Origin of the sequence: Methanobrevibacter sp., from assembly GCF_015062935.1 — an archaeon.
In the GTDB taxonomy this organism is placed as follows: domain Archaea; phylum Methanobacteriota; class Methanobacteria; order Methanobacteriales; family Methanobacteriaceae; genus Methanocatella.
Genome location: NZ_SUTM01000010.1, coordinates 1 through 57,671, shown reverse-complemented (window position 1 = coordinate 57,671; position 57,671 = coordinate 1). Strand labels below are relative to the sequence as shown.

Below are 57,671 nucleotides of genomic sequence, written 5' to 3'. Positions count from 1 at the left end.
AACGTGAGAACCATGACCATCATGATTGCAGGAATGTTTGGAGGTCCTATTGTCGGAATTCCTACAGCAATTGTTGCAGGTACTGCCAGATTATTTGTAGGCGGTAAGACTGCAGTTCCATGTGCCATTTCAACATACATCTGCGGATTTCTGGCAAGTGCAATATATCTTTGGAATGGAAAAAGATTTTTAAGAACCCACCAGGCAGCTATTCTAATGTTCCTGTTTGTTGGTGTGGAAATGCTGATAATCTTTTTAATGAATTTCGGTACAGCAGGTTCCAAAATCGTTTATGTGTTATATGCACCTATGGCATTTGCGGCTGTAATTGGAATAATTCTCTTCAGACTGGTTATAGCTGAAGCAAGGGATGATGAATCGGATGAGGATGCAGATCCTGAAACTGAAATTAAAGAGTTGAAAACTTCATTAAAGAAATATGAGGAAAGAATTCAGGAACTGGAAGAGAAGTTGAATGAGGGGGATTAATATGGGTTTAGGTTCATTTTTTAAAAGAAACAAGGAAAATAAAACAGAAGAAGTTGAGGACTCACACATTGACATTAACACTGATGACTGTGATGGGTGTGAGAAATGCTCAATTGCATGTCCGAACAATGTTTTCATCATTGTCGATGAGGTGTCATCAGTCCGTGATGCTCAGGTTTGCAGAAGATGCAGGGTATGTGTGGCAATATGTCCGAATGATTGCATAACAGTTAACTGATTTTTTCTTTTTGATTCTTATTGATATACTTAAAAGATACCTTTATAATTTTATAGGTATCTTAAAAAAACTTGTTTTTAAATTATTCTGAAATAAGAATTATGAAAGATGTTGTTAAATTCAAAAAATCAGATGTTGTAAATCTACATTATAAAATAAAAAAATAGGATTATAGGCTGAGTTCTTCAGCACCTATAACTTGAATAGTCATATCTTTAATAAACTCTTCACTTTCCTCTCCAAAGTTTAAGAAGTGTGGTGAAGCCATATGTCTTTTAAGGGCATCAACTGATTCCCATTTTTCAACAAATGTTAAACAGTCATCATTTGTAGATTTTAAAAGTTTATAATCGATATTTCCTTCTTCCTGTAAAGTTTCAAATATCAATTCGTCGGAAACTTCTAAAAGACTATCTTGACAACCTTCTTTTGGTTCAATATTTGCTAAAACTAATATGAAATCCATGTTATCACCAAAAAAAGTTTATAATTTTCATTATACTTAAATATTTATGTAATATTTTATTTACATGAGCTGTTTGCAAAAATACTTAATTAAAAAAATCAATATATAGTATTAGTAAAATTTTTTTGGAGAAGAATGATGATATATTCAACTGAAATTGAAAATATGTGTCTTGTTCGCAAAGGTGCAAATCACGACCCTGCTCCAATTCCTGAAGAGGGAAAATGGGTCAAAGCCAAAGAGATTTCCGATATTTCCGGTTTCACTCATGGAATTGGCTGGTGTGCACCGCAACAAGGATGTTGTAAACTAACTTTAAACATTAAGGAAGGTATTATTGAAGAGGCATTGGTTGAAACTTTAGGATGTTCCGGAATGACTCACTCCGCCGCAATGGCCGGTGAAATCCTCGTTGGAAAAACTATTCTGGAAGCCTTGAACACTGATTTAGTTTGCGATGCTATCAATACTGCAATGCGTGAACTCTTCTTGCAAATCGTATACGGAAGAACCCAGTCTGCATTTTCAGAAGGAGGACTTCAAATCGGTGCAGGTCTTGAGGACTTGGGAAAAGGTCACAGAAGTCAGGTTGGAACTATCTTTTCAACAAAAGAAAAAGGTCCAAGATACCTTGAACTTACAGAAGGTTACATTACAGAGATTGGCCTTGATGAAGATGATGAAATCATTGGTTATAAGTACATTAACTTAGGAGTTATGTTAGATGCAATCAAGGACGGTGTTGAACCTGTTGAAGCTATTGAAAAGGCAACAGGTCAATACGGAAGATTCGACGATGCAGCTAAGAAAATAGACCCTAGAAAGGAGTGATATTATGAGTTTATTTGAAAGTTATGAAAGAAGAATTGATCAGATCATTCCTGTTTTAGAAAAATACGGCATCAAAGACCTTCAGGAGGCAAAACAAATATGTCTCGACAAAGGATTTGACCCTTATGAAATTGTTAAAGGTGTTCAGCCAATCTGTTTTGAAAACGCATGCTGGGCATACACTCTCGGAGCAGCTATTGCAATAAAACAAGGATGTGTAAAGGCTTCCGATGCTGCAAAGGCAATAGGTGAAGGACTTCAGGCATTCTGCATTCCTGGAAGTGTGGCTGATGACAGGCAAGTGGGATTAGGTCATGGAAACCTTGCATCAATGCTTTTAAGTGATGAAAGTGAATGTTTTGCATTTCTTGCAGGTCACGAAAGTTTCGCAGCTGCTGAAGGAGCAATAGGTATTGCAAATTCAGCTAATGAAGTCAGGGAAAAACCGTTAAGGGTAATTTTAAACGGGCTTGGAAAAGATGCTGCATTAATCATTTCAAGAATCAACGGATTTACACATGTTGAAACTGAATTTGATTACTTCACCGGTGAAGTTAAAGTAGTTAAAGAAAAAGCTTATTCTGACGGTGAAAGGGCAAAAGTAAGATGTTACGGTGCAGATGATGTGCGTGAAGGTGTTGCAATCATGCATTTGGAAGGCGTTGACGTATCAATTACTGGTAACTCAACAAATCCAACACGTTTCCAGCATCCTGTAGCAGGAACATATAAAAAAGAATGCATCCTGCAGGGTAAAAAATACTTCTCAGTTGCATCCGGTGGAGGAACCGGTAGGACTCTACACCCGGACAACATGGCAGCAGGACCTGCTTCATACGGTATGACCGATACTTTGGGAAGAATGCACTCCGATGCTCAGTTTGCAGGATCATCTTCCGTACCAGCCCACGTTGAAATGATGGGATTGATAGGTATGGGAAACAACCCGATGGTCGGAGCATCTGTAGCTGTTGCAGTTGCTATTGAGAAAGCTATGAAATAAAGGGGTTTCATCCCTTTTTTAATTTTTTTTATTTATTTTTCCAACATTTTTTCCATCTGTTTAATATCATTTATACAGGCAAGGATACTATTTTATACATTCAACATCATATTATTAAGGAGTTTTTGCTTTTAAAAATTCTTTTAATTGAATGAGGTTCACTGATGAATAAGAAGATAGAAGACAGATATATTATCATTATTGCTGCTTTAATCCAGTTTACAGCAACTTTCGTAAACAATATGGTATCAGTAATATTACCTGATATTTCAATGGAATTAGGTCTCAACATTGACATGCTGAACTGGATGTCCCTAGCGTTTTTAATTATAATCATATCATTATCAGTTCCTTTAGGAAAGGTTATTGCACAGCAGGGTGTCAAAAAGTTCACAATAATTAATATTATGCTGCTGATTGCAGGTCTGATGTTATCCATTATTTCTTATGAACCGTTCATGCTTATTCTTTCTAGAATCATTCAGGGAATGGGAATTTCAGCTTTGCTTATTAGCATATATCTGATAGTTGTAAATCAGATTTCTGAAGACCGTCTCGGTGTTGCTCTGGGAATTGTCGGAGCAAGCGGATATATAGGAATGACAGCGGCACCGACAATTGCAGGATTAATCTCACTGGTTTCATGGAGATATGTTTTCTTTTTCAGCATTCCAATCTGCATACTGATATTGCTGATGTTTCTAAAAGTAGACAAGGAATGGATAGGTGAAAGCCATCCTATAGATAAATTGGGGGCACTGATTTATATTGTTGCAATGGTATTGTTTATCGTTGGTTTGAATGATGTTGATGAAACTGGTATTTTTATGTTTGTTTTAAGCATTGTTCTGTTCGTTGTTCTTTTAAAAATAGAAAAGAAAAAAGAATATCCTTTAATAAATTTAAAGCTTCTTAAGAATTTCAAGCTGATGGTTGCAGATTTTGCGGCATTCGTGTCATACTTCACAACTTTCATATCCACTTATCTTGTAAACTTTTATCTTCAGATATATCTGAATTTCGAACCCTATATGGCGGGATTTATACTTTTCACAACCCCTATAGTGATGGTATTCGTATCACCGTTTTCAGGTAGATGGGCGGATAAATATGATTCCAGAATGCTTTCAGCTATTGCAATGTCAATACTCTTTTGTGTAATGATAATGTTATATCATGTAGATCAGTTGCCGTTTTACATGCTGATTATAATTCTTGTTTTACAGGGTATAGGTCATGCAATGTTTTCACCGCCGAACAACAGATTTGCACTTACAACAGTTGAGGATGAGGATGTAAGCGATGCAACATCTATTTTAACTACATCCAAAGAATTGGGAAAAACATGCAGTATAGCAATTTTCACAGTTGTTTTTACATTGATTATGGGCAATCAGGTTACTATAATGGATGAAATAGTTGATTTGGTTAAAACAATCAATATTATGATGATTATTTCCACTGTCCTGATATTGATAACTATAGTGCTGCTGCTCTATTCCAAGTACAGGTATGATGAGGGATATAATTTAAATGCATTGAATTTCATAAAATCTATTGAAAGATTTATACGTAATATTAGGAGAGTATTTTAATATGGTGACTATGTGGGGATTAGCGGTAAGAGGAATTTGCGAGTTCAATGGTAAAGTTTTACTTTTAAAAATCAGGTCAAAATCTGCTCATGATGCAGGAAGATGGGAACTTCCCGGAGGAAAAGTTAAAAAATGCGAATTTTTTGACGAAGCTTTAAAGAGGGAATATCTTGAAGAAACAGGCCTTGATGTGGATGTCGTATCATTGTATAATGTTGTAAGACATGATTACACTGCATGCAAAACATCTGAAGAGGTTAAATCTATTCAGCTGATTATGAAGGTAACATGCGAAAGCGATGATGTGAAAATAAGCAGGGAGCATGATGACTTCGGATGGTTCAGCTGGGATGAGGTTGAGGACATGATTTCAGAAGGCCTTCTAACAGGCCCTGCAGTAAATGCTTTTAACAGGGGATAGGGATGTAGAAAACATTGTACATCCCTATTTCAGTTCTAATTTTGGCAGATTGTATATGGTTTATTTCCAGAATTTCTGAAAGTTTCTTGTCTGTTAATGAGATATTGTTGTCCAGTTCCTCAATTCTGACGAATTTCGAATCGACTTCAACAAAACATTTGAAACCTTGCTCAAGCAGTATTGTTTGAAGTAATTGTGCCTTTTTGTAATCTTCGATTTTTTTCAGCAGTATTTCTTTTATGGTTGTCATTATATCCCCTGTTTAAGGTTGAATCTCAAAAACGCACTTTTCGTCTCCCATTGCGTAGCACTGTATTTCCTCAATGTTAAGGTCAAGTTTAAAGAATTTATTGAATAGGGTTTCAAGGATTCCCTTTTCGATATTGCATATTGGAGTTCCTGATTTTTGCATGCTTCTTGATTCAAAACAGTCAATGCAGGTTACCTTGATTATTGCCCCCATTTTAAAATATAGTTTTCCAAGCTTGTTTTTCTGCCAGTAGGATGAGATATTGTCTGCAAATATCTCAAGATCCTCATCATATAGTTGGTTGAATATGTATTCTCCAATATGATTTCCGAGTTTCTGCAATATCGGAGACATATCCATTCCGTATTCCATCAGTAATGACTTGAATATATGAGTTAAGAGGGTAGTGTAGTCTACTTCATCATTGTCTTCAAAATCGCTGATTAAAATTTCTGTCTGGTCTTTTTGTGCTTTTTTGATTTTATTGGAATCAATTGATCCTAGAAAATCAGATTTTAAGTAAAAAATCTTTTTTCGATTATCTGTCGGGTCTGCTTTATAGTCTACAATACCCTCTTCTCGTAAATCTCTTAGGTGCATAGATACGCTGGCTTTTGATTTTGATGTGTTTTCAACTATTTCATCAAAATTCATCTCATCATGCCTAAGCAGGTCTAATAGCTCATATTTCATCGGACTTTTGATAATGTCTATTCCAACCATTTTCTGGTCGGGTTTATTTTGGTTTAATATAATCTGTATCGGGTTTGAGGTAGTCATAGTGGACCTCCTATATTAGTAATTAAACTAAAATATTTTATCATTAAATTAATATAAGGGCTTATTTGGTATATAAATGTTTTTAAAATGGTTAAAATTTTGTTTAGACAAACTTTAACTGTTAAAATCAATAAATACTAAATTTAAACAAAAATTAAATATTATCAAAAATTATTGACATGACATTTAGGTATTTTTTAGGATGGTTTTTCAATATAACTTTTCATTGTTTTTCATTATATTTAAATATTATTTTAATTAATTTTATCAACCGTATAGGTATAATATATGAAGTGGTGATTTATATGGGTTGATAATGGCTGGCTGTGGCAGAATTTCAAATCTGAATAATCTGGTGGTGCAAAATAAAAAAATATAAACTTTCAGTCCAATCCTAAAAGTTTATATGCATTTTCCCAAAGAATCTGGGATCTTTCTTTTTCTGTAAGGTCGATTTTATTGAAGTATTCCATTTCGCTTTTTGATTCCCACATCGGATAGTCTGTACCCCATAAAACCCTATCTGCACCATAAGCATGTATCAGCTCAAGTGCCTTTTCACTGGACAGTGCATACAGGCTTGAACTTAAATCGACATAGAGGTTAGGAGCGCCTGCAAGCTTTTCTGTTGCCTCTTCCCATATGCTCCAGCCTGCAAAATGAGCTCCGATAAAAGGAATATCAGGGAACTTGTCTAAAAATGGTTTAATCTGGTCTGGATTTGAGAAGTTGTATCTGAAATCACCGCAGTGAACAAGCATAGGAACTTCACCTTCGCTTACCACTTCACCGATTTTGAATGCACGCTCTTCGTTCATTGCAAATCTCTGGAAATCAGGATGCAGTTTGACTCCTTTAAGGCCAAGTTCAATGAGGTGGTCAAAATCTCCCTGAATGTCATTACTGTCAGGGTGAAGTGTTCCGAAACCTGTGAAAATGTCCGGATGCATATTGACTGACTCTGCAATGAATTCATTAATTGATTTCACCTGTTTTGGTGTTGTTGCAACTGAATGGACAAGATAGTGTGTTACTCCAACTTCACTGCCGTCCCTGATTAAATCATCAAGCTTTCCGTTCAGTGACATGTCCAAATCATAGAAATCTCTTATTCCAAGTACTGCCTTATCAGCTATCTTTTCCGGATAAATGTGACAATGTGCATTTACAATTTTTTGCATATAATTAAACCACCTTATAATAATTAAATTAAATGTTTGTAGTTTATCAATAAAATATTTAATTGATTTGAATATATAATTATTAATCATGTCAGTAGATAGATGCCCTAACTGCAACAAGATAATTTCTCCTCAGGAAAGGATATGCAGCAACTGCGGTTTGAAACTTGATAACAATTCCATCGGCCGCATAAATTCAATATATCACAAAAGCAATATTGCCGTTTTTGTATATCTGATAATTTTTTTAATAGGTGCTTTAATCTATGCTTTCGTTAACTGGATTCTGGCAATAGTTGTTGTGGTGATTTTGATGGCTGTTTCACTTTATATTTTATTTAAATGATGGTGAAAAATCAGTATAATTTTTCACCGCTGTATTCATTTTCTTCAGTATATATTCTAATTAATCTGTCAATCAAATCGTCATACATCAGTCTGTGGCCGATTGCTCCGCCCTGTGGTGTTTTGACATTGTTCAGGCTTAAGTCAGAATACTCGCCGCTATTGTTGATGATGTACCACATTCCGTGTGGAGTGTATATGAAAAGTTCCCCTTCACCGTCCTTTGCCCCGTTCTTGAAGCTATCAAGAGGATCATATATTTTTGTTGAATGGACAGCCAGTCTGGATAGGTCCTGCTGAGGACGTGTTCCTGTTTTTTGAAACAGCATTGTCAGCCATTCATATGACTTGTCTTTCAGATTTGCCTTTTTAATCGGGTCTGCGAATGCTTCTTTTATTTTATTCTGCCTTTTTTCCAGTGTGTTTGTAATACCAAGAATTTCTTCAACTTTAGCGACATCTTTTTCAAGGCATCTCCATCCTTCAGGTCTTCCTGTAACCTGGACGTTACCTTCTACAAAGTCCATCCTTTTGAATTTTCTAAAATAAGGTTTAACCTTTTCAAATTCCTCATCAGGTATTTTTTTGTTAAGCCCATACAGATATCCGTATTCATTGGCATCATAACATTTAGTTTCCATTTTCAGTTCGCTGTCTTCCATATTTTCAACCTCATTTATTAGATATTACTTTGTTTTACTTATTTAAAACTATTGCTGGTTTAACAAAACCGTATTTTTACTTAAAAAAACTTAGAAATGTTTAAAATTTTTTTAATTTATTTTAGGATTATTTTATTATTTTATTATGTTAGTTAACTATTTTTATATTAAAAACTAATATTAACATTATGGTAAAAGTAACAATAATGGGGTCAACAGGCATTATTGGAAAAAATGTTGCATTCACACTTGCAAGAGCCGATACTGTAGATGAAATAGTATTTTTTGCAAGGCCTCAAAGTGTTGAAAAGGCAAGGGGGGAAACATTTGACATGTATGATGCATTGGCCGCAGAGGACATTGATTGCAAGCTAACACCGTCATCAGATTACAATGACCTTAAAGATTCTGCAATCGTATTGATAACAGCTGGAATTCATCGTGAAGAGGGAATGAACAGACGTGATCTGGCAATACCAAACGGTGAAATAGTCTATGAATATGCACGCAATGTAGCGATACATGCACCTGATTGCATTTTGATGGTAGCTACAAATCCTGTTGATGTTATGACAACAGTCGCATTGAAGGCATCAGGATTTAAGAAAACCAAGGTAATCGGTATTGGAAATCACCTTGACTCCTTGAGACTTAAAGCTTACTTCTCAAGGCAGATTAACATTAACAGTTCAGAAGTTCACACAAGGGTTATCGGTGAACATGGGGACCATATGGTTCCTCTTTTAAGTTCAACAACCATTGGTGGTATTCCATTAAAGTATTTCGTAAAAAGCGTTGACATGGAAGTTCCAAGATTAATAAACAGACTTAAAAAAGCTGGAAACACTATAATTTCTAAAAAGGGAGCGACAGAATACGGTCCTTCATTCGCTATTTCAAATTTGATATCTACAATAATTACAGATTCCCACAAACTGCTTACTGTTTCAGCATTTCTAGAAGGTGAAATTGGTGATGTTTGGGATGTGTCATTGGGTGTGCCTGCTGTATTGTCTAAAAAGGGCGTAGCAATGATTGTTCCACTTCATATGAATGATTATGAACTCAAACAGTTCCAAGAAGCCGCAAATGTTGTAAAAGAAACAACAGACGAAGTCTTAGATAGTCTGAATTTGTAGTTTAGGTGGATTGAATGAGCATTATTAAAAAATGGACTGAAACAAGTCTTATTTTAAGAATTGTCATCGGTTTGATTATCGGTGCAATCCTGGGAATATTCGTTCCACAATACGATATAATAGGTTTGCCGGGGCAATTGTTTGTAAGTGCCTTAAAAGCTATAGCACCTATATTGGTATTTATATTGGTTTGTTCAGCTATTTCAAAGGCTAAAAGCGGAATTGCAGACAGATTTAAAACAGTAATTATATTATATCTGTTCAGTACCTTTTTGGCAGCTATGGTGGCCATCATCGGAAGTTACATGTTTCCGGTTTCAATGCATTTGTCTTCAGTCAGCAATGTTACAGCTCCAAGCGGGCTTGAAGAGATAGTTACAAATCTTCTTCTGAATATTTTCCAGAATCCTTTAAAATCATTGACAGAAGGGGAATATCTTGGAATATTATTCTGGTCAGTTGTTGTGGGCTTGGCCCTTAAGAATGTCGCAATCACTGGAACCAAAGCGGTCATGTCCGATTTTGCAGAAGCGATTACAAGAGTTGTCCGTGCAATCATCCAATGTGCACCCTTCGGTGTAATGGGTTTGGTATTCACTTCAGTTTCCGAAAGTGGACTTGGAATTTTCACCCAATACGGTCAGCTGATTCTTCTTTTGGTTGGATGCATTGCATTCGTTGCCTTTGTCACAGATCCTCTGATAGCAGGATTTACACTGAAGCGCAATCCTTATCCGTTGGTATTGACATGTCTTAGGGAAAGTGGAATCACTGCATTTTTCTCAAGAAGTTCAGCAGCTAACGTTCCTGTAAATATGGAACTGTGCAGAAAACTGGGTCTTGACAAGGATTTCTATTCAATAAGTATTCCTTTAGGTTCCACAATCAACATGGAAGGTGCGGCAGTAACAATTACTGTAATGACACTTGCCGTATGTCATACAATCGGAATTCATGTCGCACTTCCTTTAGCGGTTGTACTGTGCATAATATCCACACTGGGTGCATGCGGTTCATCAGGAGTTGCAGGAGGATCACTTCTTCTTATTCCAATGGCATGTTCTCTTTTCGGAATATCTGCCGATATTTCCATGCAGGCAGTGGCGGTCGGATTCATCATAGGAGTAATTCAGGATTCCTGTGAAACAGCACTCAACTCAGCAGGAGACGCATTGTTTTCAGCAACAGCGGAATATTATGAAAGGTCAAAAAGAGACGAACCGGTCAATTTCTTAGGAGAATTTGCAAAATGAAACTGGTAGTTCAACGAGTAACACATGCAAGTGTTGAAGTAGAAGGAGAAATCACGGGGCGTATTGATGAAGGTCTGATGGTTCTGGTCGGATTCGGTGAAAACGACACACATAGGGAAGCCGATTATCTTGCTCGTAAAGTGGCCAAGTTAAGGGTATTTGCAGATGATGACGGGCGCATGAACAGGTCCGTAATTGATGTTGGGGGAAAGCTGCTGCTTGTTCCTCAATTCACATTATACGGCAAGGTCAAAAAGTACAGGCCATCATTTCACAGGGCTTTGGCACCGGACAGGGCAACAGAACTGTTCGATTACTTTGTCGAAAAGTGCCGTGAATATGTCGAAGTCGAAACAGGAGTTTTCGGAGCATTCATGAAAGTGGACCTACTGAACAATGGTCCTGTAACAATTTTGCTTGAAAAGCAATTCGATGATTAATAACAATATTAATACATATATTTAAAAAGTGTTAATGCAATAATATTAATCATTGGTGATATGCAATATGACTTCAAAAATTACAAAGGCACAGGAAATCAAAAGACTTACAACACCTCTGACATTTAAGCAATCCAGGGCACATGACTGTGAAGGAAACTTAATTAGCTGTGTTGAAACATTATCTGAAGTTAAATATGTTATTGAGCCTAGGCAAGGCATCCTTAGTGACAGTGAGATAATGCAGTATGCACCTGATTCAAGGGCAGCTTCACAAATCAGACTGGACAGGGGCATTGGTGATGTGTCAGATGTATTGCTTGTGCATGAATCACTACCATGGCTTTTAAGTTTTTATTATTTGATTTTAATAGTTATAACCATCCCAGTACTGTTTATCAGGAACTTATTGTTTGCGGTAATCCTTTTAGTTCTCTTTATAGTTCCGTTGGTATATGCATACCGCATATTCAATATCAAAAGGAAAAGACCGTCTAAAGTTTCACAGGATAAAAAAACCACTGCCAAGAAATCTGCAGATGAAAACGTAAATGCGGAAGTTATTGAGGATAATCATATTGAATCTTTGGACAAATATGAAAATGAAATCAGCAATCTAAAGGTTCTATTTGAAGTCAAGGAGAATGTAGTAAGACAGCTAATTGAAAAGAAATTCAAGCCGCCTCAAATAACATATGACAAGTTCATTAAAATGGTGGACAGCTGCAACAAGCTATTTTACTCTCAGGCGGATACTGCATCAAACATCATAGATTTGGCTGTGGAAGATACACCAAGAATCAGACAGGAGATTGAAAATAAAATAGATTCCATGAAAAAGATTATAAATCAGATAGAGGATTTGACAAACGAACTGGTTATAAACATCAATTCGGACTCAGAGTCACAGGGTGAGGTTCAGGTCTTACTGGATGATATGGAAGACCTAATCAGTTCAGTTAAGGATTATAAAGAGTGATTAAAATGACCAAAAAATGTCCAGAATGTGGAGAATTTGTTCCTCAGGATGCTCATTTCTGCGCAAATTGCGGACATGACTTTTTCGACAGTTCAAGCGGCGCATCAAAAAGCGGAGGAGGACTTTTCTCTGACGGAAAAATATTTTTAGTTTTGATAGCTATTGTTATTGTAGTGGGAGCAGGAATATTTCTTTCCATGGGATTTGGAGGAAATGACAATTCAGATACTGCAGATGACGCACCAAAACATGAAGTTGACCTGACAATATCCAACGTTGACGGATGGGATGGTGAAAGTTCAGGAAAAACATCCTACGCTTTATATACCGAAGCAATATTCAACAAGGTTCCATCAGATTTAAAAGGATATAACATAAAAACAACATACATGGACAAGAACAATACTGAAATAGGTCATGAAACCGAAACATTGGCAAATGTCTACTACGATACCGATTACTCCATAAGTTTCGGATATTATACTACATACAAGAAACCTAATCCTGATCATGTTAATGTAGAAATTATAAAAGACGGAAAAGTTATAGATAACTTTACTTCAAAAATAGATATAGGTAAAATCGATTATTTAAATTAGGGTGAAAAAAATGGCTGAATTCTCATTAGATATAGATGAAATCAAAAGCGATGTTGAAACAACATTAAAAGAGGAAGAGAAAAAATTGGAAAATTCCAATCTGAAAAATCAGGCTAAAGACAATGCTGTTGCAATTTTTGACGCTGATTTGAATGACCCTCATGAAAGGGAAAGCATCTTAAAACCATTAGAATCATTCGGTTTGTCTGACATGTCAAAATCAGCAGGCAGAAATGAGATGCTGGCTACAAGATTCGTTGACCTTTCCAAAGGAGGAAAAGATGCTGAAAACATCGGTGACAAACTGGCTGAACTTGACAGACAGATGAAAGACCTTGATCCAAGCAAAGTTGACTTTACAAAAAAAGGATTTTTAGGCGACCTTTTAAATCCTGTCAGAAAATACTTTGAAAAATATGAAAAGGCAGAAGGAGCCATTTCCAACATTGTTGAGTCACTGGACCACAGCAGCAAAGTTTTACAGAACGACAATACAACTCTTTTGAATGAGGAAAACTACCTAAGAGAAGTAACAAACAAACTGATGGCAGACATTGAACTCGGTAAAAAGATGGATGAGTCAATCGAAGCCCAAATCCAGGAAGCGGAAATAAATGGAGTTCCTGCAGATAAAATCAAATTCGTAAAAGAGGAAATTCTTTTCCCTCTCAGGCAAAGGATTATGGATATGCAGCAGATGATTGTTGTAAATCAGCAGGGAATAGTATCATTGAATGTAATTAGAAGAAACAACAAGGAACTTATCCGTGGAGTTTACCGTGCTAAAAACGTCACCCTGTCAGCTTTAAGAACAGGTGTTATGGTGGCAAGCGCCCTTTATGACCAGAAGATTGTAATGGATAAAATCAACATCCTCAATGCCACAACAGAAAACATCATCGAGACAACTTCACACATGCTTAAAGAGCAGGGAAGCGAAATCCAAAAACACAGTGCAGAAACCATGATTTCACCTGACGTGTTAAAGGCATCATTTGCAGAAGCTCTTCAGGCTATTGAAGATGTAAGCATCTACAAAGAACAGGCACTTCCTAAAATGAAGGAAACAATAGACATGTTCAGTGACATGGCAATGGACGGTCAGAAAGTTGTAGATAAAATTGAAACAAAAAACAGCAGCTTAATTGAATAACATGAACGTATTTGAAAAAATTAAAAAATCATGGTGGGTAATCCTTTCATTTATAATGTTTTTAAATGGATTCGGATTCATTTACATCGCAGTGAAATACAATAACAAGAATTGGCTTCTGGAAGGTGTAATGTATGAACTTCCATGGTTTTTATATTTCGTATTCTATGCATTGTTCGGAGCCCCAAGCGTAATACCGATGAATCAGAGCATGCTGATTTTACTTTTGGCTGTTTTGCTTTTATTTGTAGGCATCATCAGGTCAGTTTGGGTTGCAATTAAGCTGGCTGATGTTTATGAAAATGAGGAAAAGTATACTATTTCTTCAACATCACTGAACAATTCCAAAAACTCCAATGAAAATAAAGACTTCAACAGCAACCTTGCTTGTTGCTTATGTGCTTTAGTAATATTCTTTGTTTTTATAGTTGTAATATTATAGAAATTAATTATTTTAACTATTTTTAGGCTATTTTCAATAATATTTAAAAATAATAAGAAATAGATTCTTATATAAAATTAATTAATAGGGGTTATTCTTTTGGAGAAAAATGCAATAATTATGGCTGCGGGAAAGTCAAACAGATTTGCTCCATTTACATATGAAAAACCAAAAGGACTTTTCATTGTAAGGGGAGAAATTTTAATCGAACGTCAAATTGAGCAACTTATTGAAGCCGGAGTAAATGAAATTTATATTGTAATCGGCTACATGAAAGAGAAGTTTTTCTATTTGGAGTATAAATATCCTCAGGTAAAACTGCTCATTAACAATACTTATGGCCATTTTGGTAATATCTATTCATTATATGTTTCACGCCAATACCTGAAAAATTCTTTTATTTGCTGCGCTGACCATTACTTCCTGGAAAATCCTTTCCTTGATGATAATAAAGATAACCGATCTTATAGGGCTTGTACATATTTGGATGATGATTTTCTAGAATTTTCTGTTGATTATTCAGATGCCGACGTCATAACCGGATGTTACATTGGAGGAAAGGACAGCATGGCAATGGTAGGTCATGCCTATTTTAATGAAGATTTCTCAAAAAGATTTAGCCGTTTCATGGAAAATGAAATCAAAAACTTCGGTGTTGCAAACATGTTTTGGGAAGAATTCTATGCAACCCACATTAAGGACTTGACCCTGTATTTGAAGGAATTCGAAAAAGATGATATTCTTGAATTCGAAGACATTGACGATTTAAGACAGTTCGATTCCGATTTCTTATTGAATGTTGATTCCGAAATTATTGAAAACATTTGCACTGTTTTCAAATGCAATCCTAATGAAATAAAAAACATTGAAATCATCAAGGCGGGATTGACAAATGCCTCTTTCAAATTCTCTCTTCATGATGTTGAATATGTATACAGGCATCCTGGCGGAACTGCAGACAATCTGATAGACAGACGTACTGAAGTATATACTCAAAATATGGCTAAAGAATACGGATTGGACAAATCATTAATTTATATTGACCCTTCAGGATGGAAAGTTTCATATTTCATCCAGAACATTATTCCTTGTACAATTTTGGAAAACGAAATGCATCTGCAGCAGGTTATTGATGCTCTCCATAAGACACATGAAATACCGTTGTCAGAAGAGGCAAAGATTTTTGATAATGTTGCAGAATCCAAAAGATTGATAGGCCTTGCCTGTGCAACAAAAGGAAATCTGTTTAAGGAATTTGAGGAACTCTTCGCCAAGATTGACCAGGTTGATGAATATGTCAAAGCTGAAAGGGAGAAGTATGGAATAGAGCTTGTAGTTAGCCATCATGACGTTTATGAACCGAATTTCATTTCCACTGCTGAAGGTGATTTCTACCTGATTGACTGGGAATATTCAGGCATAAATGACCCTGCAAATGACATCTGCAGTATTTTTACCAGATATGAATATGGCGAGGAGGTCAGGGAATATCTGTTAAAGGCATATTACGGACGTGAATTAACCGAATTGGAACACAGACATGCAATGGGCCAATCCATCTTAAATGCATTATATTGGATCAGTTGGGGTCTGTTTAAAGGTAGTGTAGGTGAAGAGGATGGTTTCTTCTTTTTGACATCATACAGATATATTGTTGACAATATTGATGAAGTAATTGAAAGTTATAAGGAGCTATAAAATGAACATACCTATTATACTGGCTGGAGGAGTAGGCTCAAGGGTAGGTGCTGATAGACCAAAGCAATTCATTGAAATATTGGGAAAGCCTGTTCTTGTATACACCATTGAAGCTTTTCAAAATCACCCCGAAATAGATGCCATTGAAGTAGTGTGTATAGAAAGTCACATTGACTACTTGAAGGGATTAGTTGACGAATACGGATTGGATAAGGTCAAATGGATTACTCCGGGTGGAAAGGATTTCCAGCATTCAGTTATTAATGGAGTTTATAACTTAAAAGGCAAAATATCTGACGATGATATTGTAATGGTTCATTATGGTGCCTCACCGTTTGTTTCTCCAGACATTATTTCCGATGCAATCAGAGTTTGTGAATTGAAGGGAAATTCTTCACCGGCAATTTCATCTCCCCTGCTTTTGGGAAGCAATGACGGTGATAAGTCACTAAACTGGATTGACAGGGATCAGGTCATGATACACAACTGCCCTCAGTGTTTCAAATTTTCATATGTAACCCAGATGTTTGATGAAGCTATTGAAAAAGACCTAATCGATAAAGTGGAACCTCATACTACCACATTGATGTATCTGATGGGTAGGGAAATATATTTGTCCAAAAGCAATCAGATTAATATTAAAATCACAACAAAAGAGGATTTGGAGCTATTTAAAGGCTTTGTCTTAGCTAAAAATTTGAATGAGGATGATTAATAGTGGGACTCAAAAAAAGAATTGAAGAAATAATATTAAGAAGAAGTAACAGCTATAATTTTTATAAAGATTATTATGAAAAGCATCATGATGTTTCTACCGAAAATCTGCATCCTCAAGTTGCCAAATTACAGAAGGAGTTCAACAGATATAAAAAAAGGAATGACGAATATATTAATTCCGCCAATTTTCTGTTCAATAAGATATTTATTGACTATGAATTGAACAAACCAAATCCGTTATTGGATAATATTCAAAAGTTATGTGTAGAACTGATGACTTTCATAGCTAATATCAACAAGAAATACGATTTGGAATGGTGGCTTGAAGCTGGAAATCTTTTAGGTGCTGTAAGGCACGGTTATTTTGTTCCTTGGGATGATGACACTGACATTGGAATGATGAGGAAAGACTATATCAAATTATGTTCTGTTATTGAAAAGGAAGTTGAACTTCATGGACTTAATGACATTATTCAAATATTATACAGACCTCTCAAATTTGAGGGAATGGAAATTGGAAAATTTTTGCAGCTTTATGTAAGGCATGAAGTCAGCACTGGAAAAACTCCGAGGCTAGCAGGAGTGGATGTCTTCCCTTATGATTTTCTAAATGACTACAACAAGGATTCATTTGGCGATGAATATTATGAATCCAAAAGAAGATATTATCGCAACATAGGAAACAATGTAGACTATGAAACTACTTTGAAAAGATTATATGAAGATTTAAATCTCAATATGGATAAGGCACAGTATGTTGTTCCTGGCGTTGAAGGAGCATTCGGAAAGAATAACATTTACAAGTTGATGGTTTTAGATTATGATACAGTATTTCCTTTAAAAGAATTGCCTTATGGTGAAAAAGTATTCCCTGCTCCAAATGATCCGCACACTTATTTGAAATCTGTATATGGGGATTATTTAAGTGTTCCAAAGGCAGTTCACAGACATCCAAGAATAGAACAACTCAGATATGCTACAGATGCATTGGAAGTATTTGAAGAGATGAAAAGAAGACTCAGGGAAGTTAATGATAACTTTCAATTCTAAAACTGTTTTAAGATAATATGTTAGCTAAAAAAATAATAGACCATGAATTCTTTATAATAGATTCGGATAATCTTGATGATATTGAAAATCGATTATATGGTTTTGCTCTTCAGAATAGTCAAGTCGTACAGGATAATGACATAACAGAATATTCTAATTTTGAGGATATAGGGGTTTTTGTCTTAATTGAGAAAAAAGATGATGAGATTATCATATCACAGGATGTAATTGGATCTTACGGTGTTTATGTATACCAAAAGGATGGTTACTTTGCGGTATCAAATTCATTTATAAAGCTAGTTGAATATCTTAAATTTAATCATGAAATGACCTTAAACATGGACTATGCATATATTTCACTGCTTCCAAAGACATTATCATCGCTTATTTATGAAAAGACACTGGTGAATGAAATTATTTGCATTTCCAGAAATACTAAAGTCCACATTGACCTCACCTCAAGAGAATTGTCATTTGAAGAAATAAAGTTAAATGAAAGTTCTATTGATATTGACAGTGAGGAAGGGCTTAAAACTTTGGATAAATGGTTTTTTAAATGGGTTGAAATTATAAGAGGCCTCAAACAAAAGACCAACAACATATCTCTTGATTTAAGCGGTGGATTTGACACAAGAATGATTATGCCGCTGGTGCTGACAGCCAACATTGATATGAACTCAATAAGGGTGCATTCCATTGACAATGACCAGCACAACCATGATGAGGATTTCAGAATAGCATCCATTATAGCTGATGAATATGGCTTCAAATTAAACACAGATTTGGATGTCAACTATTACAATTATCCTGACGTTCAGTCAGTTATTGACATTTCATGTTATGTCAAGTTAGGTTTCAACAATCAGCTTAACTTCAAACTTATTCGACCTCAAGACCCTATTTATATGATTACAGGTATGGGTGGAGGGATAAGTCGTGGATGGCCTAAAGGAAATGCGTTTTCTCATATTACCAACATTGTCAACAGGTCCAGAAGATTTGAACCTTCATTTGTGGAATCTACAGAAAGAATAATCACAGAAAGCCTTGAAGAGGTAAAAAGAAGGAATCCCGATATCAAGGAAGATACTTTTCAGTGGAGCTATTACAAGGAAACAAGGCTCAGAAATCACTTTGGAAAACTGACAGTTGAAAACTACATGTCAAATAATCTGGCATTATCTCCATTGATTGACCCTGATTTGTTCAAACTAAAAATAAATACAGCAGAATGCAAGGACAATTCATTGCTGATGACATTGATATTTGTCAGATATTGGCCGCAACTTATGGAATTTGAAGTTGAAGGAGGTCGTGAATTCAACCCTGAAACCATAGAATACGCCAAAAAGATTAATGAGATTTACCCATACACTCCAAAGGAATACAGTTATCTGTCTAAAGTTGAGAGTGAAAAAAGTACACCTGTAATGAAAAACAATAAAAAAATCAGTTGGCATGACATTAACAAATATCTCAAAGACGTCTTCAAATCCAAGCTGTTTAAATATGAATTGAAGAAATATACTCCTGAAAAAGTATATGATCTGATTTTTCAGTCAATTGAAAGCAAAAGTTATTTCCAGGTTCAGGATGCGATTTCTGCATTTGCATTGGTAAAGGTGATTAATACAATTAATTTCAATGAAAATAACAATCATGAATTGGTATCTGATTGGTTTGACAGCTTTTTGGATGACACTTATCAGGTCACATCACAAAACCATCTTAATGTCAATCCTGAATTTCCACTATTGGTATCAAAATTCATGACCGGAAGGATAGATATCAAAAACAATAACTCTCCGGACAATGCGGTTGAAGTAATTGAAAACTCGGACAAGTCTTCGAAATTGGATTTCCCGCTATGGCTTAAAGATGATGAAGGTGCAGGATGTCTTATTGAAAGTACTGCAGGATATCTTGATGTTAAGGTAAAATGCATTGGTGACGGTGAGCTGTCAATTAAATTGCGGGGAGTGAATGCCTCAGATAAAAACAATAAACGATATCCTGTTTATATTGATTATACAAAATTAAGCATCAATGGTGAGGATATCATTAAGGAAAACACTCTTGTGTGGCATGATGAACCATTTTCATATGAAATGCCGGTAGCAGATGGCGAAATATTAACAATTCATCTGGAATGGATGCCAATAAATAAAAACAGTGATATTGAACATCATAATTTGGTTGCTGAAAACAAGAGTCTTAAAAAAGAGCTTGAAAAAGTCAAAAAGATGAATGAGGAAATGTTGAATTCCACAAGCTGGAAAGTTACAGGTCCTTTACGTAAGATTAAAAAAAGATAACTCAATTTTTGGTTGATTTTATGATTGGAAACGATTGGGATTTAGTTTTAAAAGAGGAATTTAACAAGGATTATTTTTTAAAAATCATGAATTTTGTTGATGAGGAATATGGCTCTAAAGTAATATATCCTCCATATGATGACATATTCAATGCATTCAAGTTTACACCGCTCAAAAATGTTAAGGTGGTTATTTTAGGCCAGGACCCATATCATGAAGAGGGTCAGGCACATGGTCTTGCATTTTCAACACCAGAGGGCAGGCCGATTCCAAGATCCCTTAAAAACATTTTTAAGGAAATCAGTGCTGAGTATGATTATCCAGTTCCGGATTCAGGATGTCTTGAAAGCTGGGCAAAACAGGGAGTATTTCTGCTGAATACAGTTTTGACTGTAGAGCAGGGCAATGCCAATTCACACAGCGATTGTGGCTGGCAGATTTTCACAGATAAAGTCATTGAAATCTTAAACAATCAGGAGCAGCCTATTGTTTTCATGCTGTGGGGAAAGCAGGCTGAAAAGAAAAAGGAATTGCTCACAAATCCCAACCATCTTGTTTTGGTCACTTCTCACCCTTCGCCGTTCTCGGCAAGACGTGGCTTTTTGGGATGCAATCACTTCACAAAGGCCAATGAATTTCTAGCCGATAACTCTTTGGATGAAATTGACTGGAACTTGAGCTGTGAGACTAAGTTAATGTAGATGGCACAGCTTAACATTTAAATTTTTTTACAATGTATTTAAAAAATAGAAAATACCTATCACCAAACACTTACTTTTTTTAATAGTCATGCATTTAATGATAGCTATCGTTGAGTATATTGATTATAATTTTCAGCTCATAATTCCAAAATTAATGCCGTTGCTTCCAAATGAAACAAAGGAATGGGAACCGCTGTCACGGCTTGAAGAATCATATCTTTGTGATTCAATAGCATTGACAATCTTATAATTTTGATATTCGTCATTTAGAATATCATAAAACTCTTTATGAGAATATTTGGATTTTGATGAGCTTTTAACTATTTCCTTAATGTCTGAAGTGATGTTGTGGCCTCTCCAGGTAATATAGTAGAATTCCTCGCCTGATGAAAACCAAAGTATGGAATTGTTGGTTTCGTCATGCCTGTCATAATATGTAAAATGGACAGCATCATGGCCTGAAACATTAACTTTCTTTTCATGGTATTTTTCAATATAGTATCCGTAAAGGCTCATGATGTTGGGATTGACGTATCTAACGGTGAAAACATCGATATCCTCATCAAACTCATACATGTCGAAATTGCTCTGGTATGGATTTTCATATTTTGGAGGTATCTTGAATGTTTCATATCCCACATTGGCGGTAGTCCAGTTGGATGAGTCAACGGCACTGGCAGCACCAATCAAAACAAACAAGGATAGAATCATAATTAAAAACTTTTTTTCCATGGTAATAGTATGTGTGCAAGATAGTTAAATAACTATCTCATAATCTGTTTTTCTGTTGTCCCTCATTCTTGAGTCCATATCTACAAGGTCATAAACAAGAGGATTAGCCATAAGCATCATCCATATTTCATATGTGACCTTAACAAAATCGTCATTCAATCTGATATGGTCATGAACGATAGGGCATTTGTATGGAAATTCGGATTCGTCAAAAATCAAATGGAACTTTCCCTTTTTGTCCAGATGAGGAATCAGGGGAAATGTTCTGCATTGTATAGGCCTTATTGACCTGTCGCATTTTGGAGGATTTGTGCATTTTACAAGATAAATCTGACCTTTCCATGAATGAGGATATTTTATTTCTGATGAGTCAATATAATAAAGCTCAAAATCAGGAGAATCCTCATACATTAGCTCCTCGCCAGGAAGCAGGTAAAGTGCAAGCTCCTCATTTCTGTAGTCTTCCGCATCATATACGCAGCAAACTTCACCGCATAGCTTTCCGCAATCAAAATCAACCGGTGTGACACCGTCAAGCCTTTCATAAATTTTTTCAATTGATTTTTTCATTTCTTCGGCTGTAATATCCATGGTTTTAGTCTTTAAATTAAACTTATTAAATATTTTGAAAAATTTATAAGTTATTAAAATAAAATATTTGATTGATGAGTCTGGCTTTAAATATTGTAATAGGTAATGCAATTTCTCTTGTTGCAGGCATATTTCTGATTTTAAGTATGGTAGTCAACGATGAAAAAAGTGCATATAAGCATCAGTTTCTAAATGCCTTTGTTTTGATGATTTCATCTGTTTTTTTCATGTCATGGACAGGGGTAACTACCCTGGCGCTGGCTGCAAGCAGAAACCTGATGGTGTATTATGACAGGCTGACATTAAGATGGACCATATTTTTCATTATTGCTTCAGTAGTTTTGGGTCTTGCGGTAAACACCATGGGATTTGTAGGCCTACTGCCGATTCTCGCCATTATACAGATTACCATATGCAACTACGCCCTGAAAAATATCAAATGGATCAAGCTGAGTTTCATCGTAAATGAAATGTTTTATATAGTGTACTTCTTGATAATCTGGGATTTCGCATCATTCGGTATAGAAAGCGTAACAGCTATAATAGGTGCTGTTTCTTTCATTAAGCTGGTAATGGATGAAAGGTCAAAAAATGTTAAAATAAGTGGTGGTTAATTATGTTTAGAAAAATGAGAAGATCAAAACAGGAGCTTCCGGAAGAGGAATGCATTGAAATGCTCACCAATGAACCTCGGGGATTTTTAGCTCTTCTGGGTGACGAGGACTATCCTTATGTCATTCCGATGAGCCATGTATATGTTGACGGTAAAATCTATTTCCACGGGGCTCAAAAGGGCCACAAGAATGATGCTGTTAAAAAATATTCAAAATGTTCCTACTGTGTAATGGACAACGGCGTCAGGAAAGACGGTGAGTGGTGGTACACATTCAAAAGTGTAATAGTCTTTGGAAAAATCAGAACCCTGACTGACAGGGATGAAAAGATTGACAAGCTAACTTATTTGGGCGATAAGTTTTTCCCGACCCATGAGGAAACTGTCGATGAAATCAACAGACTTCTGGACAAAACTGAAGTTTTTGAAATCACAGTTGAACATATGACAGGCAAGACTGTTGTCGAAAAATGAAATGATTTTTAAACAATAATATATTTTTTTCTTTATAATTGAAAAAAATTTTATTTTTTCATATTTTTATTAAAAAATGTTTATATTTTGCATTTATTTTTCAATTTTTATTTTTTTCAGTCACTATTGATAGAAGATTTCAAAAAAAATTTTCAAAAACTAGAAAATAATTTAAATGATTATTGAAATATATAATATTAGTTAATAGTTGGTGGGACATATGGCTAAAATTGAAATTGAATTAACCGACGAACAAATTGAAAAATTAAATGAATTGGAAAAAAATCATCAAGTTGATTTGGGTCAGCTGATTGACAATTTCTATGAAGCAAGAACAATGGTGTCTTCTGAAATTGAAAATTTTGAAAAGAACACTTCAGTAGCTTCTAAAGTTAAAGAAAATTCCCTTGATGTTGACAATAAGGCTGAAAACCTTGAAGAAAACTTTACATACACAGAAACATATGAAGTCCAAATCAAGGATGCAAGGCATAAAATCAGCTGGGCAAAGGATATTTTCAAATTATAGAAAACCTCTCATTTTTTATTTTTTTTTTAAATTTTCAACACTTTTTTTTTATTTTAATATCAATTTTTTTCTCATTTTAACATTAACATTGTTTTAACCTCATTATTTTTCAAATAAACAACAATAATGCCTTTAAAAATTCAAAGAACTTAAATACTCTTTTTAATAAAAGCTATTAATATAAAAATTAAGGAATTTTTAAAAAATAAAGAAAATGAGGTGAATTTAACATGACCAACTTTGATTTTTTAAAGGACTTCAACAATGACCTTTTCGAGATAGGGGTGAAACTTGAGAGTGATGTTTTAAACTCCCCGAGGGCAGTTACTGCAGATGCAACACTTTTTCTTGAAACCTTGGTGGGAGACATTTACAGACGGTCTGGAAAGAAAATCACAGAAAATCTGATTTCATTTTACAAAAAGATAGATAATCTCTACAGGCAGGGAGCAATATCATACATATTTAAAAACAAGCTCCAGGATGCATACAACCTCAGAAACAAAATCCACAGCAAGCAAAACATTGAAGATGAGGAAAGATTGGCCTATGACCTGCATCAAAGACTGTACTACATCTCCAAAAAGTATTTCAGCGATTTTGCAGACAAGCAGATTCCCGTACCTGATTATGTCAAACCTTCAAAAGAAGATATTTCCTTTGAAAACTGCATAATATGCGGATGTGAAAACTCACACTCAAATTCAAATATGTGTGATGACTGCAATCAGAAAATAAACAATGTAAACATTCTTTTAAGCATAAAAAACACTTTCAAAGATTCAGATTTCACAAAAAACGATTTGATCAAATACGGATTCAGTGAAAGCGAAACGATGGCACTGCTGATAGACCTTTCAAAGGAAAACGTAATCCAGAAAAAAGGAAATAGTTACCATATAAACGACGACAGGTTCAATGCAATGTTTGATGAAGCCGACCAGTATATAGAAATGGCACTGCTTTTGACAAAATTCTACAGCAATGAAATCACACCCAAGGAAATAAAAAATACCCTTGAATACTGGAAAGGTGGAATAAAACAGAAAAACTACATGGAATTCTACCGCCTTGTCAACCTGAAGCTTGAAAAAAGCTTTGAAGAAAATCTCCTAAAAATTGAGGACATCAAAAAAAGCATGCTCAACTCATCAATGGATGACTTGAATATCAGGGATTGGTTTAAAAACAGAAAGGAATCATTCATTCATGGGGAGCTCAACGATGCATTCATATTATACAATGAGCTTTTAATAAAGCAATACTTCAGCCTCAAAAAGAGGAACTTTGACGATGCAAAAATCACATCCGAGCTGAACATTTCACCAGACGTTCTTGAATTCTGGCGCAGCAATTTCATGAGCGAGGAGTTTTTAAAAAAGACAAGTGAAATCAAGAAATTCATCATAATCAATGAAATCAAAAAGAACAAGACATTGCGGGAAGTATTCAAAAACGTAGGAATAAGTGAAAACGAATTCAACAGACTTTATATGGCATCCAAAAATGCCGGCGATGAATTCCATAAGGATTTCGACAAGCACTATACATTGAAACGACAGAAGGTCTTCATCAAGCATCTTAAAAATGAAAACTTAAATAAGGCCATAAAAATCAGTAAAATTACCCGTGATGATTTTTTTTCATGGTATTATCTGGGAGAAGTAGGTCATGACGACTTTTATATCAAGACAACTGAAATACTCATGGAGAGATATCTGGAATGCAGAAGGCAGGGCATAAGCAAAAAAGACATTCTCAAATACCTAAGCATTCCAAAAAGCATGGTGAAATCATGGCTGAATCGTGATGATCTGGACCTGTTTGTAGATTTTGAAAATAAAAACGAAGAGATTACCAAAAACCTGATTAAACGTGGAAAAATCATAAATGCCCTGAGGGATGATAAAAGCAAAACTGATGCAATCAGTTCCGCTGAGCTGACAGTAAAGGAATTTCTTGAAATATACAACAGAAGCAAATTCCAGAAAACTGACTTCCACGTGAGATTTGACAGGGAATATGCGGAAAACAGGAAAAGGCTTTTTGTCAAATTATTAAAAAATCATGATTTCTACAATGCGATCAGGCTGAGCGAAATATCCCAAAGGCAGTTCAACGAATGGTATATCAAAGACCAGGACAGTTTCATAGCCACAAGCAATTCCACTGAATTCTATCTCAATACAACAAAGCTATTGATGGAAAAGTATATTGAAGAGAGAAAGAACGGAAAAAACAGACCTGATGCGGCCAAAAGTGTAGGGCTTTCAAATTCAATCATTGACAGGTGGCTTAGACACATTGAATATGATTTGTACTGGCAGTTTAAAAAACGAATAGACAATCTGGAAAAGGAACTTGTCATTCAGGGATTTTTAGACATGAAATCAAAAAATGAAGTTTCAGAAATATATGATATTCCCCTTAAAACAATCGATGAGTTTTTAACTCTTGGCAAAAACGGTTTTGTAGGTTTTGAAAAATTGAAAAACCTCTATGAACATGAGGTTGTGCCGAAACTTCTTTCAGTCTTTTTGGAGGATATAAAAACAAAAACATTCAACAAATCCCTTAAAAACTCAAGGATGAACCAGATGGAATTGAACTATTACTATATGCTTGGCAAATCAGGAAACATGAACTTCAAATGGTTTTATGATGCTTTTCTTGCAATTAAAATAGACAAATATGTCAAATCAGTATTGTCTAAAAAATCACATAAGATTGCACTTAAAAACTCCAGGCTAAGCATTGATGAGTTCAAATCCAATCAGGAATTCATAGAGGATACAGTATTTGCTAAAAGGGTTGAAATAGTTGCCGATGAAATCGACAGGTTCCGCTCAACAGGAACAAAACTTGCAAAAAGCATAGGCGTTGACGTTTCAGATATGTATGAATGGTACTTTAAAGCCAGAAGAGGGGAGCATAAATACAGGGAGTTCGGACTGATATTTGAAATAGGCGTCATCATTCCAAGGGTAATCATTTTCAACCATGCAAGGGTAAACGGAATGCCTAAAAATCTCATCAACAAAAAGCTTAAAAAAGATCTCGGCTCAGAGGAATATCAGATATGGAAAAAACACGGTCTACTCGATTTGATAGACATCAATCCTTCAAAAGCCATCACTGCCGATGAAATTACACAAGATGAGATTGCAGACATCCTTGGCGGCTCAGATTTAATGATCAACACCTTTAAAAATGAGGATATGGATGAATTTGGCTTTCTAAAAAAGGCCTTTAAGGCAAATCAGGGCATTTCAATAGTGCCTATATCAATGTCAAAATGAGAATGTTTGAGGTAATCATGAGCGAATTCAAAAGGTCATCAAAAAACCTGAACTATATCAAAAACAATCCACTCTCCAACAGAAAGGCGGATAACTTCACAAGCAATATCCGAAAAAGTATGGACCCGTCACGGGTAAGCTGGAACAGCATATCCAAATTTGTCGATAAATTTTAGAGGGCATTTGTATACAAACCCTCAAAATTATCGAATGTCTTTAACATTAACATACAGGATATTCAATATCAAATGTGATTTGAAAACAGGATATATATCATATCCCTAAACAATTGAAGTTTTAAAAGGGAAAAGTGGAATGTTAATGTTGAAAATTAGATATTTATACTATTTCAACTAATATTTAATGTGAGGTTAAAAAAATGGATTACGATGTAATTTATATTGGAAGCGGAAATGCCGCTTGGCAGGGTGGCCGATTTTTAAGAAAAGCCGGCCTTAAAATACTGATAATCGAAGAGAGCCTATATGGCGGAGCATGTGCAAACAGAGGATGCAACTCAAAGGCACTTCTCGACGCACCATATGAAATAAAGGCTCTTGCGGATAATTTCGAAGGCGTCGGAAAGGCAGGAAACTTTGAAGTGGACTGGCCGAGCCTGATGAAATTCAAGCGTAAAAGAATAGCCAACATGGCACCATTTCTGGACGGAAAATTCGAGGAATATGACCTTGATGTTGCCCACGGAAAAGGAGTAATCATAGACGAACACACCGTACAGGTCGGCGAAAAGCAATTCACAACAGACAAGATTGTAATAGCCACAGGCCTTAAACCTGTAATTCCTGATATTAAAGGTAAGGAATATCTCCATGACAGTACAGATTATCTCGACATCGATGAGCTTCCTGAACATGCCATAATCATAGGTGCAGGATTTGTAGGTATGGAATTCGCATCAATACTTGCTGAAGCAGGCCACAGCGCAGATGTAATCATTAGAGGCAATATGGCGCTCAAATACTTCCACCAGCCTTATGTCGAAAAGGTAATTGAGATTTTAAAAGAGAAAAACATTCGTTTCCATTTTAACCAAACAGTAAATGAAGTAATCAGCAAAGTTGAAATAGAAAACCCGACTGAAAAGGTACTGAACGTCACAAGCGCACAGAATTCAGATGAATTTTTAAGGGACCCTGAAGCAAAAATCAACAACAGAGCATATGAAAACGGGTTTACAGTAAAATGTGACAGCGGACTGACCCTGACAGGAGACTATGTCGTTGCAGCCATGGGAAGAACAGCAAACGTTGAAGACATAGGTCTTGAAAATGTCGGCCTTACATACACAAGCAAGGGAGTCAAGGTAAACGGACATCTCCAGACGGAAGTTCCTAATATCTACGCTTCAGGAGATGTTGCAGATACAGGAATCCCAAAGCTGGTGACAGTTGCAATACATCACTCAAAATACCTTGCAAAAGAATTGCTGGGTGAAGCGGATGAAATAACATATCCTGTTGTTCCTGCAGTAGCATTTACAATACCAAGAATAGCTACAGTGGGAGTTCCTGCATATGTTGCCGAGAAAAGCGATGAATATGACGTTCACCAGATCAGATACGGTAATTCATATTCACTTGAGCTTAAAAACGATACAACTGCTGAAGCAAAGGTAATTGTTGATAAGGACCTTCAGATTGTTGGTGCAGAGATATATGCTGCAGATGCGGAAAACGTTGCAAACATGTTTGCATTCATAATCAACAAGAAAATAACCCTTGAAGAGCTTGACTACATGATTTATGCGTTCCCTTCAAGCAGTTCAGTATGTCTTTATAAGCTTCACAACATTCACTATGACTTGTAGCATAGGTTAAATCCTATGTTTTAAACTTTTTTTTGGATTTAAATGATTAAAAGGGATTATATCATAATTTTAATACTTATAGTAATTATATTGGCTTTAGGCATGGCCATCATCAGCTTCAGCAATAACAACGAACCTTCAAACAAAAATAATTCAGGCAACGTCACACTGGAAGTCATTGCAAACAACACTTCACAGGACCCGGGCACAGTTCAGGTTATGAAAAATATCGGTAATCCCAACGGAAAACGCATTGCATATGTTGTGGGAGTTCATCCTCTTGAAAACCTTACACATAAGACACTGCTCAAGTTACTTCCGGCAATGACGGATTTGAACAACTGCTATGACATCTATATAATCAATGTGACTGAAGATATAGGATATTATGGTGACGGTTCATCAGACAACAGTCAGGGAAGGCAGAACGGACAGAATCTTGCCCTGAAATATGTCTATCCTGAAATTCGTGATGGTGATTATCAGCTCGCTGTTGATGTGCACTCAAATGTCGGAGCATATCCATATAAGACATTTGTATTCAGTCCTGTAAAAGAGGGTCTGAGGGTTGATTATGCCCGTGAAGTTGCTTCAGATTCACACAACATTTCATATTACGCACCTGATTCAACAACAAGCGGCCCATACCTGACAGTTCCATTGAATGAAAACGGCATTCCTGCTTTTTATTTTGAAGAATATAGCTTTGCGCCGCAGAACGAAAAGGACCTGCACATGTTGGAACTAATTAAAGCTGTTGATAATCTTGATTTGTAAGGCTAAAACTTATTAATCAAAAAATAGTAATATTTGAGTAATGTCTAGAAAAAATTATCGTTTATTCTTAATAATATTGATTATTGCAATTATCTGCAGTGTTTTTCTTTTCACTCAGCTTGCAGTATTTCATGACCAATTCGGTTCTGGAAATGCCACAGCAACCTCACAGGTTACCCGTGAGCTAATTGGAAATGATTCTTTAGGTACTGTTGAAGTCATTAAGAACGTCGGAAACCCTAATGGTAAAAAGATAGCATATGTGGTTGGCGTGCATCCTTTGGAAAATGATACCCACACTACACTTTTAAATCAGCTTCCAAAACAATCCAACTTAAATTACTGCTATGACATTTATGTGATAAATGTTAGTATGAACTACAGTCAGTATGGACAGCTGCTTCCTGATGACCAGCCTGGAAGAGAGGAAGGTCAGGATCTTGCTTTGAAATATGTATATCCTCAAATCGTTAATGGAAGCTATGAACTTGCTGTTGATATACATGGACATGGAAGTGCCTATCCCTATGATACATTTGTATTTAGCCCGGTAGACGGCGGAACAGGTGAGGATTATGGCAGAAATGTTTCTCAAAGTACACAGAATATTTCATATTACAATCCGTACCAGACAACAAGCGGTCCTTATTTAACTATACCGTTGAATGAAAATGGAGTTCCTGCATTTTATCTGGAAGAAAACAGTTATTTTTCCCAGGATGTTAAGGATATGCACATGAGGGAGCTTATTAAGGGTGTTGATGGTTTAAAATTTAGCTGATTAAATTTATAGCTATTAGATAAGGTGTAATAATGTATTTTAATGCTTTTCATTACATTTAATATCTAAATTAATTTTTTGGTGATTATAAGTTCAGATTAATTGATTTATTGGCTAAATCTGTTAAATCTTCAAAAAAATTTTTTGTCGAATTTATTTATATTAATTAGTGATATTATATAAAAGGGTAATATTTTTTTAGGTATGCAAAAAAAATTTAAATTATCAATTAATGAAAAAAATTAGGTTCAACTAAAAAAATATTTAATTTGAATATATAATTAAATATATATTGTATAATTTTTATCAGATTATATTATACATATTTATTTTATTAAAAAAATTAGTTAAGTATTTAACTATTTTTAAAATTAAAAAATGGCTAAATGCCAATATCAAAACGAATTATCTCTTTTTAATCACATCCTATGGATCTGACGGGGATCAGAACGCATTGAGACCGACCATAAAGCTGCTGGAAAAGAAAGGTTTGAATGTAAATTACACCAATTCTGTTCTTATGGTTGACAATTTCCTGCCTATGTTTGACATGAAACAGGAAAAGGAAATCAAAAATGACGATGACATTGACGAGCAGATTCAGTCAATCAAAGAAGATATAGAAATGAAAAAGGATTTCAAACTATCCAAAAAGATGTTCACTGATGTTCCTTTCATAGAAAAGGTTCTGGAATCCACAATGACTCGTAAATTTCATATCATTGTTGGTGATGACTGCATCAATTGCAGGATATGCACAAGGGTATGCCCTAGAGGAAACATTTCACTGGATGAGGAAAAACCAGTAATAGGAGATAACTGTGAATTCTACCTTGGATGCGTACATCACTGTAAAAACAATGTCCTTACAATAAATGATGAAAAAAACAGTGCTGAAAGATTCATCAATCCTCATATAAAGGTTTCAAAAATAATAAAAAGCAATAATATATTAAAAAAAGAATAGAATTGGTAGAATTCTACCAATCATCTTTCTGTATTGAATTTGTCATTTGATCTTATTCCAACAAGTGATGCGAATACCGCAAGAACACATGCTATTGTACAAATCAGACAGATTGTCTGTGAAGCCTGCACAATCATTGAAGCATACTGAGGAGCTAATTCCAAACTGCCCATCACCCAAGCGAATACTAAAGTCAAAAGACCTAAACTCATGGTCTGGCCTATTGTTCTCATTGTTGCCTGTGAAGCTGATGCTGTAGGAGCCTCTTTTGGAGGAACGGAACTCATAATCGCATTCATGTTCGGACTTGAGAAAAGACCCATTCCGAAACCCTGAAGAATCATGGCAATCACAACAAGATATAATGGTGTGTCCTTGGTTAGGAATGTCAATATCACCATTGCGATTGTAGCTATTCCCATTCCGATAGCCGCCAGCTTTTGAGGATGTATCTTGTCGGATAGCTTACCTGCATTAGGTGCCATAATTGCCATAATGATTGGGGTGATGATTAAAATCATTCCGGACATCTGAGCATTCCATCCTCGCACATACTGGAAATGATAATTCAGTATTGTTGTAATCACCATTACTGCGATATAGCTGCATAGAGCCGCAATATTTGATGATGTGAACTTTTTGTTTTTAAACAGGTGCATATTGAATACAGGTGATTTTTGTCTCAGTTCATATGCTGCGAATATTATTAACAGTATCACTCCGACAACGGTTATCAGCAGTCCGTTTGTAGTTGTTAATGTGGTAAATCCGTATATGAACGCCAAAATACCTATTCCATATAATATTGAACCTATCTTGTCGATTTTATCTTTTTCATATGTTTTCCATTCACCATCAATTTTAAGCACCATAAGTATTATACACAGTACTAAAAATGGAATCACAAAGTAAAACATTGATCTCCATCCGAGATTCTGGACTAAAAATCCGCAGATTACCGGTGAAAGTGATGTTGCAAGATAAACTCCTGTAACTGTAAATCCAAGTGCTTTTCCTCTGTTCTGAGGTTTGACAGCCTGAACCACCATTGCCATTGCAGACACGTTTAGAAATGCAACTCCGGCTCCCTGAAGTATCCTGAATATTAAGAATGTTTCTGTTGAAAATGAAAGGCATGCTCCGATAGATGCTAAAAGATATAAGATTACTCCTGCAAGCAGTGTCTTTTTAACTCCGAATTTTCCTGAAATCTGTCCTGCAGGAACCGTAAAGACAGCCACCACAAGGAAGAATATTGTCGGTACCCAGTTCTGAATAACGTTGTTCATTGCAAATTCCTGTGCAATAGCAGGAACACCGATGATTATACCATTTGACAGGAATACTGCAAAAAATGATGTAATAAATGATACTGCTATTACTATTGTTTCTAAATCAAATTTCATAATTATCCCTCTTCGATAAGTTTCATTCCATTAAGCGCTATTTCCTTTATTCTTTTTTTAAGTTCAATATCCTCGTCTGTTATGCCAACTTCCATTTCCCATTCCTTGGATATCTTTCTGAATTTGGGTACTAGTTCATGTCCTTTGTCGGTTGTGTTCAGCATGTATTTTCGTCTGTTTTCAGGATTTGTCTGTCTTTCGATGAATCCTTTATCTTCAAGCTTTCTCAATATCTTTGCGATATTTCCTTTGCTTTGCCCGAACATGTTCACCAAATCATCCTGGGAGCAGTTGGGATTGTCATATATGTACATTATATATCTAACGTCATGACCTAAATCGAGTTTACTGAATTTTGTTTTCATATATTTTTGCTGATTAAGCGAAATATTGTGAATCCATGCAATGAAAGGCGAATTGTCCCTGATTGCCTGGTGGTATTCTTCATCCATACTTTTCACCTGTTATACTATATGGTTATATTATAATATAAATGTTTCTTATGAAACAGTTAATTATGAAACAATATAATCTTTCATGAAAATTGTAATTGAATTAAATAAAAAATTATTTTAAATCTGTTTTATATACTATTTACACAAGAGGTGATACTTTGAACAAAAACAAATTGCTATTTGCTGGCCTGATAATAATCATTGCTCTTATGATGGTCGGAGCATCATCCGCATTTTCATTATTCGGTAAACAGCAGACAAAATTGAATATTACAAGCAGCGACACAATCTATCAGGGTGATGAATTCAAAATCAATCTCACCAACGACAAGGGGGAAGCTATTGCTAATGCCACAGTTAATGTATTGATTACCAATGATGACGGATTGAATGAAACAAAAAATATTACTACCAATGAAAGCGGTATTGCAAATTTAACTGTTGACAAGGACGCCGGCAAGTATGTTTTCAACTGCACTTATGCAGGAGATGACGATTTCGAGCCATCTAATGCAACTCAAAACCTAACAGTAATGTATGAAGAGGTTTCTTCTGATGATTCAGATTCAAATTATGATCCAGGTGCATTCTACAGTGCTCAGGAAGGAAGAGTAATATATACTGGTGAAGTTCACGATGGTCCTGATGGCAACAGGTATAGACATTTGGGATATAACGAATGGCAAATGGTATGATGAAAAAAATTTCCTGAAAATGTAGCGTGAAATTCCATTTTTCACCCTATTTTTCAAATCATTTATTTTGAAAAAATGGCTGATTATTTTAATAGTTGGCCACAACCTTCACTATTTAATAATACTTATAATTTAAATTAATGAAATTATTTTATAATTCACATTTTTAGTTGTTGGTTATCACCATTAGTGGCTTGTTTTAAGTAATTTCATACTTTTTTTAGAAAAATTTCGCTAAAATCAATTAAGTATTTTATAATCAAAATACATAATTAATATATTGTTAAATTGGATTGAATATTATGAGTTTGGGAAATTTAATTGGTAATACACCAATGATCAAGGTCGATTATAAATATGGAGACAAAAACGGCAGCATATACACTAAGCTGGAATATTATAATTATTCAGGCAGTATAAAAGACAGAATAGCATTATACATAATAGAAACAGAACGTAAAAATGGAAACTTAAAGGAAGGCCAGAGCATTGTTGAAGTTACAAGCGGAAATACAGGAATCTCCTTCAGTGCAATAGGTGCCCATTACGGACATGACGTTCATATTTTCATGCCGGACTGGGTGTCTTTAGAGAGAAGAAAACTTATTGAAATGTATGGTGCACATGTCCATTTGGTCTCCAGGGAGGAAGGCGGATTCAAAAGAGCTCTTGAGCTTGCCGAAGAATTTGCCAACGAAACCGGAGCATACAGACCTCTCCAATTTGATAATGTATTAAATGTTGAAGCCCAATATAAAACAACAGGTCAGGAAATAATCGATGCAGTTCCGGATGTCAATGCCTTTGTATCAGGCATTGGAACAGGGGGAACTTTAATGGGAATAGGTAAAAGATTAAAGGACAATAATCCTGATTCTAAAATTTTTGCATTGGAGCCGTCAACACTATCAATTCTTAAAATGGGAATGGAAGAAGGAAGCCACCTTATTGAAGGAATAGGTGATGACTTTATTCCTGGAATTGTAGATGAAGATGCAATAGATGATATTATTTTGATTCACGATTGCGATGCAATAAACATGTCCAAAAGAATTGCAAAGGAATTCGGTTTGGGAATAGGTATTTCAAGCGGTGCAAATTTCCTGGCCAGTGTAATTATGGACAGTGACGATTTTAAAATTGCAACCGTATTTCCTGATGACAACAAGAAATATATCACTACAAAGCTGTCAGAAGAAATTGATGATGATTCTGAATTAATTTCCAATAAAATCGAGCTATTAGGTTTTGAAGTGATTTAAGTATTATTCAAACAGATTCAATTTTTTAAAAATCGGGGGTGATAATCTTTTTAGTCATCCTCTGTTATTTTTATAATGTTTCCCTATTTTTTTGATTTAATATAAAAAAGAGATATTTTTTTTTGATTGGAGAAGAAATAAATAATAAAAAAAGGATTAAAGTTATTCGTCGTCGTTATTTTCTTCTTTTTGTTTTTCTTTTAAGTTTTCAATTCCTATAATCATTGTTTACCTCCATGTTTTTTTTAAACTTCAATTGAATATTTGTTTTTATGATATATAAATATTTAGGTATGCCTAAATTTTATTAATTTTAAAAAAATAAGATTCAGATGATTACTTTTTGCCTGTAAATTTATTTAAAACCGGAATTTTATCCATTGTGGAAAGTATTAAAACAGATATTGCAAATACTACAACAACAATCACTGGAATAGCTATTATTGAATTGAAACTGGTAATGTGGAGATAAGGATTTAAAATTAAAAGCAGCAGGTGCAGTATCAAATAATGAGCCAAGTAAATTCCGTAACTGTACTGGCTTAATGAGGTCACTGCATGTCCATATTTGCCATGTTTAAATCTGTTCATAATCTCTGTTCTGTCAAGGTATTTAATAATAAAAAGACTAGTGAGGATATTGCTAAAATAATCACTGTGAAATATCCCAGATATACAAAACCGCTACTGAGCATTGACAGCGGAACAACATATGTACAGATATAATAGCTGTAGAGAAGCAAAGAGGATGCAAATAGAATTAAAACTGACTTATTTGCACTGATTCTATTGAAAATGAAAGAATTGTTTGAAAGGAAATATCCTATAATTGCAAAGCTTACAAATGATGTGAAATAAGTCAATAGTGGGAAGAAAGGTACGCTTAATATGTGGAAGTCTGTAAGAATGATAAATAGAACTGATAGAACCGCAAGAACATCCATGAATTTTTTGTCAAGATCAAATCTTTCAACGGCCTTATTTATAATAGATATTGCAATGTAAACAATTATAATCATCCATACAAACCAGAAAATGACTCCAAAGGTATTTCCCTTTCCTAAAAATATGTTTATTGCATCTTCAAGTATTGCGGACTTTCTGATATATAAAGGAGTATATTACATACATCGCAGCCCAGAATATGAACGGAATTAAAATCCTTGACAGTCTTTTTTTGAAAAATGGTATCATGGAATCTTTCCGGTTAAGCAGCAGAGCGCCACTCAGCATGACAAAAACAGGTACGGAAAAATCTCTTAAACAGTCATAGAATGAAGATATGTAAAAATTAAAGCTTTCCATATCTCCTATGACAAAATATACAGATGTATGGCAAAATATAATTCCGATTATTGCCATCAGCCTAAGAGATCATAGTAAAAAATTCTTTTGGATTTTCCCATATTATCTTCCAAGTTAAATTTTTGTTTCATTTGATTAAAAAATTTTTTCAGTTTTGAAAACGTGAATTAGACGTTCTTAAGACATTTTTTGAATATTTAGTTTAGGGGAACACAACTGTTATAACAATAGTTATGTTTATATATCATAATGTTTAGAATAATAATAAAAAATTAAAAAATAATTAATATTTAAATTGACAAATTAAAATCTAATATAATGGGGGCTACTATGGAGAATCGTACTGGACTTTTTACAAATGCAGTTATCTGGTTTGGCGTTGCAATTTCCGTTTCTGAAATCGAAGCGGGAATAGGAATAGGAAACGCCTCCACTTTATCTTCATTATGGCTTCCGGTAGTGCTTGGACATATATTGGGAGGAATATTGCTGTTTTTAGTCGGATACATTGGTGCCAATGTCCGAATGAATGCAATGGAGATGACTGAATCAACCTTCAGCAGATACGGATCCAAGTTCTTTGCGGCCCTGAACGTGCTACAGCTTGTTGCATGGGTTGCAGTGCTGAATGCACAGGGAGCTCTGGCATTGGGCAGTTTAAATCTGCCAGTCTCTTTTCCTGTAATCTGCATTCTCCTTGCAATATTAATTGCGATTTATGTCTATGTTGGCCTTCAGAGAATTTCCAAAGTAACGACTATAGTTATGGTGGTTCTAACTGCTTTGCTTGCGGTTTTATCTTTCAAGCTGCTTGGAGCAAATACTCCAGCTCTTCCGATTGCAGATAATATTGCGCACAGTGCTTCCGCTCTCAGCTTCTGGAACATCTTTGAAATTTCAATAGCCATGCCTATTTCATGGCTTCCTGTAATTTCAGATTATACCAAGGATGTTGAAAAGCCTATGGGAGCTACAATGGTGTCTGCTATAGCATATACTCTTGCAAGTCTCTGGATGTATTTCATTGGTGTTGAAATTGCAAATCTGGGAGCCGGAGTTAATATTTCACAGGCAATTCTTCTAACAAATCTTGGAACTGCCGGTATAATAATTGTGGTGCTTTCAACAGTAACAACCAACTTCATGGCGGCCAATTCAGCAGGAGAATCAGCGAAGGTAATCTTCAACAGGCTCAACCCTAAAATGGTTGGTATTGTGGTCAGTGCATTAAGCGCTTTGCTTGCAATTTCAGGAGTAATGGACAATTATATAGATTTCCTATACCTCATAGCATCTGTATTTGCCCCTATGGCTGCGGTGCTTCTGGTTTCTTATTATGTCGTTAAGGATCAGAGTGACGGGGGATGGATATGGTACTGGAACATCTTTTCATGGCTTGCAGGATTTATTGTCTACAATATTGCAATCAATCTCGATTCAATATTTTTAGGTCCGACATTGCTTGCAATAATAGTTTCAGCATTTCTTGCATATGCAGGAGCACTATTTAAAGAAAAATTCACTCATTGCGAGTCAGATAATATATGAAAATTAATTAACTTATGAAAAACAATATTAAATTATAACATTAAAAAAAATAATCAGGGTTTAAATATGAACGAATCAATTAAAATTTTAACTATCCAGGACGTATCATGTTTTGGACAATGCTCAATAACAGTTGCTTTGCCTGTAGTTTCCGCTTTTGGAATAGAAACTGCAATACTTCCATCAGCAGTTCTTTCCACACACACTTCAGGATTTACAGATTATACTGTTCGTGACTTGACAGAAGACCTTCCAGCCATACAAAAGCATTGGGAAAGTGAAGGAATATATTTTGACGCAATATACACTGGATTCATTGCATCTGCAGAACAGTTGGACTATATCAAGGACATTATTGATTCTAGATTAAAACCTGGCGGACTTGTATTTGTCGACCCTGCAATGGCGGATATGGGGGAGTTTTACAATGGCTTTGACCAGGAATTTGCAGATAAGATGGGGGAACTCTGCAAACTGGGAGATTATATTCTTCCAAACACAACCGAGGCGTGTTACATACTCCATAAACCTTGGAAGGAAAATTTCTCCATAGAGGAGATGCTGGAAATGGCAGAAGACCTTAAGGAGTTCACCAACAGATATGTCATCCTTAAGGGGTATGACAATGGAGACCAGATGGGCATGATTGTTTTTGACAAACAGGAATCAACTGTTGAAATCGTATACAATGACAAGGTTGATTATATTTCCCACGGCACAGGTGATGTTTTCGCATCATCATTTGTTGGCTCTGTCATGATTGGAAAATCACCTGTTCAATCAGCTAAAATTGCTGGTGAATTTACTAAAAAGGCTTTGGAGAAAACTATTGGTGATGAAACTCATTGGTATGGTGTCAAATTTGAACAGGCTATTCCTGAACTTTATGATTTGCTGAAATCTATCTGAATCTTTTTACTTACTTTTTATTTTTTTATCAATTACATTTGAATTAAAATTAATATAATTATAATTTAATTTAGGTATACCTAAAAATTTATATAGTTCTTTATCCAATTATTATATAATTCAAAATAAATAATGGAGGAAAACTTATGAATTTGGAGGGCGTAGAAAAGACAATGCTTTTGACATTATTTGCCAAAGCACAGCATTCACAACAAAAAAACCATAAATTTCACGATAGAAGAGCCATAGACGTCATATCACAAATAGATTATGATTTCAGCATGGCTGATAAGGACAGGTTCATGAAATATGGAGTAATTTCAAGGACAATTGTACTGGATGAGATGGTTTCAGACTACATCAAAAAACATCCTCACTCAACAATAGTCAATATCGCATCAGGAATGGATACCAGATTCGACAGGCTTGACAACGGGATGATTAGATGGTACAATGTTGATTTGGAAAACTCTGCAAATTTCAGACTGCAGTACATCAAGGACAGTGAAAGAGTCAAGACACTGTCATATTCGGCAATGGATCCCAGATGGGCTGAAGAGATAAAAATCGAAAGCGGAAATGTTTTATTCATAATTGAAGGGTTGTCAATGTATCTGAGTGAAAATGACAATAGGGAAATCCTCAAGATTATCAGCGACAATTTCAGGCACTGCAGCATATTCATTGAGATAATGCCTCCGGTTTCAGTAGAAAACGTAACAGAAAAATCTGTAGAAGAAACTGATTCACAATTCATATGGGGTGTAGAAAAAGGAAGCGATTTGGTTAAACTGAATCGTAATTTCAGATGGATTATGGATGTCAATCTATTTGACGGCATGAGCAAGTTCAAGCCTGCATTCAGACTATTCACATGGCTGCCGTTTCTTAGAAGAAAAATGGATTATATAGCTGTTTTGGAAAAATAGCTTCCATAATCCTTTTAAATTTTTCAACATCATCACAATCTTAAAATACTTTTTTTAACTATGAGCTAGAAATATAGTAGTAACTATTGACATTTAGGGTTTTGATACTGTGAACATTTTGATATCTAATGATGATGGAGTATTTGCACCAGGAATATTGGCTGCAAAACAGGCGGTTGAAGATTTGGCTAATGTTACTGTTGTGGCTCCGGATAAGAATAACAGTAGTGTCGGACGCCGTTTAACATTATTCAAACACTTGCAAATTGAATCCTGCCAGCTTGAAGACGGAAGTTCTGCATATTCAGTCAACGGAAGTCCTGCAGACTGTGTTGTTGTAGGTGCAAAATATGTTATGGATGAAAAGCCGGATCTGGTTATCAGCGGAATAAACCAGGGCGTTAATATAAGCTGTGACATCACATCCTCCGGAACTGTATGCGCAGCCTTTGAAGCGGTCAGCCTGGGAATTCCAGCAATAGCAGTATCACTTTTCATGGACCCGAAAACATCATACAAAAGGGATGAAAAAGGGGAATGGTATATAGACTATGATTTTGATTTGACAAAAAAAGTTCTCCACGATTTGGTATTGAAGATAATTGACAAAGGATTTCCAGAGGAAGTTGATCTCTTTAATTTAAATGTACCTTCCAATTACGAATCCGAGGATGTTAAAATTACCAGTTTGTCCCATAAGATGCTTGACAAAAAAGTCATAGACAATACCGACGAGGAAAAGGAAGAAATTTTCAGCTATCCGTTGGATGAAAATCAGGATAGTGACGATTTAATCATGATAACACCTGACCTTGTAAAAGAATATGATGAAGGCAGTGACGGATATGCATTGCTTGTTGAAAAAAGGCCAAGCTTAACACCATTAAAGGTTAACATGACCTATGATGAATTAAAAGACTGGTAATGATAATACAGTTTTAATGAGGGGTCTATGTTTGTCCGAAAAGCTGATATTGAAGATTTGGACAGGATAATGGACATCTATCATTCTGCCCAGAATCAAATGATTGAAAATGGAAATCCAACGCAGTGGGGATATTCATATCCTACCCCTGACCTGATTGAACAGGATATCTACAATGAAAACTGTTACCTGATATGTGATGGTGAGGATATCCATGGGGTTTTTGCTCTTTTTAATACTGCTGAACCCACATATGAATATATAGAAGATGGAATATGGATTAATGATGATGAATATCTAACAATTCATAGGATAGCAAGCGATGGCGCAAAACATGGAATATTCAAATGCGCTGCAGACTATTGCAAAAGCATCTGCGACAATATACGTATAGATACTCATCATGACAACGTGATAATGCAGAAACTCATTGAAAAAAATGATTTCAAAAGATGCGGCACCATATATGTGGCTGACGGGTCCCCAAGAATTGCATATCAGTGGTCAAGATGATAATCTTTTGACATATCAATTGATTTCTTAATTTTGTTAAAAATATACAATGTTCAACATATTTATATTATCTAAAAACAAATATTATATTGACGTTTAATGTCATTTATAAAAAATAGGAGATTATTATGAATATGAAAAAAGTATTTGCAATAAGCTTGTTATTTATTGCACTTTGTTCAATCGGTATGGTTTGTGCCGCTTCAGTTAACAACCCTGAAGGGTTTACAATTAACAAAGATTTAGCTCAAAACAACCAGAACGGTACATTTTTCGGAGTACCTTGTGAATATTCAGTTGTTGTTAGCGAAAATGGTACTGACAACATCACCATAACTGACATCGTTCCATCAAAAGCTATTGATTTAGTCCCTCAAGGAAACACTGTAATGAAAAACATTTCAAACAAAACAGGTCTCTTTGAACAAAAAGACAATGGAAGATGTGTTTATATTTACCAGGATGTAAACAATATAATACAAATCGAAGCTCCAAATGAAAAATTAATAGAAGAAGTAATTGGTAAATAAACCAATTACCTATTTTTTCTTTTTTTTTACACAGTAAAACTTTTAGATGAAAACGTACTTATTTTTAAGATATGATTCTCATATTTATGTTAATTGATTAAAAAAGGCCCATTATAAACTCTGAAAAAGGAACAGATAAATATGCTTCAACAGGTGCTGCAATAACCAATAATATTGTTGAAAAAATCATGAGAATGATGCTGTGAATCAATAATTTTTTGCTCTTTTCAAATGCATCAGACGCTCCGTTACTGTCTTTGCCTATCCAAGTCCTTAAAAATCTCACGATAAACAGGAAAAGCAATACTCCTGCAGTGGATTGAATGATTGTTGCTGTGATTTCAAATATTCCATGAGGAATTAAATAAAAGATGTACATAATGCCTCCGTTCGGCAAAATTGTATTGAATAATGCTCCAAGGGTTCCTAAGTTAGCACCATTGAAAATTATCATTACAATTGCAGGTATTGCAAAGAATACTGAAGAGACATAGGTCATAATTCCTCCGAATTCATTATGGATGAAAATTTCAGTTGTACTAAGTCCTGTATTTGTATTGGTCCCATTGATGGCCGGAAGACTGCTTGAAATAGAATTCACTGCTTCTCCGGATAAAATCCATGCAGCAATAAAACAAATTATAAATAATATATACAGTCCGATTATCAGTTTTTTGTGATCTTTTAGACTTTCCAAAACCAAATCCTTAAATTTAATTAGCATACTCATGGGAGTAGTTATTTCGTTTGCTATTAAAATAGTTGTTGATTTTATAAAAATTGTCTGTCTGAATAGTTTGTTTGTATAATTATTTTTAAAATATATCGTTCAAACATCATACCTGTTATTTTTTTTGTTAACTATCAAATAATTTCATTTAAAACTGGGAGATAATTTTATTAATTTTTAAATGTTTTTTGTTAGTATTAATGAATAAGATTTCGATTTTTAGTAGATAATTTCTATATTTTAATGCAATAATATATCATTCATATTCAAAAATAGTTATATATTTATAGATTAATGAATAGAATTTTAATCATGTTTTAGAAGTTTTAAACAAAGAAAATTTATTTTTATGATTGTTTGATTATATAAAACATTTTTAGCATATTATTCTTCAGGAGTTTATTGAGAAAATGAAATACAAGAAAATAATGTTCACGCTGGTGCTGGCCGTTTTCATATTCAGTGTGGCCAGCGTCTGTGCCAGTGACATGGACGATACAGTGATTGCCAGTGAGGAGGATTCAACAATTGAATTGTCACAGTCAGATACTGATAAGATGTTATCTTCAGAGGATGATGAACTGATAGGTCAAACAGAGAATGTTGAAATCATAAGTGAAGGAAATAGTGGAACATTTGCTGAACTGCAAGCCAATATTACAGCAGCAAAACAGGGTTCAACATTAACATTAAATAAGAATTACGAATGGGAAAGCGGTTTTGATATTGAAGGAATCATTATTAACAAGTCAATAACAATCGATGGAAACGGATTTAAAATCGATGCCAAAGAAAAATCAAGAATATTCAAAATAACTGCCGACAATGTAATACTTGAAAACATAATTTTCACAAATGGTAAAACAACCGGAAATGGAAGTGCAGTTTTCTTTGAAAAGTCAGGTATTGTAGTAAATTGTAATTTTAGCAATATCTTCAATGACGGAGGTTCAGTTTTCTTCGTGGGTAAAGGTGAAGTGACAAATTGTAATTTTTTTGATAACTATGCATCTTATGGCGCTGCGGTTTACTTTAGCGATTTGGGCACTCTGGCACATTGTAATTTTACGGATAACACAGCAACTAAAGATGGCGGTGCAGTTTACTTCCAGAATGAGGGTGTTGTGAGAAATTGTAATTTTATAACCAGTACCTCTAAAAATAATGGCGGTGCGGTTTTCTTTGAAAAGTCAGGTACACTGTCAGATTGTAATTTTACAGATAGCACTGCTTCAAATACTGGGGGTGCGGTTTACTTCTCTAGTGATGGTGAGCTGACAAATTGTAGTTTTGTCAACAACACTGCAACTGGCGATTATAGCTGTGGTGGTGCGGTTTACTTCTCTAGTGATGGTGAGCTGACAAATTGCAGTTTTGTCAACAACACTGCAAAAATGGGAAATGCAATTTATATTAATTCCAATCACTGCACTGTTTGTGATTGTGATTTTACAAATAATCATATAACTAAAGGTGCAATTCATTCAGTTACTGGAGATATTACTCTTTCTAATAATGTCCTTGATGCTGATGATGTTGCCCAGGGTAGGAATTTCACAGAAATTCAAAAATTAATAGATGGAGCAAATGATGGGGATGAAATCACCATTGATGGATTATATTCCGGTTTTGGAATACCAATCAGAATTACAAAAAGTTTAACATTAATTGGACAAAACAATGCAACGCTGGATGCAAAAAAACTATCAAAAATACTGTATATAACTGCAAACAATGTTATTATTAAAAACATACAATTTACAAACGGATACTCAGAAAATGAAGGTACAGTTTACTTCTATAGCACAGGTACTGTTGAAAATTGTAATTTCACTAACAATGAAGTCGCTGGCGAGAAAGGTTCCGGCGGAGCAATTTACTTTAATGGTGTGGGAAATGTGATAAATTCAATTTTCACAGACAACAGGGCAACCAGAAACGGTGGTGCAGTATATGTTGAAGCGCAATCAATAAATAACAATTTTTCATCCCAATTCTATAATAATTATGCAGGACAAAGCGGAGGAGCAATATTTTTCCATAATTTAGTTCAAAACAATAGTTTCGATTGCATTTTCAAGGACAATTATGCAGGCTACGGTGGAGGAATATTTTTCTCCAAGAACGCAAACACAAACAGTTTCAGCAGTGACTTTATAAACAACACTGCAAAATCATGCGGCGGAGCAATGTTTTTCTACAGCACTACTGACAAAAATGAGTTCAATGGCCGTTTTATTAACAATAGTGCTTTAGGACAAATCGATCCGGCAAACGGAAACGGCGGTGCAATAACATTTAAGAACGTATCTGCCAACAGCATATTCAACTGTGACTTTATAAACAACGCTGCCAGTTTGAATGGTGGGGCAGTAAACTATCGTGAGACTCCTAAAAATATCATATTCAATACTAATTTCATAAACAATGCTGCTAAAAGAGGTGGAGGAGTCAATTTCTTTGAAACCTTTGAAGATGTAATATTCAATGGGGAATTCATTGAAAACTCAGCAGAAAACGGCGGTGCATTAGCTGCAGGTTATGGAACTGTTGAGAATATTTCATTTAACAACAATCATGCGAACAATGGAGGTGCTGTTTACCTTGCGGGATCCGGTTCAACTGTAAACTGTAATTTCACCAACAACAGTGCTACCCATAATGGAGGTGCTGTTTACATCTCAGAGAGAGGTAATGTTGTAAATTGTAGTTTTGCCGACAATTCTGCTGGTCATGATGGTGGTGCTGTCTACAGTAAATTCGGTACTGTCGATAATTGTAATTTCACAGGTAATGATGCTTCTAATAATGGAGGAGCAGTTAGCTTAAGTTATCCAAGTAATGTGGCAAATTGTCATTTTGATGACAACTCTGCTAAGAATGGTGGTGCACTTTACTTCCTTAATGATAATGATAATGTGATAAATTGCAGTTTTGTTGCAAATGAGGCTGCTAGTAGGGGAGGTGCTGTTTTCTTCATGACTAATCGGCTGGTTAATGCGACAAATTGTTATTTTGAAGGTAACTCAGCTCCTGAGGGTGGTGCTATTTTTTGCTATTCATGGGCCGTTACTGCGGATTCCTGCATTTTCAAAAATGATTCAGATACAACCAACAATACACTCATTCTTTCACCTAATTTGGAGGTTTATGATTTCTACTCAGTTTACGGTTCCGGTGAAAAATTAACATTTAATTTAACAACAAACAGGGGCATGGCAATAACTAATGGAATTATTTCAATGACCATATACTTTAATGACAATCAAAGAGCGGTGGCTAAGTATACCTGTTTAAGCGGTGAAGGCTGGACTGTGGACCTGCCGGTCGGATCTTATTATGCAGTTTTCAGAACTGAATATAAAGGTTCAGAACCGGTTATCAGGAATATGGAAATAATAATGCCTGTTGTTCAGTTTTATGTAAATGTAACTTCAGTTACAACCAACAGCAAAACTGCGAATATCACTGCAAAATCCAACATTCCGAAAAATCTCTTGTGGGATGGTAAATTATTATTTGTCTTACCAAACGGTACCGAAATCAATGCGACCTATGGTGATAACGGTACATGGTGGGCAGTGCATACTTTTGATGACTACGGTGATTATGAAGTCAATGCAGCATTCCCTGGATTGGATAATGTTGTTGTCAATAAAGGAACCATAGAAGTTACCGCTCCTGAGCATACATTTTGGTTTTTGAATTATACACTCAATTCCAATAGTGATGCCGTTATTAATTTAACTAATGATTTTTACTTTGATTCAGATTATGATTCTGCTTTTGTAGATGGTATTGTGATTGACAGGTCTGTTACAATCAATGGTAATGGCTACACCATTGACGCTAAGGGTCAGGCTCGCATCTTCCAGGTCATGTGCACTGATGTTGTTTTAGAAAACATTACTTTTATAAATGGTAACTCAACCGGCGGAGGTGCAGTTTACTTCGATGATGCAGGTATTGTGTCAGATTGTAATTTTGTTAATAATACTGCAACTGGAGATAATGCTTATGGTGGTGCAGTTTACTTCTTGAATAATGGCGAAGTGACAAACTGTTCTTTTGCTAATAACTCCGCTAGTAATGGTGGTGCTGTCTACATATATTCTGGTAGTGTTGGAAACTGTAATTTCGTCAATAACTCTGTAACCGATGAGGGTGGTGCTATAAGGATGCATTCTGGCAGTGTTGAAAATTGTAATTTCGTTGATAACACAGCAACTGGAGATTACGGTTTTGGTGGTGCAGTTTACTTCTTGAATAATGGGAAATTGACATATTGTAATTTCACCCGTAATAATGCAACTGTTGGTTCTGCAATTTACTTCAGGACTGCATCAACCAACAAAAATGTTTCTCATTCTTGTTTCTTAAACAATAGGGCAGATGCAGAAGCTTTAGAAATAACTAAGTATGGTAATAATATTACAATTGCTTTCACAGGTCAGAATAACCTTTTAAATGCAATATATTCTAGAGAGGATGAAGTTACATTTACCAATGTGACCTATTGGGGCGCCAATGGAATTGCAAACACAGGCAGTTCCCCTACAGTTCCATCAAGATCCAATAGACAAGCCGGTATAAACATTACTGTGGGTGGTGTTGTTAATGGTGTTCCGATTTTAAATGGAGTTAATGTCACAGATAAGGAAGGTAAGATTGTTTTGAACATAAATGATAGTGATAATTATTACATCTTCGTTCGCCATGAGGCAGATTCATACTACACTGAATCTGAAAAAACAATCTCAAACAACCTTAATGTGAATGTCACTTCCAAGACAACCAACAACCGGACTGTAAACATCACTGCAAAATCCAATATTTACAGTGAAGTTATGCCCGGCAAATTATTATTTGTCTTACCAAACGGTACAGAAATCGATGCGACCTATGGTGCTAATGGTACCTGGTGGGCGGAACATACATTTGATGACTACGGTAAATATGAAGTCAATGCATCATATGCCGGATTGGACAATGTTAATGTCAGCAATGGTACTATAACCATCTATAAAGAGGATTCAACAATAATTCTTGATAATATTGTTTTGGATTATGGCGATTCAAGAAATGTTACTGTAACAACTACCGGAGCTACAGAAATCACAGCAAGCATAGATGGTGTTAATGTTGATGTGATTAATAATTTCACTATTCAGATTTCAGGTTTAAAGGCAGGAAATCATACATTGTCTGTAACAACAATAGCTGACAATATTCATAATCCGGTAACTAAAGAAGTCAACATTACAGTAAATAAATTATCCACTGAAATCACTTTAGCTATTGAAACACTCGATTTAAAGGTAATTGATGAGTTTGCTGTTTTGGCTAATTTAACTCCTGCAGGCGCAGGTAATCTGACATATTCTTCTAATAATGAAAGTGTTGTTAAAGTATCCGGTGATGGTTTAATCACAGCATTAAGTAAAGGTAATGCTACCGTTACTGTTTCATTTGCCGGTAATGACAATTATACTGCAGCTCAAAATAAAACAATCAGGGTTACTGTTAGTTTGAGAGATGCTAGTATTAGTGTTTTGAATGATACTGTCTTTATTGTTATTGATGAGGTTTATGAGCTTGATGCTGTTGTTGTTCCTGAAAATTTAACTGTTAATTATACTTCCAGCAATCCTGCGGTTGTCCGTGTTGATAATGGTATTGTTACTGGTTTGAACGAAGGTACTTCTGTTATTACTTTGACTGTTGGTGATGATAAATATGCTCCAGTAAGCAAAAACATTACTGTAACTGTCAGTAAAATAGCTTCTAAATTTGCTGAGGTTGTCATTGTTAAAAATAATGTTTCACTGATTTTAAGCGATGAAAACGGAAATCCGATTTCCGAAGCAAATATCTCATACTCTGTAAACGGAGTTTCAAATTCTACTGTCAGTGATGCTAATGGTTCATTTGTGATCATTGCTGAGCCTGGAGCTGAAATCGCTGCCAATTATGAAGGAAATAATGTCTATCTTGCTTGCAACATTACAGTTAAAATGACTCTTCAAAGACAGTCTACAGTTATTGTAGGTGAGGACTTCACACAGTATGCATGTGACTATTATGTCGGTGAAAGAGGTAAAAACTTCACAGTACAGCTTACAGATGTAAATGGTAAATCATTAGCAAATAAAACCGTTTATATTGGCTATAATGGTGTAACATTAAAGAGAACAACTGATGCTAATGGTTATGCAAATGTCCAGATTAACCTCAAAAATGCAGGATTATACACATTTGTAGCAGTATTTTTAGATGATGAAAACTACAACGCTTCCATGAAAGTGTTTAAAGTAACTGTCAACAAGAAAACTACTTCAATAGCTGCTAACGCAAAGACTTTCAAAGTTAAAGCAAAAACCAAAAAATACACAGTTACTTTAAAAACAATTAAAGGAGCATCCATTGACGGTAAAACATACCTTGCAGCAGGTAAAAAGATTACCTTAAAAATAAACGGTAAAACATATACTGCAAAAACAAATGCTGAAGGTAAAGCTACTTTCAGCCTTAAAATAACTAAAAAAGGTATCTTCACTGCAGTAATCAAGTTTGCCGGTGACAATACCTATAAATCTGCATCCAAAAAAATTAAAGTAACAATCAAATAGAAGAAATTAAAACATTTCTTCTACTTTTTTATCTTTTTTTAAATTATTTTTTCATTAAATTAAATTAAATCAAATTCTCAAACTATAATTTTAATAAGCGTAATTTTACATTAACGCCAAGCATCATATAAATCAAGTTACTTTATAATTATGCATATATATCAACTACTTTTCAAAAGCAAATTTCAAATATTTGATATTCATGTGCTCAGGTTTCAAGTATCGTTAATGTGAGGGTTAAATTAAAAAATAGTTATTTCTTTTTTCATTTTAGGATATTGCTTTTGACATTAACGCTAGGGTTTGCTGATGTTTATTTTTTTTAAAGAGGGCGCTCTTAATTCAACATTTTCTTATTTTTGGTTATACCTGTTTTTTTTGGTGATGTTTTAACAAAATCAGGTGGGATTTTGATAAGTATTGTAAAAATTAGAAATATATAAATAAGTTTTTTGACTGAAATCTGTTTAAGAAGACTAACTTGAAGGGGATAATATGGGCAATTTTTGTACTAACTGCGGGGCTAAATTAGAAAAAGATTATAATTATTGCATTAACTGCGGTGTAAAAATCGAAAAATCTCACACAAAACAGATTTTCAATTCAGTTAAATCAGAGCTCTACAATAATGAAAAAGAGAAAGCCAGAAAGGAACTTAAAAGAGTGGTTGGCGGAAAAATATTGTTCAAGGTATCTTTTAGTGAAGAATTGCACAGAAACGGTTTAGGTTATGATGCAGGTGATTTAATCAGACAACAAATTGAACAGGAAATAAACTCCGGCAAGATTAAATCTGAAGATGTTGAATCCAGGGTAAATCAGCTGATGAAGGAATATAAAATCAAAAAAGACAAAAGAATTGCTGAAGAAAATGCCAGAAAAGCTAAAGAAAAAGAGATGAGAAGTAAAACAACAGTAAACACTCATCCTGCTCATGGGGGATATTGCAGTTTTAATTGCATTCATTACCGTGAAGAATATTTGGACAGTGGCGGAGGAATTATAGGTGATTTTGATATGGGCGGATATGTTGAGTATTACTGCAATCTGGGCCATAACATATCCAATGGAGGATACTGCAAGGATTATGAATAAGGATTTCTAAATCACTTGGATATCAGTATCTGATACGACTTCAATAACACTTTCATTGCATGACTCCATTATAATGCCATCATCACAGTCGTCCTGCATCATAAGAAGAACTCGCAGACCTGCAGAGGATACATATCCCAGTTTAGAGCAATCAATTAACACGCTTTTAAGGGAGTAATCCTTCTTAATTTTTTCATAATTTGCAAGAAGTTCAGGTGCACTTAATGAATCCAAATTTCCAGACAAAGCTAAATTAAGCCTGTCACAGTCAACTGACGCATCCGCATTAAATGATTCTGTTTCGCTATCAGATATATCAACATTTTCTGATTCGTCAACACTGATTTTCCAAATGCATACTCTCTTTAATCCTTCCTTGATATGTTCTGCAATCTCAGGGTCAATATTCTCCAGACTTTTAAACTCAGGTATGTGGTCTGCATAGGGAAGTCTCTCCAGTTTAAATCCTTTTGATTTAATGTAATTCAGGGCATTTTTAATATTTTCCTGAACATTTCCTCTTAAACTGATGGTTATTGTATTGTCTACGACAGTTACATCGGATTTATCTTGTATTCTATACTTTGCCTCATACATTTTCTCTCTTGTTCTGTCTCCATAGAAAGCTTTCACTATCAAAACATAGAGAAAAGATATCTCAGGATCAAGGGTAATCCAGTATCCTCCATGCTCTTTAAGAATCCTTTTGATGTTATCGCACATGGCGTCCATCTCACGGTCAGTAAGATACATCATGAGTCCTTCGGTTGTTATGCATACCTCGCCGTCAATCTTGTCAAATGCAGATTTAAGGGAGTGATAATTGGTTGCATCAACGCCTTCAAAACTTACAAGCTTTTTTTGCTCTTCATCTAAAAGTGACATTACGGCAGGTTCAACTTCATTGATTGTTGCAGGTAAATCCATCCCGACATATTTCCTGCCGCTTTTTGCAAATTCAATGGCTCTTGGTGTGAAACCGCATGGCAGGTCAAAGACAGTTAAACCGGACTGCCTGGCGAGTTTTCCATTGGTAAAATATCTTACATCCATAATGATACTGTTGACAAAAAGATCATCCTTATCCACATTAACGGTCGCACTGTTCTGCGTATCTTTCTGGGTAAGATTCAGCTTTTCGGCTAAGGTTTTGGCGTCATCATGACCTGCTGCCGCCAGCTGAAAAAGAGTCATCTTTGCAGTGGTAAATATGGGATTTGTTCTTTTTAATAACTCCTGATTAATTTCTATTCCTTCAAAATTAAAAATATTGTCCATATTCTCTCCTATTATTATTTTCGTCAGATATTGATTTAAGTTTTTTGTGTATTTGCGTTTACAAAAGATACGTTTAAAGGAATTATGGAAGTGATGAAGTGTTTATGGTGTTTAATCATTAGAATTGTATTTTTTAAGTCTTAGTGATTTTATTAATATAAATATGATAAAATTGAACTTGCATTAGGTGTAAGAATAGGAAGTTCAAATTAAAATTATAGTGGAGTTTAATTGCTCCACTTGCGTTGAAGTTCTTTATCATTGAATACAACTTTTTCTGCACAGGTATCGTACTGTGAAACTTCTGATATTCCTGCCTGGAAGAATTGTAAACACATGTCCTTTCGTGGAACATAGTTTTGACAGTTCAAATGAACATTTTCCTTACAGTTATCACATCCGTTTTCAGGAGCCTCTTTATTTTTACAGTACAGTTTGTCATCTTCTGTGAAACGGTATTCACAGTCTTTAAACACAATATTAGCCATAGTAATCACCAAATTAAATTCAAATATATGTTTTATACTCTATGTATTTTTATTATTAAACTTCTATTTTTCTTCCTTTAAAAATTTTTTTAGGATTGATTTTCTAGGAAATATGGAGCAGGTTTTCCCAGCAATATTTTATCAAATATCATTTTTAATTCATTTAATGGTTAATTGATAGTAGGATTATAGTTGGAAAATTTTATAACTATTAATATTTAAAATACTAGTCTTTATATATAACTATGATGATTAAAAATACTAGTCTTTATATATAACTATGATGATATATAATAATAGTTAGGGGGTGAGGATAATGAATGAAATCCAAAAAACATATATTAGAAATCAAATCTTAACAATGCCGATGAGATTGGACCCGGAACTTACCCATAAAAATAAAAAATTTAATAAGCGCTCAGATTATGATAATATTATTAGGTATGTTGATAACTTCTTGGATGAAGAAAATATAAACAGATTTCTTGTTTTACCTGGATTGCGTGATGTTGGAAAAACTACTTTATTGTTTCAGGCATATGAGTATCTTCTAAAAGAAAAAAACATCAGTTCTCAAAATATTTTGTATTTCTCTTGCGACCAGTTAAAAAGAACTGGAGATGCGGATATTTTTGATGTTGTCAATTATTATTGTGAAACATTTCATAATTCAATCATTGAAACATTATCACAACCCGTATTTATTTTAATTGATGAGGCCCAATATGATAAAAAATGGGCATTTAATGGAAAATTAATTTTTGATGCTTCCAAAAATATTTTCATGATATTCAGTGGGTCATCTGCATTAAAACTTTCCAATAATCCTGATGCCGCACGAAGATTATTAAATATTCCGATATATCCGTTAACATATTCACAACATTTAAAATTAAAATATGGAAATTTTAAAAATGATATTTCAGATTCTATAATTCAAATGATTTTCAACGGCCAAACAGATAACAGTGCAGAAATAGAAAGGCAAATAATGTATATCTATTCAAATTTCAATAACTTTAATGTATCCGAATGGAAGAATTTCTTACAATATGGAGGTTTTCCATCATCATTTTACCAGGACAATCATGAAATAACAAAAAAAATTGTAAACATGGTAGAAAAAGTCGTGACTACAGATATGAACAATATCGAAGGAATAAATACAAATACACATGATCTTGCATTTCAGATTTTGAATTATTTTGCTTTTCAAAATCCCGGTGAAGTATCAATAGGTTCTCTTTCAAATCTTTTTGATGCAAAAAAGCCATTAGTCACAAAAGTATTGAATATTTTAGAAAAAACACAATTGATATTTCATATTGAAGCTTTTACTTCCTCAATTAAAAGAACAACAAAACCTCATGAATATTTTTTTGCAACCCCCAGCATAAAACATAATCTTGCTTTAAATATGGGCACTGCTGTACTTGAAGATCAAACAGCATATTTCGGTAAACTGCTTGAAAATTATGTGGCTTCAAGTTTAAATAATTTGGATAATCAAAGCAGCATATCCTATAAAACATATTATGATGACAGCAAGAAAAAAAGCAGTGATAAAAATGTTGATTTTATCGTTCAAAGGGGACTTGAAAAACCTATTCCATTCGAAGTTAGTTGTGGAAATAAAAATAAAAGTCAAATCAAACGAGCCATTAAAAAATACAATTCCCCACAAGGAGTAATAATTTCAAATACTACGTCAGATATTGTAATTAATGACAATATTATTTGCATTCCTCCCGAAATATTTGCTTTCCTGTAGATTATAGTGTTTTTGTATTTTATTGAAAAAAATAAAAATTAAAGCTAAAAGGATAAACTGACTTTATCCAAAGCTTTAATATATTTGTCTGCATAATTCTGCTTAACCTTTTGTGAATAGGAAAGTTCTGTTTCATAGATATAGGAAACCAAACCATTATTGGCAATAGGTACTGTAATGTAGGCAGGACTGGAACCTAACTGGGGATCAAATCTTTTGATATGCGGTGCCAGTTTAAGCAGTCTTTTTAAATAAAGAGAAGATTTCTTATGAAGACTTTTAGTTATCTTGACACTTTTTATGTTCTTGTTTGAAATCATGTGGATGAAACGGGGATATTTGTATCCGCTAAGCTTGTAGTTTGTTTCATGGATATCTGTTGTTATTTGAGGTTTTTCCCTAGCTATGTCCTTTATTATGTATTTGTTTCCCAGTATCTGACCATGCATTCTGCTTTTAGAATAGCTGTTCTTGTCTTTGGTGACATGAATGTAGTAAAGCACGTATTTTCTTTTTAATTTGCTGGTTTTCTTAACCAGGCTTTTATAAATTGCCTTGTGCATTCCGCTTTCTTGAACATGAACTCCAACAATCAATGCAATTGTTTTTGTTGAAGAGAGATCGCCGAAGTAGAGCTTTTCAACATATCCCTTTGAAGTTTTTCCCAAAATTCTTTTATATGTTTGAACTTTTGACTTGCTTCCGTCCTTTGATACGGCAAAAAACTTCAAAACCTTATTTGACGCTAAAGTAATAGATCCCGTATATTTTTTGCTGTGAACAGTTGGCTTTTTGCCGTTGGTTGAATAATAGATTGTTCCTTTCTTGTCGGATTTAAGTTTTATAACCAGTTTCTTGTCTGATTTAACAGTCATCTTATTTATCCATACTTTAGGAGCTTTTTTAACGACTGCTTTGGATTTCTCAGCAGTGTTCTGATTTGTGGATGATGCATTATCTGAAGAATCATTAACACTTTGATTAATTTCTTCTGCAATAGAAGGTTGTAAACCGGATTCATTTGCAATGCTGCTGTTCGTATTGTCATCTAAATTGCTATTTTCAGCACTGACTGATGCAATTAGGCAAAATAAAGACAGAATTATTAAAATTAATACTAAATATCTTTTATTAAACAAAATTTAACCCCTCCCGATTTTATGATAATTGTTTTATTTTTAATGCAAATGCCACGGGCATATAAGCTGTGGAGAATTGCAACATTATTAATAACTATTTTAATACTTATTTTTAAGTCTTTATGTTTTGATAATTGCGTTTAAAGATACGTTTCAAACATGATGTATTTTTCAAATTTAATTTCAAACATAGTTAATATTTAAATGTTTTTCAGGTGCGACATGATGTTTTTGCACACTTCAAATTATTATTTATTGCACTTTGTACAATAGGTATGGTTTGTGCTACTTCAGTTAACAATCCTGAAGGGTTTACAATTAACAAAGATTTAGTTCAAAACAACCTGAACGGCACATTTTTTGGAGTACCTTGTGAATATTCAGTTGTTGTTACAGAAAATGGTACTGACAACATCACTATAACTGACATCGTTCCATCAAAATCTATTGATTTAGTCCCTCAAGGAAACACTGTAATGAAAAACATTTCAAACAAATCAGGTCTCTTTGAACAAAAAGACGATGGAAGATGTGTTTATATTTACCCTGATGATGGTAAAGTAATTCAAATTGAAGCTCCAAATGAAAAATTAATCGAACAAGTAATTGGTAAATAAGCCAATTACCTTCTTTTTTTTGCACAGAAAACACTTTTTAGAAAACATTCAACGATTTTTAAAAGTTTTGAATAATTATCTCCAAAAGACACGTTTCAAACAGGGATAATCTCGTCAATGTCGGAACCAGTTTTGGCTGCAATGTCTTCAGCCAGCTTTTTTGTAATGTTGGTTCTTGAATAATAAACTACTAATGATTTCATAGTTTTAATATTAAGATGTCCTCATATATAAACTGTTGCATTGACAACTATTGCATCTGCAACGGTTTAGGTGAAGTGTCAAAATGTATAATACATATGACCTATTATATATAATAATATGACTCATGAAAGGATTCACAGATTTGACAACTTAAAGGGGCTGGCAATACTTATGATAGTTTGCTGGCATCTGAACACTTCCGAGATGTTTCCGATGTTGGGGCATAAAATACTTTATATAACCGCCCTTCCATTATTCTTTTTCGTTTCCGGATATTTTTCAAAAACATCTTCAGACCAATACGCTAAAAGCTTCAAAAGACTATTAATCCCATATATAATATTTACAATCGTGCTCAAGCTGTTCAGGTTTATGCTAACGGGCAAAATTGATATTAGCATGATATTCATTCAGACATCAGTGGGCTTATGGTTTTTAGTTGCATTGTTTTTCATGAAGGTAATGCTTCCTCTCTTTGACAAATTCAGATACCCTCTTTTAACCGCATTTATCTGTGCCGTGTTTTTTGGAATAATAGACATACATCCAAACATTTTGGGACTGACAAGACTCTTTGCATATTTCCCTATATTCCTCATGGGATTCTATTATAACTCATATAAGGAAAAACTCACTGAAATCCAGCCAAAATTAATCAATTATTATGAAAAACACTTTAAAATCATATTTGTACTGGGTCTTGTTTTAATATTGATTGCAATTGATCTGCTGGACGTCAGGGTCATGTTATTCAAAACCCCATATGCAGGAAATATATTGTTTGAAATGATTAAAAGAGTTGCAGTGATACTTATTGAAATGGCTATGGTATTGCTTTTAAACAGGGCCATGACCAACAAAGAATCAATTTTAACAAAATTCGGAAGAAATTCAATGGCGATATATATGCTGCATATGTTCATTTTAATATATTTCATGGACATGAACGTGAAATTATATGTTGCAAATGATATTATTACATTAATTGCAAACCTGGCATTTGTATTTGTCGTAACACTAATCCTGTCTGCCGACATTATCACAAAATTCCTCAACAGAATTACTGATTTCGTTGCTGATTTGATATTAAAACCGATAGATTATTAACTGAAAATATTAAAATATTATACAATGAACAAATATAAATTAGCCAAATCAATTTCTGTACTGACAAACCCTCCGATTATTACAATCCCGTTATTTTTGATAATCTGTGCGGTTTTGTCATTTGAAAACGGGGATTTTAACTTTACCAAATTCATATCAATGAGTTGATCTCCCTAATTTTCGCATCTCTTCTTCCGATGGCGATAATTGTATTTTGGGCTAAAAAAATCAACACAGACAATGACATTTCCAACAGGGAAGACAGGTTCGTTCCGTTAATAGTTGGAATCGTATCATATTTCATAGGTTTTATTGTCTGTCTGATTTTTAATGCCAGTAACTTTTTAGCATTGCTTCTTTTATCTTTAAAATTCGAGAATACCTCGACTTCTGCAAGTCGGGGATGAATCGAAAAGTTGGGTGTACTTTTGTTAATTGTCTATATAATTAGTTATTTTTTAAAATAAGCTTTTTTTTATAAGGTATTTAGGGGGATTATTATATTCACTATTACTTTTGGATTTTCATATTAAATTAATACTTTTCATATGCTCTCTTACTATTTCTTTATATATGGGGAAGTTGTTATATTTAATATTAGTGAGTTTTTAATTTTTGTATGTTAAAATTGAAGAACCATTATAGTTTTAATTCAAAAAATGTGGTGGATGTATAATGGATAAACGAGTAATGGCTATTAAGGTTAGACTTAAACCTTCATCTGAACAAATTGAAGAGTTTCATAAGAATTTCGGCTGTGTCAGGAAAGTTTACAATCTAACCTTAAATGAATACAAC

The 57,671-nt window shown here is 34.6% G+C and carries 61 protein-coding genes (1 of these 61 running past the window's edge); 43 read left to right on the top strand and 18 right to left on the bottom strand.

Features of this window, described 5'->3' with window-relative positions; genetic code table 11:
* Both E7Z81_RS06270 and E7Z81_RS06265 read left to right on the top strand, forming a co-directional pair.
* On the top strand, positions 1 to 489 hold the 3' end of the coding sequence (locus tag E7Z81_RS06270; RefSeq protein WP_292745449.1) for a LytS/YhcK type 5TM receptor domain-containing protein. It extends 510 nt beyond the left edge of the window; the window shows 489 of its 999 coding nt (coding positions 511-999); its start codon lies off the left edge, out of view; its stop codon occupies positions 487 to 489.
* 1 nt (position 490) lies between these two features.
* Positions 491 to 727: a ferredoxin family protein gene (locus E7Z81_RS06265; protein ID WP_292745447.1), complete on the top strand. Its 237-nt coding sequence runs from the start codon at positions 491 to 493 to the stop codon at positions 725 to 727.
* 169 nt (positions 728 to 896) lie between these two features.
* On the opposite strand, the gene E7Z81_RS06260 is transcribed toward E7Z81_RS06265, so the two are convergent.
* Positions 897 to 1,193, bottom strand: a complete 297-nt coding sequence (locus tag E7Z81_RS06260) for a putative quinol monooxygenase (RefSeq protein WP_292745444.1) — start codon at positions 1,191 to 1,193, stop codon at positions 897 to 899.
* Positions 1,194 to 1,331: 138 nt separating this feature from the next.
* Between E7Z81_RS06260 and E7Z81_RS06255 the strand changes: the two genes are divergently transcribed.
* The 4 genes from E7Z81_RS06255 to E7Z81_RS06240 all read left to right on the top strand — a co-directional run bounded on the left by E7Z81_RS06255 (position 1,332) and on the right by E7Z81_RS06240 (position 5,043).
* The gene (locus E7Z81_RS06255) at positions 1,332 to 2,024 is read left to right on the top strand and encodes an iron-sulfur cluster assembly scaffold protein (protein WP_367263039.1); all 693 of its coding nucleotides are present in this window, start codon (positions 1,332 to 1,334) and stop codon (positions 2,022 to 2,024) included.
* 4 nt (positions 2,025 to 2,028) lie between these two features.
* Positions 2,029 to 3,027, top strand: coding sequence for a GGGtGRT protein (locus tag E7Z81_RS06250; RefSeq protein WP_292745440.1), 999 nt, complete (start codon positions 2,029 to 2,031; stop codon positions 3,025 to 3,027).
* A 164-nt stretch (positions 3,028 to 3,191) separates the two neighbouring features.
* Positions 3,192 to 4,622 (top strand): MFS transporter, encoded by a 1,431-nt coding sequence (locus E7Z81_RS06245; protein ID WP_292745438.1) that lies wholly within the window; start codon positions 3,192 to 3,194, stop codon positions 4,620 to 4,622.
* 1 nt (position 4,623) lies between these two features.
* Positions 4,624 to 5,043, top strand: coding sequence for an NUDIX domain-containing protein (locus tag E7Z81_RS06240; RefSeq protein ID WP_292745436.1), 420 nt, complete (start codon positions 4,624 to 4,626; stop codon positions 5,041 to 5,043).
* Here the strand turns inward: E7Z81_RS06240 and E7Z81_RS06235 are convergent.
* The 3 genes from E7Z81_RS06235 to E7Z81_RS06225 all read right to left on the bottom strand — a co-directional run bounded on the left by E7Z81_RS06235 (position 5,030) and on the right by E7Z81_RS06225 (position 7,254).
* Positions 5,030 to 5,293 (bottom strand): hypothetical protein, encoded by a 264-nt coding sequence (locus E7Z81_RS06235; protein ID WP_292745434.1) that lies wholly within the window; start codon positions 5,291 to 5,293, stop codon positions 5,030 to 5,032. The genes E7Z81_RS06240 and E7Z81_RS06235 overlap by 14 nt on opposite strands.
* A gap of 12 nt (positions 5,294 to 5,305) precedes the next feature.
* Positions 5,306 to 6,073, bottom strand: a complete 768-nt coding sequence (locus E7Z81_RS06230; RefSeq protein WP_292745432.1) for a V4R domain-containing protein — start codon at positions 6,071 to 6,073, stop codon at positions 5,306 to 5,308.
* Positions 6,074 to 6,456: 383 nt separating this feature from the next.
* Positions 6,457 to 7,254 (bottom strand): amidohydrolase family protein, encoded by a 798-nt coding sequence (locus E7Z81_RS06225; RefSeq protein WP_292745430.1) that lies wholly within the window; start codon positions 7,252 to 7,254, stop codon positions 6,457 to 6,459.
* A gap of 88 nt (positions 7,255 to 7,342) precedes the next feature.
* Between E7Z81_RS06225 and E7Z81_RS06220 the strand changes: the two genes are divergently transcribed.
* Entirely contained in the window at positions 7,343 to 7,600 is a 258-nt protein-coding gene (locus E7Z81_RS06220) for a zinc ribbon domain-containing protein (RefSeq protein ID WP_292745428.1), read from the top strand.
* Positions 7,601 to 7,610: 10 nt separating this feature from the next.
* Here E7Z81_RS06220 and E7Z81_RS06215 read toward each other — a convergent pair whose 3' ends face one another.
* A complete protein-coding gene (locus tag E7Z81_RS06215) occupies positions 7,611 to 8,261 on the bottom strand; it encodes a hypothetical protein (protein WP_292745425.1) in 651 nt (216 codons plus the stop codon).
* Positions 8,262 to 8,449: 188 nt separating this feature from the next.
* On the opposite strand from E7Z81_RS06215, the gene E7Z81_RS06210 reads away from it, so the two are divergent.
* From E7Z81_RS06210 to ung, 12 genes are all read left to right on the top strand, one after another.
* Positions 8,450 to 9,400, top strand: a complete 951-nt coding sequence (locus E7Z81_RS06210; protein ID WP_292745423.1) for a malate dehydrogenase — start codon at positions 8,450 to 8,452, stop codon at positions 9,398 to 9,400.
* Between the two features lie 14 nt (positions 9,401 to 9,414).
* Positions 9,415 to 10,653, top strand: coding sequence for a serine/threonine transporter SstT (sstT, locus tag E7Z81_RS06205; protein ID WP_292745422.1), 1,239 nt, complete (start codon positions 9,415 to 9,417; stop codon positions 10,651 to 10,653).
* Positions 10,650 to 11,093, top strand: a complete 444-nt coding sequence (gene dtd / locus E7Z81_RS06200) for a D-aminoacyl-tRNA deacylase (RefSeq protein WP_292745420.1) — start codon at positions 10,650 to 10,652, stop codon at positions 11,091 to 11,093. Before sstT ends, dtd begins: the two co-directional genes overlap by 4 nt.
* A 67-nt stretch (positions 11,094 to 11,160) precedes the next feature.
* Positions 11,161 to 12,072: a hypothetical protein gene (locus tag E7Z81_RS06195; protein WP_292745418.1), complete on the top strand. Its 912-nt coding sequence runs from the start codon at positions 11,161 to 11,163 to the stop codon at positions 12,070 to 12,072.
* A gap of 5 nt (positions 12,073 to 12,077) precedes the next feature.
* Positions 12,078 to 12,671 (top strand): zinc ribbon domain-containing protein, encoded by a 594-nt coding sequence (locus E7Z81_RS06190; protein ID WP_292745416.1) that lies wholly within the window; start codon positions 12,078 to 12,080, stop codon positions 12,669 to 12,671.
* A 10-nt stretch (positions 12,672 to 12,681) separates the two neighbouring features.
* The gene (locus E7Z81_RS06185; RefSeq protein WP_292745414.1) at positions 12,682 to 13,824 is read left to right on the top strand and encodes a toxic anion resistance protein; all 1,143 of its coding nucleotides are present in this window, start codon (positions 12,682 to 12,684) and stop codon (positions 13,822 to 13,824) included.
* Between the two features lies 1 nt (position 13,825).
* Positions 13,826 to 14,266, top strand: coding sequence for a hypothetical protein (locus E7Z81_RS06180; RefSeq protein ID WP_292745412.1), 441 nt, complete (start codon positions 13,826 to 13,828; stop codon positions 14,264 to 14,266).
* Positions 14,267 to 14,365: 99 nt separating this feature from the next.
* Entirely contained in the window at positions 14,366 to 15,964 is a 1,599-nt protein-coding gene (locus E7Z81_RS06175; RefSeq protein ID WP_292745410.1) for an NTP transferase domain-containing protein, read from the top strand.
* Position 15,965: 1 nt separating this feature from the next.
* On the top strand, positions 15,966 to 16,679 hold the full coding sequence (locus E7Z81_RS06170) for an IspD/TarI family cytidylyltransferase (RefSeq protein ID WP_292745409.1): 714 nt from the start codon (positions 15,966 to 15,968) through the stop codon (positions 16,677 to 16,679).
* A gap of 2 nt (positions 16,680 to 16,681) precedes the next feature.
* Entirely contained in the window at positions 16,682 to 17,731 is a 1,050-nt protein-coding gene (locus E7Z81_RS06165) for a LicD family protein (protein ID WP_292745407.1), read from the top strand.
* A 17-nt stretch (positions 17,732 to 17,748) separates the two neighbouring features.
* A complete protein-coding gene (locus E7Z81_RS06160) occupies positions 17,749 to 20,046 on the top strand; it encodes a hypothetical protein (protein ID WP_292745405.1) in 2,298 nt (765 codons plus the stop codon).
* Positions 20,047 to 20,066: 20 nt separating this feature from the next.
* Entirely contained in the window at positions 20,067 to 20,747 is a 681-nt protein-coding gene (gene ung / locus E7Z81_RS06155; RefSeq protein WP_292745403.1) for a uracil-DNA glycosylase, read from the top strand.
* Positions 20,748 to 20,879: 132 nt separating this feature from the next.
* Here ung and E7Z81_RS06150 read toward each other — a convergent pair whose 3' ends face one another.
* Entirely contained in the window at positions 20,880 to 21,479 is a 600-nt protein-coding gene (locus tag E7Z81_RS06150; RefSeq protein WP_292745401.1) for a hypothetical protein, read from the bottom strand.
* Positions 21,480 to 21,503: 24 nt separating this feature from the next.
* On the bottom strand, positions 21,504 to 22,070 hold the full coding sequence (locus E7Z81_RS06145) for a hypothetical protein (protein WP_292745399.1): 567 nt from the start codon (positions 22,068 to 22,070) through the stop codon (positions 21,504 to 21,506).
* 74 nt (positions 22,071 to 22,144) lie between these two features.
* On the opposite strand from E7Z81_RS06145, the gene E7Z81_RS06140 reads away from it, so the two are divergent.
* From E7Z81_RS06140 to E7Z81_RS06100, 9 genes are all read left to right on the top strand, one after another.
* Positions 22,145 to 22,684, top strand: a complete 540-nt coding sequence (locus E7Z81_RS06140; protein ID WP_292745397.1) for a YgjV family protein — start codon at positions 22,145 to 22,147, stop codon at positions 22,682 to 22,684.
* A 2-nt stretch (positions 22,685 to 22,686) separates the two neighbouring features.
* Complete coding sequence (locus E7Z81_RS06135) at positions 22,687 to 23,157, top strand: pyridoxamine 5'-phosphate oxidase family protein (protein ID WP_292745395.1); 471 nt, start codon at positions 22,687 to 22,689, stop codon at positions 23,155 to 23,157.
* Positions 23,158 to 23,377: 220 nt separating this feature from the next.
* The gene (locus tag E7Z81_RS06130) at positions 23,378 to 23,686 is read left to right on the top strand and encodes a hypothetical protein (protein ID WP_292745393.1); all 309 of its coding nucleotides are present in this window, start codon (positions 23,378 to 23,380) and stop codon (positions 23,684 to 23,686) included.
* Between the two features lie 230 nt (positions 23,687 to 23,916).
* Positions 23,917 to 26,985, top strand: coding sequence for a hypothetical protein (locus tag E7Z81_RS06125; protein ID WP_292745391.1), 3,069 nt, complete (start codon positions 23,917 to 23,919; stop codon positions 26,983 to 26,985).
* A 17-nt stretch (positions 26,986 to 27,002) separates the two neighbouring features.
* Complete coding sequence (locus E7Z81_RS06120) at positions 27,003 to 27,161, top strand: hypothetical protein (protein WP_292745389.1); 159 nt, start codon at positions 27,003 to 27,005, stop codon at positions 27,159 to 27,161.
* A gap of 203 nt (positions 27,162 to 27,364) precedes the next feature.
* Positions 27,365 to 28,813, top strand: coding sequence for an NAD(P)/FAD-dependent oxidoreductase (locus E7Z81_RS06115; protein ID WP_292745387.1), 1,449 nt, complete (start codon positions 27,365 to 27,367; stop codon positions 28,811 to 28,813).
* Positions 28,814 to 28,855: 42 nt separating this feature from the next.
* Complete coding sequence (locus tag E7Z81_RS06110) at positions 28,856 to 29,590, top strand: hypothetical protein (protein WP_292745386.1); 735 nt, start codon at positions 28,856 to 28,858, stop codon at positions 29,588 to 29,590.
* Between the two features lie 40 nt (positions 29,591 to 29,630).
* Positions 29,631 to 30,371 carry a hypothetical protein gene (locus E7Z81_RS06105; RefSeq protein ID WP_292745384.1) on the top strand — a complete coding sequence of 247 codons (741 nt, stop codon included), beginning with the start codon at positions 29,631 to 29,633 and terminating at the stop codon, positions 30,369 to 30,371.
* A 292-nt stretch (positions 30,372 to 30,663) separates the two neighbouring features.
* The gene (locus E7Z81_RS06100) at positions 30,664 to 31,338 is read left to right on the top strand and encodes an EFR1 family ferrodoxin (protein WP_292745382.1); all 675 of its coding nucleotides are present in this window, start codon (positions 30,664 to 30,666) and stop codon (positions 31,336 to 31,338) included.
* A 20-nt stretch (positions 31,339 to 31,358) separates the two neighbouring features.
* On the opposite strand, the gene E7Z81_RS06095 is transcribed toward E7Z81_RS06100, so the two are convergent.
* Both E7Z81_RS06095 and E7Z81_RS06090 read right to left on the bottom strand, forming a co-directional pair.
* Positions 31,359 to 32,744 carry an MFS transporter gene (locus E7Z81_RS06095; protein ID WP_292745380.1) on the bottom strand — a complete coding sequence of 462 codons (1,386 nt, stop codon included), beginning with the start codon at positions 32,742 to 32,744 and terminating at the stop codon, positions 31,359 to 31,361.
* Between the two features lie 2 nt (positions 32,745 to 32,746).
* Entirely contained in the window at positions 32,747 to 33,196 is a 450-nt protein-coding gene (locus E7Z81_RS06090; protein WP_292745378.1) for a MarR family winged helix-turn-helix transcriptional regulator, read from the bottom strand.
* A 161-nt stretch (positions 33,197 to 33,357) separates the two neighbouring features.
* On the opposite strand from E7Z81_RS06090, the gene E7Z81_RS06085 reads away from it, so the two are divergent.
* Positions 33,358 to 33,894 carry an Ig-like domain-containing protein gene (locus tag E7Z81_RS06085; protein WP_292745376.1) on the top strand — a complete coding sequence of 179 codons (537 nt, stop codon included), beginning with the start codon at positions 33,358 to 33,360 and terminating at the stop codon, positions 33,892 to 33,894.
* A gap of 302 nt (positions 33,895 to 34,196) precedes the next feature.
* On the top strand, positions 34,197 to 35,156 hold the full coding sequence (locus E7Z81_RS06080; RefSeq protein ID WP_292745374.1) for a PLP-dependent cysteine synthase family protein: 960 nt from the start codon (positions 34,197 to 34,199) through the stop codon (positions 35,154 to 35,156).
* Between the two features lie 336 nt (positions 35,157 to 35,492).
* On the opposite strand, the gene E7Z81_RS06075 is transcribed toward E7Z81_RS06080, so the two are convergent.
* From E7Z81_RS06075 to E7Z81_RS06065, 3 genes are all read right to left on the bottom strand, one after another.
* Positions 35,493 to 35,747, bottom strand: a complete 255-nt coding sequence (locus E7Z81_RS06075; protein WP_292745372.1) for an acyltransferase family protein — start codon at positions 35,745 to 35,747, stop codon at positions 35,493 to 35,495.
* On the bottom strand, positions 35,744 to 36,175 hold the full coding sequence (locus tag E7Z81_RS06070) for a hypothetical protein (RefSeq protein WP_292745370.1): 432 nt from the start codon (positions 36,173 to 36,175) through the stop codon (positions 35,744 to 35,746). Before E7Z81_RS06070 ends, E7Z81_RS06075 begins: the two co-directional genes overlap by 4 nt.
* 64 nt (positions 36,176 to 36,239) lie before the next feature.
* Positions 36,240 to 36,518 carry an acyltransferase family protein gene (locus E7Z81_RS06065; RefSeq protein WP_292745368.1) on the bottom strand — a complete coding sequence of 93 codons (279 nt, stop codon included), beginning with the start codon at positions 36,516 to 36,518 and terminating at the stop codon, positions 36,240 to 36,242.
* 273 nt (positions 36,519 to 36,791) lie between these two features.
* Between E7Z81_RS06065 and E7Z81_RS06060 the strand changes: the two genes are divergently transcribed.
* From E7Z81_RS06060 to E7Z81_RS06035, 6 genes are all read left to right on the top strand, one after another.
* Positions 36,792 to 38,009, top strand: coding sequence for a cytosine permease (locus E7Z81_RS06060; protein WP_292745366.1), 1,218 nt, complete (start codon positions 36,792 to 36,794; stop codon positions 38,007 to 38,009).
* Between the two features lie 66 nt (positions 38,010 to 38,075).
* Positions 38,076 to 38,918 (top strand): bifunctional hydroxymethylpyrimidine kinase/phosphomethylpyrimidine kinase, encoded by an 843-nt coding sequence (locus tag E7Z81_RS06055; RefSeq protein WP_292745364.1) that lies wholly within the window; start codon positions 38,076 to 38,078, stop codon positions 38,916 to 38,918.
* A 146-nt stretch (positions 38,919 to 39,064) separates the two neighbouring features.
* Positions 39,065 to 39,847: a class I SAM-dependent methyltransferase gene (locus E7Z81_RS06050; RefSeq protein ID WP_292745362.1), complete on the top strand. Its 783-nt coding sequence runs from the start codon at positions 39,065 to 39,067 to the stop codon at positions 39,845 to 39,847.
* Between the two features lie 109 nt (positions 39,848 to 39,956).
* Positions 39,957 to 40,772: a 5'/3'-nucleotidase SurE gene (surE, locus tag E7Z81_RS06045; RefSeq protein ID WP_292745360.1), complete on the top strand. Its 816-nt coding sequence runs from the start codon at positions 39,957 to 39,959 to the stop codon at positions 40,770 to 40,772.
* A gap of 27 nt (positions 40,773 to 40,799) precedes the next feature.
* Positions 40,800 to 41,285, top strand: a complete 486-nt coding sequence (locus E7Z81_RS06040; protein ID WP_292745358.1) for a hypothetical protein — start codon at positions 40,800 to 40,802, stop codon at positions 41,283 to 41,285.
* Between the two features lie 128 nt (positions 41,286 to 41,413).
* Complete coding sequence (locus E7Z81_RS06035) at positions 41,414 to 41,815, top strand: hypothetical protein (protein WP_292745356.1); 402 nt, start codon at positions 41,414 to 41,416, stop codon at positions 41,813 to 41,815.
* Between the two features lie 97 nt (positions 41,816 to 41,912).
* On the opposite strand, the gene E7Z81_RS06030 is transcribed toward E7Z81_RS06035, so the two are convergent.
* Entirely contained in the window at positions 41,913 to 42,545 is a 633-nt protein-coding gene (locus E7Z81_RS06030; protein ID WP_292745354.1) for a stage II sporulation protein M, read from the bottom strand.
* Between the two features lie 410 nt (positions 42,546 to 42,955).
* Here E7Z81_RS06030 and E7Z81_RS06025 point away from each other — a divergent pair, with 410 nt between their 5' ends.
* Both E7Z81_RS06025 and E7Z81_RS06020 read left to right on the top strand, forming a co-directional pair.
* On the top strand, positions 42,956 to 49,174 hold the full coding sequence (locus E7Z81_RS06025) for an Ig-like domain repeat protein (protein WP_292745352.1): 6,219 nt from the start codon (positions 42,956 to 42,958) through the stop codon (positions 49,172 to 49,174).
* A gap of 495 nt (positions 49,175 to 49,669) precedes the next feature.
* A complete protein-coding gene (locus E7Z81_RS06020; protein WP_292745350.1) occupies positions 49,670 to 50,269 on the top strand; it encodes a zinc ribbon domain-containing protein in 600 nt (199 codons plus the stop codon).
* Positions 50,270 to 50,275: 6 nt separating this feature from the next.
* Here E7Z81_RS06020 and E7Z81_RS06015 read toward each other — a convergent pair whose 3' ends face one another.
* Together E7Z81_RS06015 and E7Z81_RS06010 are read right to left on the bottom strand one after the other, a co-directional pair.
* On the bottom strand, positions 50,276 to 51,547 hold the full coding sequence (locus E7Z81_RS06015; protein ID WP_292745348.1) for an STAS domain-containing protein: 1,272 nt from the start codon (positions 51,545 to 51,547) through the stop codon (positions 50,276 to 50,278).
* A gap of 227 nt (positions 51,548 to 51,774) precedes the next feature.
* On the bottom strand, positions 51,775 to 52,035 hold the full coding sequence (locus tag E7Z81_RS06010) for a hypothetical protein (RefSeq protein WP_292745346.1): 261 nt from the start codon (positions 52,033 to 52,035) through the stop codon (positions 51,775 to 51,777).
* Between the two features lie 316 nt (positions 52,036 to 52,351).
* Between E7Z81_RS06010 and E7Z81_RS06005 the strand changes: the two genes are divergently transcribed.
* Positions 52,352 to 53,806: an AAA family ATPase gene (locus E7Z81_RS06005; RefSeq protein WP_292745344.1), complete on the top strand. Its 1,455-nt coding sequence runs from the start codon at positions 52,352 to 52,354 to the stop codon at positions 53,804 to 53,806.
* A gap of 44 nt (positions 53,807 to 53,850) precedes the next feature.
* Here the strand turns inward: E7Z81_RS06005 and E7Z81_RS06000 are convergent, their stop codons facing one another.
* Positions 53,851 to 54,945 (bottom strand): chitobiase/beta-hexosaminidase C-terminal domain-containing protein, encoded by a 1,095-nt coding sequence (locus E7Z81_RS06000; RefSeq protein ID WP_292745342.1) that lies wholly within the window; start codon positions 54,943 to 54,945, stop codon positions 53,851 to 53,853.
* A gap of 275 nt (positions 54,946 to 55,220) precedes the next feature.
* Here E7Z81_RS06000 and E7Z81_RS05995 point away from each other — a divergent pair, with 275 nt between their 5' ends.
* Positions 55,221 to 55,562, top strand: a complete 342-nt coding sequence (locus E7Z81_RS05995; RefSeq protein ID WP_292745340.1) for a hypothetical protein — start codon at positions 55,221 to 55,223, stop codon at positions 55,560 to 55,562.
* A 95-nt stretch (positions 55,563 to 55,657) separates the two neighbouring features.
* Here the strand turns inward: E7Z81_RS05995 and E7Z81_RS05990 are convergent, their stop codons facing one another.
* The gene (locus E7Z81_RS05990) at positions 55,658 to 55,765 is read right to left on the bottom strand and encodes a flavodoxin (protein WP_292745338.1); all 108 of its coding nucleotides are present in this window, start codon (positions 55,763 to 55,765) and stop codon (positions 55,658 to 55,660) included.
* 118 nt (positions 55,766 to 55,883) lie between these two features.
* Here E7Z81_RS05990 and E7Z81_RS05985 point away from each other — a divergent pair, with 118 nt between their 5' ends.
* Entirely contained in the window at positions 55,884 to 56,873 is a 990-nt protein-coding gene (locus E7Z81_RS05985) for an acyltransferase family protein (RefSeq protein ID WP_292745336.1), read from the top strand.
* 17 nt (positions 56,874 to 56,890) lie between these two features.
* On the opposite strand, the gene E7Z81_RS05980 is transcribed toward E7Z81_RS05985, so the two are convergent.
* Entirely contained in the window at positions 56,891 to 57,028 is a 138-nt protein-coding gene (locus E7Z81_RS05980) for a hypothetical protein (RefSeq protein ID WP_292745334.1), read from the bottom strand.
* 42 nt (positions 57,029 to 57,070) lie between these two features.
* Here E7Z81_RS05980 and E7Z81_RS05975 point away from each other — a divergent pair, with 42 nt between their 5' ends.
* A complete protein-coding gene (locus E7Z81_RS05975; protein ID WP_292745332.1) occupies positions 57,071 to 57,280 on the top strand; it encodes a hypothetical protein in 210 nt (69 codons plus the stop codon).
* 268 nt (positions 57,281 to 57,548) lie between these two features.
* The coding region (locus E7Z81_RS12065) for a helix-turn-helix domain-containing protein (protein WP_367263037.1) at positions 57,549 to 57,671 on the top strand (123 nt) is incomplete at its 3' end.

What these genes read in the sequence shown, in the direction of transcription:
- E7Z81_RS06065 (WP_292745368.1), bottom strand. Translation starts at nt 36,518, where the DNA reads ATGGCAATAATCGGAATTATATTTTGCCATACATCTGTATATTTTGTC.
- E7Z81_RS06260 (WP_292745444.1), bottom strand. Translation starts at nt 1,193, where the DNA reads ATGGATTTCATATTAGTTTTAGCAAATATTGAACCAAAAGAAGGTTGT.
- E7Z81_RS06050 (WP_292745362.1), top strand. Translation starts at nt 39,065, where the DNA reads ATGAATTTGGAGGGCGTAGAAAAGACAATGCTTTTGACATTATTTGCC.
- E7Z81_RS06150 (WP_292745401.1), bottom strand. Translation starts at nt 21,479, where the DNA reads ATGGAAAAAAAGTTTTTAATTATGATTCTATCCTTGTTTGTTTTGATT.
- E7Z81_RS06210 (WP_292745423.1), top strand. Translation starts at nt 8,450, where the DNA reads ATGGTAAAAGTAACAATAATGGGGTCAACAGGCATTATTGGAAAAAAT.
- E7Z81_RS06010 (WP_292745346.1), bottom strand. Translation starts at nt 52,035, where the DNA reads ATGGCTAATATTGTGTTTAAAGACTGTGAATACCGTTTCACAGAAGAT.
- E7Z81_RS06195 (WP_292745418.1), top strand. Translation starts at nt 11,161, where the DNA reads ATGACTTCAAAAATTACAAAGGCACAGGAAATCAAAAGACTTACAACA.
- E7Z81_RS06240 (WP_292745436.1), top strand. Translation starts at nt 4,624, where the DNA reads ATGGTGACTATGTGGGGATTAGCGGTAAGAGGAATTTGCGAGTTCAAT.
- E7Z81_RS06015 (WP_292745348.1), bottom strand. Translation starts at nt 51,547, where the DNA reads ATGGACAATATTTTTAATTTTGAAGGAATAGAAATTAATCAGGAGTTA.
- E7Z81_RS06030 (WP_292745354.1), bottom strand. Translation starts at nt 42,545, where the DNA reads ATGAGTATGCTAATTAAATTTAAGGATTTGGTTTTGGAAAGTCTAAAA.
- E7Z81_RS06110 (WP_292745386.1), top strand. Translation starts at nt 28,856, where the DNA reads ATGATTAAAAGGGATTATATCATAATTTTAATACTTATAGTAATTATA.
- E7Z81_RS05985 (WP_292745336.1), top strand. Translation starts at nt 55,884, where the DNA reads ATGACTCATGAAAGGATTCACAGATTTGACAACTTAAAGGGGCTGGCA.
- E7Z81_RS06235 (WP_292745434.1), bottom strand. Translation starts at nt 5,293, where the DNA reads ATGACAACCATAAAAGAAATACTGCTGAAAAAAATCGAAGATTACAAA.
- E7Z81_RS06120 (WP_292745389.1), top strand. Translation starts at nt 27,003, where the DNA reads ATGAGCGAATTCAAAAGGTCATCAAAAAACCTGAACTATATCAAAAAC.
- E7Z81_RS06135 (WP_292745395.1), top strand. Translation starts at nt 22,687, where the DNA reads ATGTTTAGAAAAATGAGAAGATCAAAACAGGAGCTTCCGGAAGAGGAA.
- E7Z81_RS06250 (WP_292745440.1), top strand. Translation starts at nt 2,029, where the DNA reads ATGAGTTTATTTGAAAGTTATGAAAGAAGAATTGATCAGATCATTCCT.
- E7Z81_RS06080 (WP_292745374.1), top strand. Translation starts at nt 34,197, where the DNA reads ATGAGTTTGGGAAATTTAATTGGTAATACACCAATGATCAAGGTCGAT.
- E7Z81_RS06090 (WP_292745378.1), bottom strand. Translation starts at nt 33,196, where the DNA reads ATGGATGAAGAATACCACCAGGCAATCAGGGACAATTCGCCTTTCATT.
- E7Z81_RS05975 (WP_292745332.1), top strand. Translation starts at nt 57,071, where the DNA reads ATGGCGATAATTGTATTTTGGGCTAAAAAAATCAACACAGACAATGAC.
- E7Z81_RS06230 (WP_292745432.1), bottom strand. Translation starts at nt 6,073, where the DNA reads ATGACTACCTCAAACCCGATACAGATTATATTAAACCAAAATAAACCC.
- E7Z81_RS06170 (WP_292745409.1), top strand. Translation starts at nt 15,966, where the DNA reads ATGAACATACCTATTATACTGGCTGGAGGAGTAGGCTCAAGGGTAGGT.
- E7Z81_RS06145 (WP_292745399.1), bottom strand. Translation starts at nt 22,070, where the DNA reads ATGGATATTACAGCCGAAGAAATGAAAAAATCAATTGAAAAAATTTAT.
- E7Z81_RS06160 (WP_292745405.1), top strand. Translation starts at nt 17,749, where the DNA reads ATGTTAGCTAAAAAAATAATAGACCATGAATTCTTTATAATAGATTCG.
- E7Z81_RS06220 (WP_292745428.1), top strand. Translation starts at nt 7,343, where the DNA reads ATGTCAGTAGATAGATGCCCTAACTGCAACAAGATAATTTCTCCTCAG.
- E7Z81_RS06060 (WP_292745366.1), top strand. Translation starts at nt 36,792, where the DNA reads ATGGAGAATCGTACTGGACTTTTTACAAATGCAGTTATCTGGTTTGGC.
- E7Z81_RS06070 (WP_292745370.1), bottom strand. Translation starts at nt 36,175, where the DNA reads ATGATTATAATTGTTTACATTGCAATATCTATTATAAATAAGGCCGTT.
- E7Z81_RS06025 (WP_292745352.1), top strand. Translation starts at nt 42,956, where the DNA reads ATGAAATACAAGAAAATAATGTTCACGCTGGTGCTGGCCGTTTTCATA.
- E7Z81_RS06035 (WP_292745356.1), top strand. Translation starts at nt 41,414, where the DNA reads ATGAATATGAAAAAAGTATTTGCAATAAGCTTGTTATTTATTGCACTT.
- E7Z81_RS06140 (WP_292745397.1), top strand. Translation starts at nt 22,145, where the DNA reads ATGAGTCTGGCTTTAAATATTGTAATAGGTAATGCAATTTCTCTTGTT.
- E7Z81_RS06245 (WP_292745438.1), top strand. Translation starts at nt 3,192, where the DNA reads ATGAATAAGAAGATAGAAGACAGATATATTATCATTATTGCTGCTTTA.
- E7Z81_RS06020 (WP_292745350.1), top strand. Translation starts at nt 49,670, where the DNA reads ATGGGCAATTTTTGTACTAACTGCGGGGCTAAATTAGAAAAAGATTAT.
- E7Z81_RS06005 (WP_292745344.1), top strand. Translation starts at nt 52,352, where the DNA reads ATGAATGAAATCCAAAAAACATATATTAGAAATCAAATCTTAACAATG.
- ung (WP_292745403.1), top strand. Translation starts at nt 20,067, where the DNA reads ATGATTGGAAACGATTGGGATTTAGTTTTAAAAGAGGAATTTAACAAG.
- dtd (WP_292745420.1), top strand. Translation starts at nt 10,650, where the DNA reads ATGAAACTGGTAGTTCAACGAGTAACACATGCAAGTGTTGAAGTAGAA.
- E7Z81_RS06180 (WP_292745412.1), top strand. Translation starts at nt 13,826, where the DNA reads ATGAACGTATTTGAAAAAATTAAAAAATCATGGTGGGTAATCCTTTCA.
- E7Z81_RS06095 (WP_292745380.1), bottom strand. Translation starts at nt 32,744, where the DNA reads ATGAAATTTGATTTAGAAACAATAGTAATAGCAGTATCATTTATTACA.
- E7Z81_RS06055 (WP_292745364.1), top strand. Translation starts at nt 38,076, where the DNA reads ATGAACGAATCAATTAAAATTTTAACTATCCAGGACGTATCATGTTTT.
- E7Z81_RS06075 (WP_292745372.1), bottom strand. Translation starts at nt 35,747, where the DNA reads ATGAACAGATTTAAACATGGCAAATATGGACATGCAGTGACCTCATTA.
- E7Z81_RS06215 (WP_292745425.1), bottom strand. Translation starts at nt 8,261, where the DNA reads ATGGAAGACAGCGAACTGAAAATGGAAACTAAATGTTATGATGCCAAT.
- E7Z81_RS06185 (WP_292745414.1), top strand. Translation starts at nt 12,682, where the DNA reads ATGGCTGAATTCTCATTAGATATAGATGAAATCAAAAGCGATGTTGAA.
- E7Z81_RS06105 (WP_292745384.1), top strand. Translation starts at nt 29,631, where the DNA reads ATGTCTAGAAAAAATTATCGTTTATTCTTAATAATATTGATTATTGCA.
- E7Z81_RS05980 (WP_292745334.1), bottom strand. Translation starts at nt 57,028, where the DNA reads ATGAATTTGGTAAAGTTAAAATCCCCGTTTTCAAATGACAAAACCGCA.
- E7Z81_RS06040 (WP_292745358.1), top strand. Translation starts at nt 40,800, where the DNA reads ATGTTTGTCCGAAAAGCTGATATTGAAGATTTGGACAGGATAATGGAC.
- E7Z81_RS06265 (WP_292745447.1), top strand. Translation starts at nt 491, where the DNA reads ATGGGTTTAGGTTCATTTTTTAAAAGAAACAAGGAAAATAAAACAGAA.
- E7Z81_RS06225 (WP_292745430.1), bottom strand. Translation starts at nt 7,254, where the DNA reads ATGCAAAAAATTGTAAATGCACATTGTCACATTTATCCGGAAAAGATA.
- E7Z81_RS05995 (WP_292745340.1), top strand. Translation starts at nt 55,221, where the DNA reads ATGGTTTGTGCTACTTCAGTTAACAATCCTGAAGGGTTTACAATTAAC.
- E7Z81_RS05990 (WP_292745338.1), bottom strand. Translation starts at nt 55,765, where the DNA reads ATGAAATCATTAGTAGTTTATTATTCAAGAACCAACATTACAAAAAAG.
- E7Z81_RS06130 (WP_292745393.1), top strand. Translation starts at nt 23,378, where the DNA reads ATGGCTAAAATTGAAATTGAATTAACCGACGAACAAATTGAAAAATTA.
- E7Z81_RS06115 (WP_292745387.1), top strand. Translation starts at nt 27,365, where the DNA reads ATGGATTACGATGTAATTTATATTGGAAGCGGAAATGCCGCTTGGCAG.
- E7Z81_RS06255 (WP_367263039.1), top strand. Translation starts at nt 1,332, where the DNA reads ATGATATATTCAACTGAAATTGAAAATATGTGTCTTGTTCGCAAAGGT.
- E7Z81_RS06125 (WP_292745391.1), top strand. Translation starts at nt 23,917, where the DNA reads ATGACCAACTTTGATTTTTTAAAGGACTTCAACAATGACCTTTTCGAG.
- sstT (WP_292745422.1), top strand. Translation starts at nt 9,415, where the DNA reads ATGAGCATTATTAAAAAATGGACTGAAACAAGTCTTATTTTAAGAATT.
- E7Z81_RS06190 (WP_292745416.1), top strand. Translation starts at nt 12,078, where the DNA reads ATGACCAAAAAATGTCCAGAATGTGGAGAATTTGTTCCTCAGGATGCT.